This is a genomic window from Hymenobacter psychrotolerans DSM 18569, assembly GCF_900142395.1.
Classification (GTDB): domain Bacteria; phylum Bacteroidota; class Bacteroidia; order Cytophagales; family Hymenobacteraceae; genus Hymenobacter; species Hymenobacter psychrotolerans.
Window position 1 is genome coordinate 114,695 of sequence record NZ_FRAS01000007.1, and the last position, 57,671, is coordinate 172,365.

The following is a 57,671-nucleotide window of genomic DNA, read 5'->3' on the forward strand; positions in this document are numbered from 1 at the left end:
AGATTCAGCAGATGCCACACCTCACCACTCCAGAAGCTCCGGCAGCCTTGTCTGCTAGCCTGCAAACAGGCGCTCAGCTGCATGCGCTGCTGGAGCGGCTGTTTCCCATCTGCCGCAGCATCACCGGCGACGGGGTGCGCCAGACGCTGGCCGTGGTGCAGGAATATCTGCCTGATCTGCAGGTCCATGAAGTGCCCAGCGGCACCCCCGTGCTCGACTGGACAGTGCCCGCCGAGTGGAACATCCGGGATGCCTGGGTGAAAAATGCTGCCGGCGAGCGGGTCATCGACTTTCAGCAGCACAGCCTGCATGTGCTGGGCTACAGCACCCCGGTGCGGGGCTGGTTTTCGCGGCAGGAACTGGAGCAGCACTTGTTTTCGCTGCCCGAGCAGCCCACCCTGATTCCGTACCGCACCAGCTACTACCAGCCGGGCTGGGGCTTCTGCCTTAGCCACGAAGCCCGGCTGGCCTTGTCCGATGAATACTACGAAGTGTGCATCGACAGCACCCTCGACGAGCACGGCTCCCTGACTTATGGAGAACTGGTGCTGCCGGCGACGGTGGCAAGGGAAGAAGCCGCTGGGGAAGTGCTGCTCTCGTGCCACTGCTGCCATCCGTCGCTGGCCAACGACAATCTGTCGGGGCTGGTGGTAGCCGTGGCGCTGGCCGGGTACCTGGCCCGGCAGCCGCGCCGCTACGCCTACCGCTTCGTGTTTGGGCCGGGCACTATCGGCAGCATTACGTGGCTGGCCCGCAACCCAGAGGCCGTGGCCCGCATCCGGCACGGGCTGGTGCTGACACTGTTGGGCGGGCCGGGAGATTTCACCTACAAGCAAAGCCGCCGCGGCACTGCCGCCACGGACCAGGCCGTGGCCCTGGCCCTGCGCGATAGGGCCGCTGCGCACCACATACGGCCGTGGCTGCCCTACGGCTATGATGAGCGCCAGTACTGTTCGCCGGGGTTCAATCTGCCGGTAGGCTGCCTGTCGCGCACGCCCTTTGGCGAGTTTGCGGAGTACCATACCTCTGCCGACAATCCGTCCTTTGTCCGGCCCGGGCAGCTGCAGCAAGCCCTGGAGCTGGTGCAGCAGATTTGCCGGGTTTTTGAGCACAACCGAACCTACCGCAACCTCAGGCCCTACGGCGAGCCGCAGCTGGGCCGCCGGGGGCTGTACAAAGGAGTGGGGGGCGGCTCTGAGGGCCAGCAGTGGCAGATGGCCCTGCTCTGGGTGCTGAGTCTGTCTGACGGCGAGCATAGTTTGCCAGCCGTAGCCGAGCAGTCGGGCCTGCCTTTCGAACTGCTGCACCGCGCCGCCCAGTCCCTGGCTGCCACCGATTTGCTGGAGCCGGTTTAGGCTTCGTTTCACTTGCGCCACGCGCCTGACCTATGAAAACCGAACTGCCACTCACCGCCGACTTTCAGCCTCCATCGGTACTGCCAGCGGAGCCGGATTTTTCGGGCTCGGTGGCGCTGGGCGCCCGTTTCCATGCCGCCATACCGGGTGGGGCGCACACCTACGCCAAAGGCGACGACCAGTTTCCCGAACAGATGGCGCCCTACATCGTGCGGGGTGCCGGCTGCCGCGTCTGGGACGTAGATGGCAACGAGTTCATAGAGTTTGGGGCCGGACTGCGCTCCGTAACTCTGGGCCATGCGTATGCGCCGGTGGTGGCGGCCGCGCGGCAGCAGCTGGAACTGGGCGTGAATTTTGGGCGGCCGGCGGTGCTGGAGCTGGAAACAGCCGAAGAGTTTCTCGACTTCACGCGGGCCGGCGACATGGTGAAATTCGCTAAAAACGGCTCCGATGCCACCAGCGCCGCCGTGAAGCTGGCCCGCGCCTACACTGGCCGCAGCCTGGTAGCCATCTGCCACGACCACCCGTTTTTCTCCGTCGATGATTGGTTTATCGGGACTACGCCGCTACGCGCGGGCATTCCGGCAGCCATCAGCAGCCTGACCGTCAGCTTTTTCTACAACAATCTGGCTAGCGCCGAAGCACTGTTTGCCCATTATCCTAGCCAGATAGCCTGCCTGCTGCTGGAAGTGGAGAAAGACGTGCCCCCGGCCCCCGGCTTTCTGCAGGGCCTGCGCCGCCTCTGCGACCGGGAAGGCGCAGTTCTCATCTTCGACGAAATCATCACCGGGTTTCGCTGGCACAACCAAGGGGCGCAGGCCTGCTACGGGGTTCGCCCAGACCTGAGCACCTGGGGCAAAGCCCTGGCCAACGGCTTCAGCCTGGCGGCCCTTTCCGGCCGGCGCGAACTGATGGAACGCGGCGGCCTGCACCACCCGCACGACCGGGTGTTCCTGCTTTCCACCACGTACGGCGCCGAAACCCACGCCCTGGCTGCTGCCCGCGCCGTGCTGCACGAATACCAGACACAGCCCGTGGTAGATGCGCTATGGCAGACGGGCCGGCAATTGGCGGAAGGCCTGCGCCAGGCGGCGCAGGAGCAGGGAGTGGCGGAGCAAGTACAGGCCGTCGGCCAGCCCTGCTGCCTCGTCTACACCACCCGCGCCGCCGATGGACAGCATTCGGCGGCCTTCAGGACGCTGTTTCTGCAGGAAACGCTCCGGCGCGGCCTGCTGATGCCTTCGCTCATCGTCAACTATTCCCACACGCCGGCCGTCATCAACGAAGTGCTGGAGCGGCTCTACGATGTGCTGGGAGTGTACCGGCGTGCCCTCGAAGACGGCGTGGAGCAGTATCTGCGCGGCGCTCCGGTAAAATCGGTATACCGCCCCCGAAACTAACGGCGCGGTCAGAGCAGTCTGGCTCACTTTTTCTGCGGTGGTGCACTTGTTGGCCCTCCGCTTCTACGTACTAATACCTCCGGCTTCTATGCTACGCATCCTGCTCATCCACAACTTCTACCAGCAGCCCGGCGGCGAAGATGCCGTGTTTCGGGCCGAGTGTGCGTTGCTGCGGGCAAATGGCCATGCAGTCGAGACACTGGAATTTCATAATACCGATATAGAAACCGGCGCGCTGGGCAAGCTGCGGGCGGGGCTGCTGGGCTTCTACAACCCGGGTAGCGCCCGCCGCCTGCGAACGGCTGTTGCGGCGTTTCGGCCCGATGTCATTCATATCCACAATCTGTTTCCGGTAGGTTCCCCAGCCCTTTTGTGGGCTGCCCACGCGGCCGGCGTACCCGTCGTGATGACCTTGCACAACTACCGGCTCATCTGTCCCGGCGCGTTGCTTTACACCGATGGCAAGCTGTATGAGGCCAGCGTGCACCGGCTGTTTCCGTGGGATGCCGTTCGGCGTAAACTCTACCGCAACTCGGCAGTGCAGACGGCAGCGGTGGCCGCCATTACGGGGCTGCACAAGCTGCTGGGCACCTGGCGCTGGGGCGTGCGCCGCTATATCACGCTCACGCAGTTTGCCCGGCAGCGCTACCTCGATTCGTCGCTGCGGCTACGGCCGGAGCAGGTAGTGTATAAGTCTAATTTCCTGGTTGAGCCAGCGCCGGTGGCTTCTGCTGCCCGGCGGGCGAATCATTTGCTGTTTGTGGGCCGGCTCTCCCCGGAAAAGGGGCTGCACACCCTGCTGGCCGCCGCCGCCGCGCATGCGCTACCTCTGGTAGTGGTAGGCGACGGCCCCCTGCTCGCCGAAGTAGAAGCATGCGCCGCCGCTACTCCTTCGGTGCAGTATGCCGGCCCCGCCGATGCCGCCGGCGTGGCAGCGGCTATGCGCCACTGCCGGGCGCTGGTGATGCCGTCGGAGTGCGTGGAAGGCATGCCCATGGTTGTGCTGGAGGCGTTTGCTGCGGGCACGCCGGTGCTGGCAGCCCGGCGGGGTGGCCCCGGCGAAATGGTCAAGCCGGGCAGTAATGGCCTGTTGTTTGAGCCCGGCGACGCGGAAGGCCTTGCCCAGGCCGCTCATTCCCTGCTAGCTGATGCCGAGCTGGCCCGCCGGCTGGGCGAAGGTGGGCGCGCCAGCTATGAGGCGCTGTATACGCCCGCCCGCAACTATGCCCGCCTGCTCAGTATCTACCAGGAAGCAGTAGCAGAAGCGGCCGGCTCCGGTGCCCTGGCCGACACGGCCCACCGGCCGCTACAGCCAAATGTGGCGGTAGAGGCCCGCGTGCTGAACTGAAACCACCGCAAGACCCATCAGCAGCAGTTCACAGACAAGCGTCAGCAGGTGAGCATGATTAAATGAATAGTATTTTCATTAAAATTTAACAAGAAAAAATATGATTAAAATAGCATTAATGTCCGCAGGAAGAAGTAAGTTTAATCTCACTGCGGCTTCTCTCTGATTTCTGGTTTGCAGCGGCTTGTAAAATCTCAACAGATTCCCACTTTTCTTCAAGGCTTTGCCCCATGGAAACTTTAGCTTATCCGCCAGCGCCGGTAGTTGCCCGCCCGGCCACTTCGCAGCCACCCACCGACACGCTGCCCCGACCCGCCCGCCGGCGGCTACTCCACCTGCTGTGGGAGCTGCGCTACTCCGGCGCCGAGGTGATGGTGTATGACGCCAAAGAGTACTTTGAGTCGCAGGGGGTGTATGGGTCTATTGTGGCGCGGGGGCCTGAGTTCGGGCCCTATGCTCCCACGCTGGCTCGAGCAGGCTACCCTGTGGAGCACCTGCCGGCCCGCCGGAATCTGGGTTCGTTCATTGAGCTGTATCAGTATCTGCGCAAGCACCCCGCCGATATAGTGCATTTGCACCTGGAGGGCCTGTTTATCTGGCATTGCCTGGCAATCCGGCTAGCTTTCCCCAAGGCCCGCATTGTGCACACCCACCACGATGTATACTTCCAGTATCCGCCTTATCTGCGGCTCAAGCGCACGTTTCACCGCTGGCTGGCTACCAAATTGGGCGTGCGGCACGTGAGCATCGGCGAGTCGGTGCAGACTGTGGAGCGGGAGCATTTCCGCAACGATACCACCATTGTCTACAACTGGATTGACGAAAACGAATTCCGGCCGCCAACCCCGGGGCAGATAGCCGCGGCCCGCCAGGAAATTGGTATTGCGCCGGATGCCTTTGTGGTGCTGACAGTGGGCACCTGCAACGACAAGAAGTGTCACAACGAAATATTTGAGGCGGTGGCCCGCGTGAAAGACCAAATCCCCAACCTGGTTTTTCTGCACCGCGGCACCGGCGACAACCTGCCCCAGGAGCGCGACTACGTGAAGCGGCTGGGCATCGAGCGGCACGTGCTGTTTCTCGACTACATCGACTACCTGCCCAAAGTGTTCTGGGCCTCCGATGGCTTCATCTTCTCCTCGCACTGGGAAGGGCTGGGCAACGTAATTCTACAGGCCATTGCCTGCAAAGTGCCCGTCATTCTTTACCAGGGATGGGGCATGAACGATTTCCGGCCCGCTGACCCCGCCGATACCTACGGCTATTGGATCAACCCGGATACTGAGCGGTTTGATGAAGCCCTACTCGACCTGCACGCCCGCAAGCAGGATGGCCGAATCGAGGATTGGCGGGAAAAAGCCTATGCTTTCTACCGGAGGAAGTTCTCCGCCAAAAAGTCGCTGGCCAGGATGGTGGAGCAGTATCTGGGCGAGTAAGACGGCCGGTCAGGCAACAAAAAAGCCCGGCCATAGGGCCGGGCTCTTGTTGAAAGGAAGCAAGTCAGGAATTACTGGCCTGCACCCGTAGGAGCGGGCGTGGTAGCCGCGGTGCGGTTGCCCGCAGTCGAGTGGATTTCCAGGCCCGAAAGGTTAGCGTCGCTGCCCGAAGAGGTAACAGAGATAGTACCATTGGTAACCGTGGTCTGGAACGGACCTACCTTAGCCCAGGTGCCGGCCGAGCCGCTGTTGCGGTTCGTAACCACACGCTGCCCATTCAGCGACAGGCTGAACGTAACCGGGTGGTTGTCTTCCCACACGTACATGTACACGTCGTAGGTGCCGTTCGGTACCGCCGTCATCTGCACGTTCAGGCTGTTGCTCCACACCGAAGAGCGGATCATGTTGGCGCGGGTAGCGTCGGTGGCTGGCGTCAGGGTCACGTTGTTGTTCGAGAACTGGTTGCCGTTGATGATGCGGAAGTTGGCCGCATTGGCCGCACCTTCCCAGTTCTTGCCGTCCAGTGTCGTGTTGCCGCCACCCAGGTTAATGGCCCGGTAGAACGATGCGCTGGCTACAGGAGCCGTTACTGTCAGGCTCACAGCTGCCGAAGTCGTGCTGGCCGCACTGTTATCGGTAGCCTTGGCCGTCAGAGAGTAGGAGCCGGCTGCTACGTTGTTCCAGGTGAAGGTGTACGGAGCGCTGGTGTCTTCGCCGAGCTTGGTCGAGCCCTGGTAGAACTCTACTTTGCTCACCGTACCATCCGCGTCCGAAGCCGTTGCCGTCAGCGTTACGCTGCCACCAGCCGTCAGAGTTGCGGCCGAAGCGGCCAGCTGGACGCGCGGTGCCACGTTGGCGGCCGGAGCCGTGCCAGCCGCCCGGATTTCCAGGCCCGAGAGGTTCAGGTCGCCGCCGGTAGCCGTGAGCTGCAGCTGGCCGTTAGATGCTACCGTAGCCGCAAACGGACCGATACGCTGCCAGCTGCCGGCCGCGCCGGTGTTGAAGGTAGATACACGCTGCCCCTGCAGGTTCAGGTTGACGGTGCCCGCAAAGTTGTCTTCCCACACATAAGCGTACACATTGTACTGGCCGGCCGGTACGTTGCTCACCGTCAGCTGCAGGTTGCTGTTGAAGATGGAGGAGCGGATCATGTTGGCGCGGGCTGCATCCGTTGCGGGGTTCAGCGTCACGTTCTGGTTAGCGAAGCGCTGGCCGTTGTGCGTAATGTTCGGCGCGTTGTCGCCTTCCCAGCTGTTGCCGTCAATCGTAGCCGCGCTGCCATTAAAGTTGATGGCGCGGTACAGAGCACCGCTGGCCAGCGGTGGAGTTACCGTCGGGTTGGTGGGCGTGGTAGGCGTAGTGGGGGTGGTAGGCGTGGTCGTGCCGCCGCCACTCACCCGGATGCCGGCACCAGCCGGAGCCGGATAGCTGGCCGTAATCGACTGGTCGCCCCAGCTGTTGCTGTTCTCCACCATGTTGGTGGTGTTCAGCGTCCAGAAGGGGTTCTGCTGGCCGGCGCTGTTCACCCAGTTCACCTTGTTGCCGGTTACGGTCGGGTTTTCCACGATGCGCGGACCGCCCCACAGGTAGATGCCCACGTTCGTGAAGCTCTGCTGACGACCAAACACCACGTTGTTGATGATTTTGTTGTTGGTGCCGCCGGTGTTGGCAATACCATACTGGCCCGGGTTGATAACCACGTTGTTCTCAATCGTGCAGTACGAACCGCCCGTGTCACCGACCAGGATGCCGCCGCCCGATGCGCTGGGGCCGCCACCATTGATGTAGTTGTTGCGGATGAGCAGCGGGCTGCTGGGCGTGCCGCTGGTCATGAACATGTTGATGCCGTCCTCGGGGTTGCTCTGGCCGGCCACGTTCACACCGTGGTTATACTCGATGATGTTGCCGGCGCCGGAGCAGTTGTTGAACTGCACAAACTGGCCACGGGCATCCGCCATGCTCATGTTCCTGAAGCTGTTGTGGCGAATAACCAGGCCACCCGTACCGTTCTGGGCGTAGATACCCCCGATCAGGTTCTCGAAGTAAGAGTCTTCGATGGTGATGTTGGAGCAGTTGTACAAGTCAATGCCCAGTTTCTGACCGTTGCGCATCGAAACGCGCCGGATAGTAATGTTGGAGCAGTTCGTGAGCTTAATAGCTGGCTCCGAGGCAAAGTTGGTAATCACCAGGTTTTCAATCACCCGGTTGCTCTGGCCATCCAGCCGAATAGGAGCACTGGGCGAGAGGCCTGTCAGACCACCGTCTGACTGAGCGTGAGCACAAAATGTGGTGAAAAAGATCAGCACAACCAACGACACGTATGTCTGCACAGTAGCAGACAATCCAAACTTCTTTTTCTTCAGCATTTGCACTTTTTAAGTGGTGAAAGAGCGTAAAGGGGTTTTGACTAAGGCAAAGTTAAGCAGAAAAAACTCAAATGAATATTAGGTGAGTATTCATTGAAGTGGCCTAACTGCATGCTATAGCCATACATATAGAAAGTGTATAAAAGTTCGGATGTTAGAAAAGTTATGTAATGAGAGTGGATTTGGCGTGTGTAGTGCATTTTAACAAATTGAACTTTTGCGCTCAGATAGTTGAAATATATTTTGCTGAATTTGGAGTAAAGTCAGGAAGCTCGTCGGAAGGGTGAATTATAGGGGGTAATGTTTTGAAAAAGATGAGGTTGTATCCAATTCCTGTTGCCACTGAAAGGAGACGGTGCAGGAAGCCAAAATTTTGTAACTGTCTCACTTATAGCTTCCGGCGAATTGTCGCGAATTACTCCGAAAAATGCCGCTGATTCTGCCCGTCGTTCTATCCGCAGCGCACGTTGCCGAACTGCTGACTTGCCGGGGCGGGTGTTACTTCAGAAAGTAGCCCACCAGTCGCCGCGAATATCCGGTGAGCAGGCAGAGCGGCAAGTCGCGGGGCGGGCAGTTGCGCCGGGCAAAAGCCGTGAAGTCGCGCAGGTTGGCGCCCCCCCGAATGCTGAACAGGTGCTGGTAGTAGTTGCGCAGGCTGCGCTGGTCGCGGTTGCGCTGGTCGCCGCTTTCATCCGGGTAGGTGCCCAGGCAGGCGTCGAAGTTCAGGTACACCTCAAACCCGGCCAGCCGCGCCTGATGCGTAAAATCGTAGTCGGCGTAGTAGTGGGGCAGAATATCGGCGGCGAACAATCCGATACGCTCAAATACCGCCCTCGGAATGAGCAAACCCCGACCCGGCAGGCACTCGGTGGGCCACTGGCCCTGGCGCTGCGCGGGGGGCACATCATCGAGCAGGCGCCGGAAGCTGCCGGTGCGCCAGTTCAGCCAGCCGCCCGCGTATACCGGCTGCCGGGTGCGCGCGTCCAACTCAAAAGCGCCGTATAGCGCCGGGGGCCGGCTGTTGGCGGCTTCCAGCATCCGGGCCACGAAGTCGGGGTAGGCCACCACGTCGTTGTTCATGGTCATCAGCCAGCTGGCGCCCTGGCTGAGGGCATGGCGCAGGCCCAGGTTCACGCCGGCCGTCCAGAACAGGGAGCCGGTGCCCGGCAGCACCGTTACTTCGGGGTAATCGGTGGCCAGCGCTTCGGCCGTGCCATCGGTGGAGCCGTCATCCACGACGATTACCCGGAAGCTCTGTTCCGTTTGGGCCCGCAAGGAATCCAGGCAGGCCCGGGTGTAGGCAAGCCGGTTGAAAACAGGAATAACAATGCAGAGCATACCAAGTAGCGAGAAGAAGTGGTGCCGCCGGCTGGTTGTGGCGTCGGCAGGGGAGGGCGTCGTGAGGAGATGCCAGCCTGCTAAAAGCGTGCGGGCTAAGCCGGAATGGTTTTTATCAGGCCCCGGTAGAGCTGGCCGCCCAGGTTGGCGGGCAGGGCATTGAGCAGCATGTAGGGCAATGAGGCGGGCGTAGTGCGGGGCTGCAGCCGGTGGCGCTGCAGCAGCGTATCGAGGCGGCGGCTCAGGCTGGGGTTGCGCAGCAGCTGCCCCGAAATAAAGCGCAGCTTAGGCACCTCTTTCGACAGCTCCTGGCGAAACGCGGAGGCCCCGGCCGGGTCGTAGTGATGGAGCGGCGCCAGGTAGTAGAGGGCATGGCAGTAGCTTTCCATGTACATCGCCCAGCGCGTTTTACGGGTTGAAATCTGATTGCCGGGGTGCAGGTGGTAGTTGCCCATCACGGCATCCACGAGCTGGAAGTCGCCGCGCATCATCATCCGGAGCCACAGGTCGAAGTCGCCGGTGTAGCGCAGCTGCTCCCGGAAGCTGCCGGCCGCCAGCACCGTCTGGCGGCGCATCAGCGAATGCGAGATAATGAAGGGGCACCCCAGCTGCAGCGTCTGCGTGAACAGGTGCTGGCCGTTGAGCCGGGCCGGATACGTGAAGTGCAGCCGCTGGATGCGCAGATCGTGCTGCTGCTGCACCTGTGCGGCATTGGTGCCCATAAAAATGCTGCGCCCGGTCACCAGCACCAGCCCGGGGTCGGAGAGGTAGGGCGCCAGGGCCTGCAAATAGTCCGGGGTTATTTCGTCGTCGTCGTGCAGAATCTGTACCCACTCGCCTTGGGCGCGCTGCAAGGCCAGGTTGCAGTTGTTGTACTGGCCCAGATTGCGGGCATTGCGGTGGTATGTCATGCCCGAGAGCTGTTCGCGCTCCACCCACCGTTGCGTATCGTCCTCGGTGGAGTTGTCGCTGATCAGAATTTCAAGGCTGAGCCCGGGAGGACGCAGCATGCGCTGCAGCTGGCCAACGACGCGCTGCAGATCGGGCAGGCGGTTGTAGGTAGGAACGATGATGGAAAGTTGAACTGCCGACATATGCAAGGCCTTTAAGTAGTGTAAAGCAGAGAGAAGGGCGTTGTGTCCTAAAGCGTTATGGAAAAAGCCGCTGCCAGCTGCCGAACCCGGGCCACGGCTTTGTCGCGGAGCGTGGCGCGCCACTGCCGGTAGTCCGACAGCGTGTCGCGCATCATGAAAGGGGGGTGGCGCAACGGCAGCGCAATGGCGCGGGCAGGCAGGTTGGCCCACGGATGCTTGGTGTTGTGCGTATGCGTGGCCTGGCCGCCAAACCCAATGTTGCTGATCAGGTTCACGCCGGGTGTAATGCTCAGGCCCGACTGGCTGAGCAGCGTAAACGCCCACTGATAGTCCCAGGTGTCGAGCTGGCCGGTGTGCGTGGCCCACAGCGGCTGCAAGGCAAAGCGCTGTTCGAGCTGGTGGAAAAAGCGGTTCCAGAAGTACTTTTTGCGGTCCAGCTCGGGCAGTAGCGCAGTGGCGGCATCATACAGCTGCCAGGCCCGGCGCCAGGTAGCCCAGCCCCAGATACCCACGTACTGCGAGAAAAAGTAGGAGTAGTCCGGGTCGCGGTGCCAGCCCCGCAGCAGGTTGCTGCCGCTGATGTGCAGCACGCGCGTATCGAGGGCGTAGCGGGCCAGCAGCGCTTCGCAATACGGAAAAAAGGTAGAGTGGGGCAGGCAGTCGTCTTCGAGGATGATGCCCTGCTCTTCATGCTCGAAAAACCAGCTGATGGCTTCGCTCACGGCCCGGCGGCAGCCCAGGTTTTCGTCCCGGAACAGCGTCTGCACGGTGCAGGGCCAGTCGATGGCGGCCAGCACCTGCGCCCGCACGAGTGCGCAGTCGGCCGCTTCGGTAGGGCGCTGGGCGCGGGGGCCATCGGCCGCAATGTAGAGCCGCGGGGGCCGCGCGGCGCGGATGGCCGCCAGCACCTGCAGTGTCACATCGGCCCGGTTGAAGATGATAAACAGGACGGCTGCCCGCGGAGCAGGAACCTGGCTTGAGGCGGTGGCTGGGAAGGACGACGGCATAACTCAGGCAGGAAAAGACAACGACTTGCTTGCGGTGGGTAGCGGGGCCGGCCGCGGCCGGAGCTGGGGCCGGGCCGGTATGGGCGCTGCTTGGGGCGCGGGAGTTAGTTGCGTGATGCGCAGCAGGCCAAACCCAATCAGGCCATAGAAAAAGGACGGCAGGCAGTAGGAGTAGGCATACACCAGGTTCGTGATGATGAGGACGGCCCAGGTCAGGGCTTCCGGCGAGGCCGAAACCCGGCGCAGCAGCTGCCGCGCCACATACAGGTGCGGCAGCACAAACAGCAGCAGGCCCACGGCACCGAAGTAGAAGAGCGTTTCGAGGTAGAAGCTGTGCAGATTGTGGCCGTGCCCGTCCTCGAAAAAGGGCATATTGCTTTCGGGGTTGTAGAACTGCACCGGCAGCTCGAAACCGGCCAGCCGCATACCCAGCACCGGATGATCCTGCACGAACGGCCAGTACGAGTCGAATTGAATGGCGCGCCACTCGCCGGTGCCCTGCGTGCTGTGGTTTTCGATGTCGGAGAAGTTGGCGGCCAGCTTCTGCAGCACTTCCGGATAGGAAACCAGAATGAAGGAAGCAGCCAGAGACACGACCAGCAGCGGAATGCCCATCAGCATGGGCAGAGCCGCACCGGCCAGCCGCATCGGGGCCGCCCGCAGCAGTAGCACTCCGTTCAGGGCCAGCGCCACCGCCGACGTCACCCAGACCGTGCGGTGCTGGAAGAAGAAGATGGCGAAGGCTGCCAGAAAAAACAGCAGCAGATGCCGCGTCTGCCGCTGGGCCAGATACACGCTGAAATGGTAGAGCAGCGGCAGCATCAGCAGGTATACCGACGAGGCAAACAGGCCGCGGTTATGCGCCAGAAACGCGCCCACGCTCAGCGACTCAGCGTTTACCAGCGCCAGGTTCAGGGCCAGCGCCACCCACACCGCCGGTATAATATCGGCAAGCGTGATGCGGCCCACGCGGGCGTAGAAGCCATAAAAGGCCGGTATGGCAAACAGCACCAGCAACTTCTGAAACACGTGCGGATACACCATCGGCGTACCGTAAAACCAGTACGACTCGGCGGCCAGCAAGCCCGTAGCCACCACAGTGGCCCAGAACATTACGCGGGCCATGCCCCGCAGATACCGGTAGTAGAGCACGCTGAGCGCGACGCAGACGATGGCGAAGAAGCGGGCATAAATCAGGTTGAACGCGTGCGAGGGGTGGGGGCTCAGGTCGTCGGGGGCTTTGCCGGTGAAAATCTCGGAGAACAGCGGGTCAGAGAAAAGCAGCACCAGAATGCCCACAATGTAGAAGTAGCGGATACTGATTTTCATGGCAGCGGAGAAAAAGCGGCGGAATGAGCGGCGGCTGGTTGCCAGGCCACGGGTAGTGGCCGCACGGGCCGCGCAGTAGGCTGGTGCCGGCCCAGCACCTGCTGGTAGAGCTGTTCGTAAGCGGCCGACACGGCTGTCTGGGAGAAGTGGCTGGCCACGCGGGCCACTCCCAGCTTGCTCAGGGCCTCGTAGCGGGCGGGCTGCCCGAACAGCTCCAGCAGCGCCGCCGCAATGGCCGCCGGCGAATTGATGTCGGTGAGCAGGCCGCACCGGCCTTCATCCAGCACCCATGGCACGGCACCGGAGTGCCGCCCGCCCACCACCGGCAACCCGGCCTGCATGGCTTCTACCAGCGTCAGGCCGAACGACTCTTCCCGCGAGGGGTGCAGCAGCACGTCGAAAGTAGGTAGCTGGCGGAGCAGCTCTTCGTGCGGCACCAGGCCGGCAAAGTGCACCCCTTCGGCCAGCCCGTGCGCCAGTGCCCACTGCTGCGCCGCCTCTCCCGGTCCGTAGTCGGGGCCAAACAGCCAGTATACCAGCCCCGGGCCGAGCTGCTGCCGGGCCTGCTGAAACGCCCGCAGGGCAGTAGACGCATTTTTAAGCTCCGACCAGCCCGTCAGGATGGAAACCAGGCTGCCTGGCCCAACCGGAAAGGCCCGAGGGCCACCGGGCGCCGGCAGCACGGCATTGGGCACAATAGGCAGCTCCCGCGAGGAGCTGGCCAGCGCCTTCGCCAGGTACGGCGAAACGGCCGTGAAGTGGCGGCCCCGGCGCAGCACCCACAGCTTCAGCAGCAGCCGCGCCACCCGGTAGAAATCGGGCTGGTAGCGCAGCACATTCCACGGGTTGTCGTGGAGGGTGATGAGGTGAGGCCGGCCGCTGGCCAAGGCGCCCCGCGCAAACTCGTAGCCCCAATGTGCATGCACAATATCAGGCTGGTCGAGGTCGATGAACTGGCGGATCTGGTTCGCCTCGGCTGCAAACATGTCGGGGCAGCGCTGCCGGGCGCGGGCGCGGAAGTTGCCGACGTATACCGTCAGACGGGGGCCGCGCAGCACAATGGGTTCGGGGATATGGTAGCCCAGCGTATAGACCGAAACGGTGTGCCCGGCCGCCAGCAGGCCCTGCACGAGCGGCGTAGTGGCGCTGCCACCTAGTCCCTGGGGCGGCTCAGTGCCGGCGGGCAGCTCCAGGTAGGGGCACAGCACTTCAATATCAATGGGAGTGGCCAGGCCTATTTTCATGACGTAGGTAGCTGTGGGGCATAAGCGTGGGGAGGGCAGGAGTAGAGGTCAGGAGGGCTGCAGAACGGCCGGGGCGGGGCCCAGCAGTGCCAGCAGCCGGTTGCGCAGCGTGCCTTCCTTCAGATGAGCTTCCAGTTCGTGGTAGAGCGAGGTGCGAATGGTGCGGTTCCAGGGCGCGGCCAGCTGGCCCAGCAGCGCTACCGCTCCCAGGGCCATGAGTATCAGGAGTTGCAGCAGCGCCCCTACCTGCAGCCAGGCCAGGGCTGCCTGCGCCGTACCCAGCACCGAGGCCAGCACCAATGCCGTGCACAGGGCCGGCCAGTACGCGCCCCACAGGCCGGCGGCCGGAATATGGAGGTAGCGGTGAATGGCCAGCTGGTAAGTGAGGTGGCGCACTATTTCGGCCAGCAGCACCGTGAGTACCATGGCCCGCAGCCCGTAAGGCGCCGCCAGCCACAGCCCGGCACTGAGCCCGGCAATAAACCCGAGCTGCAGCCATACTTTAAACCGCAGCCGCCCCAACGACTCGCACAAAGAGCCGCTGTAGATGGTAAGCAGATGCGCCCCGACCATGAGGGCCAGCGGGCCCAGCAGCGGTACGGCCGCGCCCCACTGCGGGCCCAGCACCACCCGCACCAGCGGCTCGGCCGCCACCGACATGCCCGCCGCCATTGGCAGCAGCACCCACGCCGACAGGCTGAGCGTGGTCAGGTACAGGGGCCGGAGCTTCGGAATATCGTGCTGCAGGCTGCTGTAGGAGGGTAGCATCACCCGCGAAATGCTGTCGGTGAAGTGGTAGAGCGGCAGCTGCACCAGGAAAAAGGTGCGGTTGTAGAGGCCCAGCGTGTAGGTGCCCAGTAGCCGTCCGATGCTTAGCCGGTCGAGGTTGGAGCCAGCGTACTCCAGCAGACTCACCACCGACACGGCTCCCCCAAAATTGACCAGCGGCTGATAGTGGGCCCAGCGCAAAGGCGGGCGCAGGCTGTGCCGGACGCAAAGCCAGGCCGCCACGGCTTTCACCAGCAGGTTTGAAAGTGTAGCGCCTACTAGGCTCCAGATGCCCCAGCCCGCCCAGGCCATACCCAGCCCTACTACACCATAGCCGACCAGAAACGCGCCTAACTCGATACGGGCCAGCAGATCGAAGGCCATGCGGCGGCGCAGCAGGCTCTGGGAGGTAGCGCCGAGGCTGTTCAGCACAAACGTGAGCGACATACCGCGCAGCACATTCACTACCCCGGGCTCCTTGAAGAGCAGGGTTGCCAGCGGTGCCAGCCCCCACATCAGGCCGGTTACGAGGATGCCCAGCGCAATAGCCACCGTAGAAGTAGCCCGAATATGGACCGGCTGCAGGTCGGAGCGTTGAATGAGCGCCTGCTCCAGGCCCATGTGGGCGAAGTAGCTGCCGAAGCTGATAATAACCATGGCCATGCCCATCAGCCCGAAGTCGGTGGGCGTGAGCAGGCGCGACATAATGCCGGAATACACGAACTGCAGCCCGGCAATAGCTACCGTAGTAATCATGCTCCAGCGTAGCCCACGAACGGTACTGGCCGGGATGGAAGAGGAAGATGCAGACATAGCGGAAGCTGAGGCAACGAGCTACAGATCAGGAGAAGGGAGGCGGCGGGGAGCGGTGAAGAGCGAAAAGCGGGGGCCGGCTACCCCGTTGCGAGCGGGTGCGGCCGGGTCAGGAGGCGGCGGGCCAGCACCAGCAGCCGGGGCAGCTTAGTGGCCAGCACCAGCAGCCGCTGGGGCTGCCAGAGCGGCTGCGGCACTCCCAGAAAGCGGCCCAGATAGCGGGCCAGATTGGCCGGGTCGGTGCGCCAGAACGTGCTGTTTGGGTTCAGTACGCGCCGGCACAGCAGCGGCAAGCCCTGGTTTTTTTCGTTCGGCAGGTGCCAGATAGGCAGCGCCAGGTCGGTAGCGCGCACGTTGGTATTGCGGTAGGAAGTCCAGATGCGGCGGATGTAGGGGCTGGCGTCGGTGCCGGGTTGCAGCAGGCGGTTATACACGAAGCTGGTCAGGTACTCGTCGCCATCAAACAGGCTGCGGCCACTCTCAAAGCGGGGCGGAGCACTGGGGTAGTTGTGCAGCACCCGCTGCCAGAGGCCGCGCACTTCCGCATCCACTTCGGCCAGGCGCTGCCGGCTGCCGCCCAGTATTTCGCCGCCGTAGTGGTGGGGTACTGCTACCGGATAAGCCGGATCCAGCTGCCGGTACAGGTTGCCGATGCCGCGGCGGCTCAGCCCATGAATCTTGGTGTCGGGGCCGGCGTCAGGCTCGGCATCGAGCAGCAGCAGGGTTTCGGGCTGGCGCAGCAGCTGCAGCAGGGCCGGGGCCGGCTGTGTCCAGATGCAGTCTGAGTCGAGCAGCAGGCTGGCTTCATCGGCTCCGGGCCGGGCTAGCTCGCGCAGTACTTCCAGCTTATAGAAGGCATTCCGAAACTCGGTGCCGAATTGCGCGGGCGGGCAAAACTCCTCGAACGGCAGGTGCAGCGTCTGCACGCCCAGCTTATCCAGAAAGGCCCGGTAGTCGGAGCCGCCCCAGCAGGCCGGCGCCTCATCGTTGGTGTAGAACAGGTGCTTCACGCCCGGATTGCAGCGCACTGAGCTAGCAAAAAACACAACCGCGCACTGCCAGTATAGCCGCCGACGCTGTTCCGCACCCACATCGAGCAGCTGCGGATACACGGATGCCGGTGCCCCGGCCGTATCCACGCAAAGGCTCGTTACAATGGCCATGTTGGGTTTATTTAGAAAGTAGGAGTGCCGAAGCCGGCATAACTATGGACAAGGCGGGCGCCGCGCCGTAAGAAGTGCCCCGGCTATGCGGCAAGGCAGCCACCGCGCCACGAGCATACCGCCGCGGCGCGCTACACAGAGTAGTAGGCCGCCTGGCTCTTGTAGTGGTATTCGTAGGTGTCGTGGAAGTTGACGTTGTTGAGCAGCACGTATACCTGGCCGGCCGGTGCCGTAGGGTGCGAGCTGTCCACCAGCTCCTGCAGGTGCTGCAGGCTGGTGCGCTGGGTGTAGCGGTGGCGCACCACAAACACCGACACGTCAATGTATTGGCGCAGAATATGGTATTCCGATACCAGCCCCACGGGCGGCGCGTCCAGCATCACATAGTCGTATTCGCGCTTGAATTGCTCTATCATGTCGTGGAAGCGGGGGCTTTCCAGCAGCGAAACCGCGTCCTCCGGAATCAGGCCGGCCGTCAGAATATCCAGGTTCGGCACGTGTTCCGACTGCTGCATAGCCTCGGCCAGCGTGATGTCGCCTTTCAGGTACGACGACAGCCCGGGCCGCCGGGCCTGGAAGCCGAAATAGTCGCTCATGGTGGGCTTGCGCAGGTCAGTTTCAATCAGCACCGTGCGTTTGCCGGATATAGCCAGCTCGGCCGTAAGGTTGGTGCAGCAGAAGGTTTTGCCCTCGCCCGACACCGCCGAGGTAAACCCGATGACTTTCTGCTGCGCGCCCCCGCTCACGTACTGCAGGTTGATGCGCACCGTGCGGAACGACTCCGTAACGGCCGACTTGGGCAGCTCGTGGCGCACCAGCTTGATGGCTTTGCCGGCATCCGCAATCAGGCCCAGAAACGGTACGCTCGTCACGCTCTTAATCTGGTCGACGCTCTGTACCGTCTGGTTGGCGCGCTCCATCAGCATAATCAGGCCGGCGGGCAGCACCAGCGCCAGCACCAGACTGATGAGGTAGAGCTGCTGCGGATGAGGCGGCAGTGGGTCGGCGCTCTGCATGGCGGCCTGGTCCACTACTTTCTTGTCGCTGGAGTTGGTAGCCAGCGTCACGGCTGCTTCGGTTTTCTTCTGCAGCAGGAACGTGTAGTTCTTGTCGTTCACGTCGGCCTGGTTGCGGAGCAGGGCCAGCTGCCGCTCATTCTCGGGCAGCTGGCTGATGCTGCTGCGCACGGCGCCCAGGCGTTGGTCGTAGCTGCGCAGCGTGGCATCAGCCGAAACAATCAGGTTGGTGAGGTTGCGCAGCAGGGCCGCGCGGCGGTCCTTTATCTTGTTGTTGAGCACCTGCAGCACCGGGTTGTTTTCGGAGGCACCCACGGCCAGGCCGGCTTTCTGGCTGTTGAGCTGGGCCAGCTCGATAATCTGGCTGTTGAGCACGGGGTCTTCCACGCCCAGGCCGGTAGCCGAACTCACGGCATCCCCATCGGGCGAGGCGCGCAGCAGATTCAGTACGTTCTGGTAAGCCATGCGCGCGTTCTGGGCCCGGGCCCGCTCGTTTTCCAGCTGCCCGCGCATCTGCAGGTCGGCGTTGGTTTGCTGGCCGGCATCAATCAGGCCGCGCTGGCCCCGGAACGTTGCCACGGCCGCCTGCGAGCGGCGCAGCGAGTCGCCGACTTTGCCCAGCTGCGAGTCGATGAAAGCCACCGCCTTATGGCCGTCCCGGTTTTTCTCCGTGAGGTCGTTGACGATGTAGATGTTCATCAGGGCATTCAGAAACCGGATTTCCTTGGCCGGCACGGCTCCCTGCGTGGTAATGCTGAGCACGCGCGAGAGCCGCTCGATGGGCTTGATGGTGAGCTTCTGCTGGTACTCCTCGGTAAGGCCCTGAATATCGTGCAGCACGAAGTAGAAGGCCTTGCCCGTGAGCTGCGGCGCCACGCCCGGTATGGTGCTTTCAATGGTGAAGTTGCAGTAGGGGCTCTGAACGGCCTGCCCGGGGGCTACCGTCCGCTCGAAGGCAAAGTCCTCAACTGTATTGAGCATGTGGCCCGTCGTGAACTGCACTACTGCCACCCGCTTGCCTTCCGCCTTTACGTGCAAGGTGCCATCGGGGCGGCTGTCCACAAAAAAGCGCACCCCGGTCACCTGCGGCGCCGTCGTGTCCACTTTCACCGTAATCGGCGACTCGGCTCCGTAGACTTCCTGCGTTTTCAGCGGGCGCAGCGCATTCACCCAGATGTCGGGCACTACGTGGTAGCTGACGCCGAAGTCGAGTCCCCGCAGGGTCTGGCTGACCACGCCGGCCGAGGTCAGGATGCCTATTTCATCCTCCACCTTGGTTTCCCGGTCTTTGGCTTCCATTGTCAGCAGGTCCTGGGCGTGGCGCGAGCCGGTAGCCCGGTCGGCCAGCATCAGCGTCGACTTGAAGCCGTAGCGCACAGGCAGCAGCTGCGCCACGAAGTAAGCAATGGCCAGAAACAGCACCAGGGAGGCCGCAAAGTAGTACCAGCGCGTCCGTAGCTTGAAAAAGATAGTGCTCAGGTTGAGCTCATCGGCAGTAGTAGGAGTGCTGGTCGTAGACATGGGAGCGGAGTGGAGGACAGAAGCTGGATTGTGGCAATACAGGCAACATTCGGGGCTCTCTGCCGGGGAATAGCAGAGCGTCAGGAGTGTATCTAATCTACAATTTAATTATATTAAAAATAAATTTATTCACATGTTTATGTCGGTGTTCCGCCCTTTGCTCAGCTACCGGAAAAGACCGTAGAGCAGGGCGGCTGTACCCAGGCCGGAGAAGAGCAGGGCCAGATTCACAGAGTTGCCGCGCTGGGTAAGCGCCTTGGTCGGCTCCACGTACAGGGCATCATTAGGCAGCAGGTAGTAGTAGGGCGAGCTGAGCAGTTCGGGTTTGGTGAGGTCCAGCAGCACTACCTGGGAGCCCTCGGTCGTTTGCCGGATCAGCTTCACGTTGCGGCGGTTGCCGAGCGGGGTGAGGTCGCCGGCCAGGCCCAGGGCCTCCAGTACAGTAGCGCGGTCATTGAACACCGCGTAGCGGCCGGGGCTTTTCACTTCGCCCAGCACCGTAACCCGGAAGCTCACCAGCCGCAGCACCACGGTGGCATTGCGCACGTAGCCCGCAATGGCCTTTTCTACCCGGTCCTGGGCCTGCGCCAGCGTCAGGCCTTTCACCGCAATCCGCCCCACAGTCGGGACCATAATCTGGCCTTTCTCATCCACCATGTAGCCGTTGATGTAGAGCGAGGCCGGGTCCGACTGGTTGAGCACCATTTCCGACTCATGCAGGCTAAACACCTTGGTCAGCTCCGGCTGCGGGCTTTGCACCCGGATGTAGAGCACATCATTGGGCGCAATCTGGTACTCGGTAGGCAGGTTGGCTACTTTGGTAGGCTGTGCTGAAGAATACGGCCCCTGCAGGTAGCTGATGTCGCGCGTAGGCACACAGGAACCCAGCGAAAGAGCCAGCACCATACACACCGGAATCAGGAGCAGGCGGGCAACGAGCGACACAGCAGGAGAGAGCATAGCTGAAGCGTGTGGAATAGGAAGAGAGAAGAAAGCAGCCTGATTTCCATCGGGGTGCTTTAGTAGTATACTGGTACTATTAGATAAAAATATTGTATATTTTGGTAAGTAGCAAGCTTGATTAATATATTTTTTATAAATACTTGGATTTAGTATAGTGTCTGGGCCGGCAGGGGAGAAGCACCACGCAGGCTTCCGGCCACCAGGTGAGCAGGATAGGCTGCGGCAAACCCTTTACCTTCGGCCCGGTTGACCTAGTTCAGTTTGCCTAACAAACCTTGCCCCATGAAAATACTGCTGGTAGAAGATGAGCCTAAAGTGGCGGCGTTTCTGCACAAAGGCCTCACCGAGCAACAGCACGCTGTAGAAGTGGCTACCGATGGCCCCAGCGGCCTGCGGCTGGCACTGGCCGGGCAGCACGACATCATTATTCTGGACAACCTGCTGCCGGGCCTCAGCGGGCTGGAAGTGTGCCGGCAGGTGCGCACGCACAATCCGGCCGTGCCTATTCTCATGCTCACGGCGCTAGGCGAAACCGACGACAAAATCCGGGGGCTTGATGCCGGCGCCGACGACTATCTGGTGAAGCCGTTTGCGTTTCAGGAGCTGCTGGCGCGGCTGCGGGCCTTGGTGCGCCGCCGGCCCGAAACGGCAGCCTCCGTGCCCATCCTGCAACTCGCCGACCTTACGCTCGACCCCAGCAGCAAGCTGGTGCAGCGCGCCGGGCAGCCTATTCAGCTCACAGCCCGCGAGTTTTCACTGCTCGAATACCTGCTGCGCCATAAAGGCCGCGTCATCTCCCGCGTCGATATTCTGGAACACGTCTGGGAAACCAGCTTCGATACGGGCTCCAATGTCATTGATGTGTACATCAACTTCCTGAGAAAGAAAATCGATAAGGATTTCACGCCCAAGCTCATTCACACGCTGGTGGGCATGGGCTACGTCATGAAGGAAGAATAGCTCCGTAGCCGAAAAAGCACAAAACACGGCGCCCCGGCGCTACCGGCATCCAGTGCTGGTAGCGCCGGGGCGCTGCTGTATGGTAGGGGCCGGCAACCTGTTTTTTGCTGGCGGAATCAGTTGCGCTTACTCCTTGACGATCTGCCGGCTGATGGGAGTGCCGTCAATGGTCATAACCAACACGTAGCGGCCTGCCTGGGTCAGCCCCAGCTCGGTTGCCGAAAACTGATAGGTGTGCGTGCCTTTGGCCAGCTTTGTGCGGCGGAGTGCTGTATTCAGCCGCTTGCCGCTGACATCATACACGGCAATATCAACGGGCAGCGTGCGGCTGAGCGTGCAGGAAACCTGCAGCGCATCGGCCACCGGGTTCGGGAACATCTGCACCTCGTAGTCGTGGGCGGCGGCGCTGGTGCGTATGCCGGCCACCGTGCGTTCCACCGTCCAGACCACACTATAAGTATGCTGCGTGAGGTGCGTGGTTGCCCGCGTAAGGGCCGTGGTATCAGTCACCTCCGCCGTAATACGGTGCGTGCCGTTGGGGAGGCTGCTGAGTGGAACCGTCAGCTGGTTCTGGTTGCGGCTGATGACCGTATTGTCGCGCCGCCACACTACGCGCAGCGTGTTGGGGCTTGGGGCCAGCAGTGCCAGCTGAAAAGTAGGGTCCTGGGTGGGGTTGGTGAGCGTAGTAGCGGCCGGGCTGAAGCTTTGAAGAGGACTAGCCAGCGTGTGCACCCGCTCAGTGAAAGCCTGGCGGCACACACTACAGAACGCCACGCCCAGCACCTGCATCTTGCAGTTGGGGTGCGGCTTATACCAGGTAGCATTGCCGGTGTGCGGGTAGATGCCAATGCCATTGGTGCCCATCCAGGCAGCCCACCGCACCAAAGCCGGATCCGTCTGCTGGGTCATGTTGAGCGTTTCGCGGGCGTACTGCGGGCCGGCCCAGTATTCGTCGGAAAGGCTGGCAAAGGAATGCCCGATTTCGTGGATGCTGATTTCGTTGGCGCTGGGATGCACCGAGGAGGTAGCCAGCGTACCGCCCGAGCCGCCGTACTCCGCAGAGTTTACGACCACAAAGGCCTGGTCGTAGAGCGGGAAAGAAGCCGCCAGCACTCCCGATACGGCGCTCTGGTTGCGGGGTACCAGTAGCCGGTGAATACCGCCCTGGTCGAAGCTGCTGCCAAAGTAGTTGTTGACTACCGCCACCGGCAGCGTAGAGGAAGTGCAGTCAGAAGCCGTACGGGGGTGTGAGGCCCCCGATTCGGCAGACGGCACCCGCACGGCAAACACGTTGAAATACTGCTGATATTCCCGGAAAGGCGTCTGGGTGAACAGGGAAGCCACAATCCGGTCTACATCGGTGCGGAAGCGGGCCAGCTCATTGGCCTGGTAGCCGTCGCTCAGAAATACCAGGTTGATGCGCCGGTCGAGCGGGCCGGTTTTCACCAGCGTGTCTACGGGGAAGCGCTGGGCCTGCCCGCTCAGGGCCAGAAACAGCAGCACGACGAAGGTGTAGAGTGTTTTCAAAGTAGGAGGGGAATAAATGAACTAAGAATGAATCAGGTAGCACAGCTGCTACCTGAAATTACAGCGGAAACGAGGACGCTGCCAGCAGTGTAGCGTCCGCAAATTCCTCGACTCGTACCTGTGTGGCCTGGGCCGGCGGGGCCAGTCGCACAAAAAACTCGGCTTCGGGCAGGCTCACCAGCCGTTGGCCCAGCTGCTGCTTTTCGTTGGTGTATTCCACCGTTTTGCGCAGTGGGTGTTCCAGCACAATAGCCTCGCCCAGAGGCTGTCCGGCCGCGTCCAGCAGCTTAACCGCCAGATACTCGGGGAAAGCGGAAGGCGGGGTGGCGGGCTGGGGTTTCAGGCGGCCGGGTGCCGCCTGGCTGCTCAGCAGCGTGATGCGGGCGGCCTGCCCGGCGCCTGCGGCCACCGCCCGAAACGACAGAAACACCATAGCCGGCTTTTCGGCTACTGGAGTAGCTGCTGCTGGCGAGGACGCCGCCCTGACCGCCGACCGTTGGCAACCCGGTAGCACCGCCAAGAAAAGCAGCTGGATAATGGCGAGTCGGAGCATGATGGTAGAATGTGATGGAGTGAGAGTGCCGAGCTTGCGCGTTTTCCGGCGGATTCAGCGGCTATTCTACTCGCCAGGATTCTCGCCGCACCCGGGGCTCGCAAAGCTACTCAGCTAGGTGTATAGTCCCAGCGTGAGGTGGGTCGGGTCTCGGGTATAGTGGACGGGCAGGGCACCAACGGCGGCTACTGCGGTCCGGCTGTGAAGCCCATTGCCCTGAATATGGTGAAAAACTGTGCCCAGCACCCCGGCGTGCAGCTGCCTATTTCCGGTATCGGAGGCATTGAGAACTGGCGCGACGCCGTGGAGCACATGCTGCTGGGGGCCAGCAGCGTGCAGGTGTGCACGGCGGCTATGCACTTCGGCTTCGGCATCATCCGGGAAATGACCAGCGGGCTGGAGCAGTACATGCGCGAGAAAGGCTTCCAGACTATCAACGACATGGTGGGCCGGGCGCTGCCGAACGTGAAGCACTGGGAAGAGCTGAACCTGCACTACAAGGTCACGGCCAGCCTCAACGAGCAGAAGTGCATCGGGTGCCAGCTCTGCTACACGGCCTGCGAAGACGGTGCCCACCAGGCCATCCGGCTGCAGCCCGGCACGCGCGTACCGGAAATCATCGACGAAAACTGCGTGGGCTGCAACCTCTGCTCGTTGGTGTGCCCCGTGGAAGAGTGCATCACGATGGAGCGCCGCGATGACGGCAGCCGCCACGAAACCTGGCAGCAGCGCACCCTGGCCGGCACTATCCCGACGGAGTTTGAAGATGAGCGGGCCGGGGGCCGCCACCATTGGGTGCCCGAGCCGGCGGCGGCGCTGGGCAAGGAGCGCCACAAAACGCTGCCCGGCAAGGCGCGGCAGCTGGGGAGTGTGGCCGTTGTGAGTGCCCCGCCCACCGTAGCGCCGGCCTAGCCAGCGCCTGTTTTGAGAGCAGCAGAAAAACCTTTTGCCCCCGGCAAGAGGTTTTTTTGTGCCAGCTTACGGCAAATTCTCACTGCTTTCTTCCTCCCGATGACCATTCGTCTCCGGCTTGCGCTGCAGTTTGCGGCTATTCTGGCTGTTACGCTGCTGCTGTTTTCTCTGGTAATCTACTTCTCCACGTCGCAGGCCCGGCAGGAGTCGTTTACGGAAAGCCTCTTCGACCGGGCTCGTATCGTGGCGCATGTCTACCTCGACGGCACCGGCCGCGCCGATGATGCCAGCCGCGCCTCCTACCGGCGCTATCTGCGGCAGTTCTACCGGACGCTGCCCGAAGAGGAAGTGCGGGTGTATGACAAAAAGAATCAGGTGGTTTTTCGGGAAGGGCAGACCTTCGATGTGCCGTTGCCGCTGGATTTGCTGAGCAACGTGCGCGAGGAAGGCCGCGAAGTGCGCCTGCGCGAAAACTACCGCCAAACAGTAGGCATGCTCTACCGCGACAAAGACCGGGGCGACTTTGTGGTGGTGGCCTCATCGGTGGATACGGATAGCCGCGAGAAGCTGGAGAGCCTGCGCCGGATTCTGGCCACGGGCCTGCTGGCTTCCTTTGTCATTGTGAGTATCGGCGGCTGGTTTTTTGCGGGTCTGGCGCTGCGGCCCATGCAGAAAGTGGTGCGCGAAGTAGACAGCATCACCGTCACCGACCTGCACCGCCGCCTGTCGCAGGCAGATGGCTACGACGAAATTGCCCACCTGGCCCAGCGGTTCAACCAGCTCCTCGACCGGCTCGAAACGGCCTTTGCCGGGCAGCGCACGTTTGTCCGCGACGCCTCGCACGAGCTGCGCACGCCGCTCACCGTTATTATAGGCGAGCTGGAAGTGGCGCTGCTGCAGGAGCGCACTCCGAATGAGTACCGCCGGGTATTGCGCAGCACCCTGGATGCCTCGCGCCTGCTCAAAGACCTCACCAATGGCCTGCTGCAGATTGCCCGCGCCTCCGACGACCCTTCGCAGGTGCCCCTGACCGTGCTGCGGCTCGATGAGCTGCTGCTGCAGGCCCACGAAGAAGTGCAGCGCCGCAACCCCACCTGCCGCGTCGACCTGGAGTTTGGTGATGTGCCGGCCATGGTGCGCCAGCCTTTTGCGGTGCGCGGCAACGAGGCGCTGCTGCTCTCGGCGTTTCTGAATGTGCTGGAAAACGCCTGCAAGTTTTCCAAGCACTCTGCCGAGCCTATTGTGGCCAGCCTGACCAGCACCGCAACCCGCGTATTCCTGGAAGTGCGCGACCATGGGGTCGGGATGACCGAGGCCGACCGGCAGCAGGTGTTCGTGCCGTTCTTCCGGGCCGAGGCCATCCGGACGGTGCCGGGGCACGGTATCGGGCTGCCGCTCACGTCCAAAATTATGGCCCTGCACGGCGGCACCATACGCGTGGAAAGTGAGCTGGGCCACGGCACGCAGGTGTGGCTGCACTGGCCGGCACTGGGCTGATAGTGAGCAGAGCCACAGAAAAATACACCGCTGCCGCTGCCCTGGCCGGGGTCTGATACGATTTAACGTCCTTTTAATTCTCTTTTAACCGGGTCTTAATTGCGCCCGTGTAGACTTGCACTTCGTCCTGCTCTACTGTGCTGACTTTCTCAGTATCAGTTCCACGCTTAACAAGTCTACGAATGTCTAAATCGGCACCGGCGCCTCCTCAGAAGGCCGCCCTCAAACAAGACCCGGCTCCCCGGAGCAGTGTGTTCAGCTCCCTGAACAAAGACGTTCCCGCCGGACTGGTTGTCTTTCTGGTGGCCCTGCCACTTTGCCTGGGCATCTCGCTGGCCTCGGGCGCGCCGCTTATGGCCGGCCTGATTACCGGCGTAGTAGGCGGGGTGCTGGTTTCCTGGCTGAGCGGCTCGCAGCTTAGCGTGAGCGGTCCGGCCGCGGGCCTTACGGCCATCATCGTTATGGCTATCCAGACGCTGGGCTCGTTTGAGGCAGTGCTGGCGGCCACGGTAATTGCGGGCGTCCTGCAGATCATCATGGGTGTGGTACGGGCCGGCATCATCGGGCTGTACTTCCCCACTTCCGTTATCCGCGGCATGCTGGCCGCCATCGGCCTGATTCTCATTCTCAAGCAGATTCCGCATCTGCTCGGAGTCGATACCGACTACTTCGAGGACATGTCGTTCCTGCAGTTCGACGGCCAGAATACGTTTACTGCGCTAGCGGGCGCGCTGCAGTCTTTCGGCTGGGGCTCCGCTCTCATCGGGCTGGTATCATTGGGTGTGCTCCTGCTCTGGGAAAACGTGCTGGCCAAGCGGGTAGCCGTGCTTCGTATGATTCCGGCCGCGCTGATCGTGGTGGTGCTGTCCATTGCAATGAGCGCGCTGCTGGACGTGGCGCTGCCTACGCTGCGGGTACGCCCCGAGCACCTGGTGCAGCTCCCCAACATCTCCTCCTGGGCTGATTTCACGGGCGTATTCACCAGCCCTAAGTGGGAGGCGTTCATGCTGCCCGCTACATATACGGTGGCTTTCACGCTGGCCATCGTTGCCTCGCTGGAAAGCCTGCTGAGCGTAGAAGCTGTAGACAAGCTGGACCCGCAGAAGCGCGCTACTCCCACCAACCGGGAATTGATGGCGCAGGGCACCGGCAATATCATAGCTGGCCTGCTGGGCGGCCTACCCATGACGGCGGTAATTGTACGCAGCTCGGCCAACATCAATGCCGGCGGCCAGACCCGCATGTCGGCCTTTGTGCATGGTTTGCTGCTGCTGACCAGCCTGCTCTTCCTGGATAGCATCCTGAACCGGATTCCGCTTTCGGCCCTGGCGGCGGTGCTGCTGGTAGTAGGCTATAAGCTCACGAAGCCCGCCCTCTACCGCACGCAGTGGAAACTGGGCTGGCAGCAGTTCCTGCCCTTCATCATCACGATTGTGGCCATTCTGCTCACCGACCTGCTCAAGGGCGTAACCATCGGTCTGGTAGTTGGGGTGTTCTACATCCTGAAAACCCACTACGAGTCGGCCTACTTCCTGCGTGAGTCGCCGGAGCTGCAGCAGGCCGGGGTGTACCACCTGAAGCTGAGTGAGCATGTCTCGTTCCTGAACAAAGCCAGCATCGTACGCATGCTGGAGCAATTCAGCCCCGGCAGCCGCGTCATCCTGGACGGCTCGGAGTCAGAAATGATTGACTACGACGTGCTGGAAGCCATTGAAAACTTCCGCCAGTCGGCCGCCGACCGTGGCCTGGAGCTGGAGCTGCGGGGTATTCCGCAGGTCGAGGTAATGGGCCACTAGTTCCGACCCGGCGCCGCACAATTCCGTGCTACGCCATCTTTCTCACACTTTCCTTTCCCCCACTTCCCCCTCCGTCTTCCATGAGCATTCAGCAGATTCTAGATAATAACCAACAGTGGGTAGCTGAAAAAAAAGCTGCCGACCCTGAGTTCTTCAACCGCCTCAGTAAGGGCCAGAAACCCCGCTACCTGTTCATCGGCTGCTCCGATTCGCGCGTGCCGGCTTCGGCCATCACGGGCACCGGCCCGGGCGAAATGTTCGTGCATCGCAACATTGCCAACATGGTGGTGCACACCGACTTCAACCTGCTGTCGGTGCTGCAGTACGCAGTAGAAGTGCTGGGCGTAGAGGATATTCTGGTAGTGGGCCATTATGGCTGCGGCGGTGTAGCAGCGGCAGCGGCTAACAAGCAGTATGGCCTCATCGACAACTGGCTCACCAACATCCGCGACGTAATCCGGGTGCATGAAACAGAGTTTTCGGCCATCGAGAACGAGGAAGAGCGCCTGCGCCGCCTCGTAGAGCTCAATGTGATTGAGCAGGTCCGCAACCTAGGCAAGACCAACATCATCCAGAACGCGCTTAAGTCGAGCAAGCCACCCCGCCTGCACGGCCTCGTGTACGACATCAAAGAGGGCCTGCTGAAGGATCTGGAAATCGGTTCCGACACCGAAAACCTGGACCACATCTACGGCACAGAGGCCAGCCAGCACGCGTAGTCCCGCCTAAAAACCATCAATCCGGTTTCTCTTCCTGCAGCCACTACTGGCACATGCGAAAGAGCAGCCGGCTTGCCGCTACCGCCGCCGATATGGCGCGCGAGCCGGGCCCTGCACAAGCCCGGCTATCGGCTTCCAGTCTTGCCTTCGGGCAAGTTTACGTAGTTAAGTGTGGTTGGAACCGCCGTAGCCTTTGGCTACGGTGGTTTTGTTTTATAGGGGGCTGTCGGCGTCTGCTCATCAAAGTTGGGGCATCTGTGGCGGCCTGTTCTGCGTAGGCCCTGCTACACTCATAAGCTCCACTATTCTCATGCAGGCAGCCTACTTCGAACAATATGGCCCCATTGAAGTGCTCCGCGTTGGCGAGCAGCCCACGCCAGTGCCCGGCCCCAACCAGATACTGGTGCGTGTGCGGGCCAGCAGCGTTAATCCGGTAGACTGGAAGGTGCGCAACGGCGACCTGAAGCTGCTGACCGGGCGCAACTTTCCCAAGATTCCGGGCCGTGATGTGGCGGGCGAAGTAGCCGCCGTTGGCGACAACGTAACGCGGTTCCGACCCGGCGACCGGGTATACGGCATGCCCGGCGGAGTAGGAGGGAGCAATGCGGAATATGCGCTGCTCACGGAGAGTGGTGCCGCTTTCATTCCGGAAAGGCTGAGCTTTGAGCAAGCCGGGGCAGTGCCGCTGGCCGCCCTCACGGCGCTACAGGCGCTGCGTGACCATGGCCGCCTGCTGTCCGGCGACCGGGTGCTGGTGAACGGAGCTTCGGGTGGGGTCGGGTCGTTTGCGGTGCAGATGGCCCAGGCGCTGGGCGCGGGCGAAGTCACGGGCGTATGTGGGCCCACGCATCTGGAACTGGTGCGGGAGTTGGGTGCTACGCGCGTTCTGAACCGCAAGGAACACGACTTCACACAGGACCGCAGCCGCTACGACCTGATTTTTGACGCTGCCGGCCGCAGCAGCCTGCTGGCCAGCAAGAATGCACTGCGCCGCAACGGCCGCTACGTCACGACCACGCCCGACCCGTCTGGTATTGTACTCGGAACGCTGGCTACCGTGCTGTCTGACAAGAGCCAGCATATGTTTATGGCGCGGGAAAGCGGCCCCGATATGGCCCTTATTTCCGCGTGGCTGCAGGCTGGCACTATCCGGCCAGTCGTCACGAAAACCCTGCCGCTACGCGACATTGCCGAAGCCCACCGCCTCAGCGAAGAGGGCGGTATTGCTGGCAAAATCGTGCTGCTGGTAGAATAGGTTTCGTAGCCGGACAAGGTCTCTGCTGCCTGGCAAGCAGGGCTTTGGCGCGGTGCCGTTCTGCTCGAGCCTGCCTGGCTTAGTCGGCGGGCTTGGTGAAGGCAATGAGCAGGGCGCCGCCGGCCATGAAGGTGGCGCCCAGTATCACCTGCCAGGTCACCTTCTCCTTGAGGAAAAACACGGCCAGCAGGATGGAGAAAACCAGCGAGATTTTATCAAACGACGACGTGCGTGACGCCTGGCCCATCTTCAGGGCCTGAAACGAAAACAGCGACGAAGCGCACGTAATAATGCCCGCCGCAATCAGAAACAGCCAGGTGCGGCGGTCAATTTCCGCCACCTGTGGAAAGTGGCCCTGCCACGCTACCACACTCCAGGCCACAGTCACAATCAGCACCGATTGAATGGCGAAGGCCACACTTGGCTCTATATTCTTTACGCCTGCTTTGGAAAGCGTAACTACCACGGCTGCCGACAGGGCCGCCAGCAACGAAAAAACTACCCACATAATCCGACAGATAAAGGCTTGGTATCTGAGTAGGCGTACGCAAGTCAGGGGGATTCGGCCGGCGGCCGGGACCGGAAACCGGGTAGTTAAGCCGGTGCCCGACAGCTATTTTGCCTCTATCTTGGCGACAGGCTTCCGTTAGCCGCCTCTTTGTGTATGACTTTCCGAATAAGCGTGTGTTTTGTGCTGGCTTTGTGGCTGGCGGTAGTCTGGCCGGTGCAGGCGCAGAAGAACCAGTCTGCCACCGGCCTCCCGGTGGTGCCCGAGCCGCCTGGCACCATCCGGCTGGCCGAAAACCTGTTCATCGACGAATCGGAAGTAGCCAACATCCACTGGCTGGAATACCTGCAGCAGGTCCGTCTCGATTCCTCCGAAACGTACTACCGCAGCCAATTGCCCGACTCTACAGTATGGAAAGCCGTGGCTGCCGCGCCTCCTACGGCCGTGGCAGGTGCTCCTACGGTCATTATGTACTTCCGCTACCCAGGCTTCCGGTACTTTCCGGTCGTGGGCATCAGCTACGAGCAGGCGGTGGCGTATTGCAAATGGCGCAGTGCCGTCGTCAACAAATCAGTGTTGGAGTCTGCCGACTTCCAGAAAAAGCATCCGGAACTGCGCGGCTACGACGTGAGCGTAGAATACCGGCTGCCGACCGAAGCCGAGTGGCTGCAGGCCGCCGCGGGCCCAGGCGCCAGCGGCTCCGGACCCGCCAACCTGGTGCCCGGCCGCCCCAACGCGAAGCTGCGGCCCGTATCGGTGCGCAAGGAAGCCGGGCTGGACTCGTGCCTTGCCGCCCTCAGAATAGCGCCTTCGGCTGCTATCTATAAGCTACCCTATAATCTGGCCGAAAACTATTACACTGCCGAAACCGGGCAGGCCTTTGCGTGCACCGCCCGCCCCGGCCAGCTAGGCCTCGAATACGTGTACGTAAATCCGCCCAACTACCTGGGTCTGTACAACATCATCGGCAACGCTGCCGAAATGACTGCCGCAAAAGGCGTAGCGAAAGGCGGCTCGTATAAAACCTCCGTCAACGAGCTGAAGCCCGAAGCGCGGCAGCTCTACCGGGGGCCGCAGAGCTGGCTGGGCTTCCGCTGCGTGGCCACGGTGCGCATGGTGCGGAAAGCAAGCCAGTAATTATGCGTGTATGCTAAAAATGATACTTGGCTGTGTCTGCCTGATGTTGTTGGCCTGTCAGGGTGAGCCAAAACTGCCGACTTCTTCCAGTCAGGAGCAGCTTAGTCGTATAGATAGCCTGCAGACCGATACCCAGGTGATACGGTTGGTGGAAGGATATGCAGAGCACTACCGGCCCTTTACGTTGTACCAGCCGGATACCGCTTTGTGCCGGGGTGTGAAAAGCTGTGTTGACTGCCGGGCAGTACGCAGTTGGATGAAAGCTGATTTCGATGGCAACGGCCGCACAGACGTGTTGGTCTTTGGAGAAAAGCCATTCATCGTAGGCACTGAAAAAGCTTTGATATGCTTGTTGGACTCAGGCAAGGCATTGCCTCATCCAATGGGCATCGGCAAGTATAGTGAATGGCATCTAGGCTTTGACAATTTTGCCGAAGGCATGTTGCCTTGGATAATAGAGCAGAAACCGAAAGATCTTATTGCCTTCGCCAGAAAGGTGTACGATAGCGAAGACACAGCAGGGAATTATAGATGCATAGTCGATACGTTGATTCTGGACAAGGGACGCTTTATAGAATATAACCCGGCCCCGGGACGATACAGCGTTAAGAGTATTCAGTTTGAAACAACACACTGCTATGGTAGTTGCCCGGTATTTAAGATGACAATCGACTATAAAGGGAAAGCGAGCTATGAGGCGTTGGAATACAACCGGCTAAGTGGCCGCTTTACTGGCTTAATCGATAAAGACGACCTGCAGGAGCTGTGGTACATAGTCAATTATCTGAAATTCAGGCAAATGGGAGGTCGCTATGAAGTTGGTGAGACAGACCATCAAACGGCTGTGCTAACCGTGACCTACGAGGATGGAACTGCGGATTATAGACCGTAAACCATAGCAAGTCGCTTTGTTCGTGGAGGGCAAACAGCGAGTAACCTGCCGCCAGGCTAGGCTGCACCCTTTGCAGTTGCCAGGTCGCTCCGCCGTCGGTGGTGCGGTGTACCACTCCCATAGAATAACTTACCAGAATACCTTCTGATAAGGTGAAGAAGTGCATTTTGTCCTGCCAGGTTGCAGTACTTGGTAAAGTACGCGTAGTCCAGGTTGTACCACCATTCGCTGTGTAGAGCAATTCCGGTGCTGCTGTAGTGCCCAGAGCATTGGTTTGGGCAGTGAGCAGCCAGGCACGCTGAGCGTCAATTGCTTCGAGGTGCCCACTGCGCAAATTTCGGCCAGGAGTGGCCGACGGCCCGGCTGCCTGCCAGGTCTGCCCTCCATCTGCAGTGCGGGAAATATTTCCTGAGTTGCAAAACCAAGCAGTCTGCGCATCAACTGCATCAAGCTGGGGCGCCGTCATCAGGATATTCATCGGTGCGGGATTACTGACAGGCTGCCACCGAGCAGATACTGGTAGCCAGCTTAGGCAGGCGAGGGAGAGGAAAATCTTGCGCATGGTGGAAAGAGAGTGAAGCATGAATAGCTAGCAGCCGAGCTAGTAGTGCATCGTCTTTTCCGCATGACCAAGCGTCAGTATAAAGGGTTGCGCGAGCGGTTACCTGCATTGGGATGTCCGCGTGCGAGCAAAGGTCATCAACTGGAGTGCGGGTAGAGGTGAATAACAGCAAGCATGGCTGCGCCCTAGGCCACGGCCGGCTGCTTGCTTAATCACCGCCGCAGCCACTCCCGCAACCACCACAACCAGAGTCGCCTCCGCAACCTGAAGCAGTGCCGCAGCCAGCGTCTCCCGAGTCATCATGGCCGCTGCCGTCGATGTGGCTGTCGAAATGGTGGCCGCAGTGATACCAGGAGCTGGGGCCGTGGGTATCGGCTGCTGAGTCGCTAATAGTGGTAACAGCTTGATAATGCTCGTACTGGGCACGGTATAGTTCCTGGTCGAGTGCGTGGCCGAGCGGTGAACGGAAGGTTGGGAGCAGAAACAGAAGGCCGCCCAGCTGCGCTACCTGGGCGGTGGCTGCCGGAATGTTCTGTTGCGCAAGCCGGTTAAGGGAAATATCCTGCTCTACCAGCCATGCCCTTACCTGCGTAAGCAATGCGTCGCCGGCTGGCGTGAGATGCTTAATGCCCAGCAGCCGCTGCCACCAGTTAGGCGTTGCATATAAAGTGGGCAGCAGACCTGGTAGCTGCACTATCCGGGCAAACCGCTCGTTCGATTCGGCAGCCCGGAAAGTCATCCGGACGTAATGCCGGAGCAGCACTTCCGGCAGTTGCTTCTTCAGGAACGGCTGCAACAATAAGGCTTCGTAGGCGCGCGGACGGTAGTGAGGCAGCGCCGGGCCAGGCCGCACATAAGTGGCCCAGGCAGCTGCGCCCGCCTGCGGTGGCTGAGGCACTCGGTTTTCGAGGAGAAGTACCTGCTGGCGGAGTAGGTCCAGAAACGTCAGGCGTAGCTGCTGCAGAAGCGGGGGAGTACGGTCTGCCAGCAGAAGCAGCAACTCTGTAGGTCGGGCCTGGGCAAGAAAATCTTTTATTTCCGGCGCCATAGGAAGGGAAATCGGGGTAAAAGCCATTGACTGGATACATCAACCCAGCGGAACTGCGCGGGACGGAAGCGTAGGGCGGCTGGCGGCCATATGGCGGCCGGAGGCAGTTGCCCAAATACCTCCGCATACAACCGTAGCGTGCGCGCATACCAATCCGAGAACTTACCCTGCTCCTGACTGCCCCCACGGGTAGGCCCGTGGTGAACAGGCCGGCCCAGCGTGTGCTGGCAGAAATCAATCCAGTAAGAGCGGGTATACAGCAGGTGCAGGTGCCACACTTGGTCTACTTCGTGGGAAGGCGTGAGCGGCTGGTCGGTTACGCAGAGCAGAAAGATGAAGCGCTTGTATTCGGCTGCCGCCTGTAGTGCAAAGGCCAGGGACCAGCCATTTTCGCGGGCAAGTCGGTCGGTGAAAGAAAACGTGGCCGTAGGGTCATCCAGCTCGAACTGCTGAATTTTATGCCATAATTCAGGCTGAAGAATAGGCGTCACGAAGCAGGAAACTATCAAATAAGATATGTGCAGGGCTACCTGTATACATTGCGGCAGCAACCGCGCCGGCCGCGAAAGATAGAACCGAAAACTGTAGCGCGTTTGCGGCCAATTCTGCTGCTTCCGCCCGACCTTTCTGCGCCGTATCTTTGTTGATTCCCTGCCGGCCGGTGGCTGGCGCTATCCTTCATCAGCGAGAATCTACGAGTTGAAAGTCTGCATTGCCGAAAAGCCCAGCGTGGCCCGCGAAATTGCCCATGTCATCGGGGCCAACCGCAAAATGGATGGCTACTTTGAGGGCAACGGCTACCAGGTAACCTGGACGTTCGGGCACTTCTGCCAGCTGCGCGAGCCCGAAGACTACCGCCCCGAGTGGAAGCGCTGGAGCATCCACGATTTGCCCATGGTGCCCGAGCAGTTCGGCATCAAGCTCATGCGCCGCGACGACGGCGTGGTGCGGCAGTTTAACGTCATCAAGAACCTACTGGCCTCCGCCGAGGAAGTGATAAACTGCGGCGACGCCGGGCAGGAAGGGGAGGTGATTCAGCGCTGGGTGCTGATGGAAGCCAAGTACCGCAAGCCCACCAAGCGCCTCTGGATTTCCTCACTCACGGAAGAAGCCATCCGCCAGGGCTTCCAGAACCTGCGCGACGGCTCGGAGTTCGACAACCTGTACCAGGCCGGCAAAAGCCGCGCCGCCGGCGACTGGCTGCTGGGTTTGAACGCCACGCGCCTGTTTACGCTCAAATATGCGCCCGGCCAGCGGCAGGTGCTCAGCATCGGGCGGGTGCAAACGCCCACGCTGGCGCTGCTGGTAGATAGGTACCACGAAATCCAGAACTTCCGGCCCGAGCCGTATTGGGTGCTGCGCACCGAGTACCGGGGCACGATGTTCAGCCACGTGGCGCCGCCAAAAAAAGGCAAAACTGAAGACGACGAGCCCGACGAAAAAGCCCGCCTGAAAGCCCGCGGCTACTTCGTGACGCAGGAAGAGGCCGACGCGGCCATGGCGGCCGTGAAGGACGTGCCGCTGACCGTCACGAACGTCGAAATCAAGAAGGGCATCGAAACGCCGCCTTCCCTGTTCGATCTGACCTCGCTGCAGGTGCAGTGCAACAACCAGCTGGGCCTCTCGGCCGAGGACACGCTGAAGACGGTGCAGGCCCTGTACGAGAAGAAAGTGGTGAGCTATCCGCGCGTCGATACCACGTTTCTGCCCGACGACCAGTACCCCAAAATTGCCGGCATCCTGAGCGGGCTGAGTGCCTACGCGGGCCTCACGGCGCCGCTGCTGGCCGGCAAAATCAAGAAGTCGGGCAAGGTCTTCAACAATAACAAAGTCACCGACCACCACGCCATCATCCCGACCGGGGCCAGCGCCGGCGGCCTCGGCCACCACGAGCAAAGCGTGTACGACATCATCGTGCGCCGTTTCCTGGCCGCGTTCTACCCCGACTGCGAAGTGTCGAACACCACCGTGACGGCCGAGGCGGCGGGTCGCATCTTCCGGGTGCGGGGCCGCCAGATACTGAACCCCGGCTGGCGCGTGGTGTACGGCGACCCTGCAACCCAGCAGGCGCCCTCGGCCCCGAAAGCCGCCGGCGAAGGCGACGACGACGTGGTGAATACCGTGCTGCCCAATTTCGAGAAAGGCGAAAACGGCCCCCACAAGCCCCGCCTCGACTCCAAAATGACCCAGCCGCCGCGCGAATACTCGGAGGCCATGCTGCTGCGCGGTATGGAAACCGCCGGCCGCAACGTCGATGATGACGAACTGCGCCAAGCCATGAAGGAAAACGGTATCGGCCGCCCCTCCACCCGCGCCGCCATCATCGAAACGCTGTTCAAGCGCGGCTACATCCGGCGCGACAAAAAGAAGATTGTGCCCACACCCACCGGCGTCGAGCTGATTGGCCTGATTCGGAACCCCACGCTGAAGTCGGCGGAGCTGACGGGGCAGTGGGAGCGGAAGCTGCGCCAGATTGAGGGCGGCGAGCTGGAAGCCGGGCAGTTTCTGGGCGAGCTGCAGCAGCTGGTGCGCGAAATGGTGCAGGAAGTGAAGCAGGACGGCTCGGGCCGCGGCATCAGCATTCATAAGCCCGAGCTGGCTGACCTCACCGGCCAGAAGGCCGGCGCCACCGCCAAAGCCAGCCCGCCGAAAGCCGCGGCCACGCCCGCCGTGCCGGGCGCGCTGGGGCCGTGCCCGGCCTGCGGCGGTGGCCACGTGCTGCGCGGCAAGTCGGCGTTTGGCTGCTCCCGTTGGAAGGAAGGCTGCCAGTTCCGGCTCCCCACCGAGTTTGAGGGCAAAAAGCTCACCGACAAGCAGGTGGGCGAGCTGCTCAAAAAAGGCCGCACGCCCGTCATGAAAGGTTTCGTGGATGAAGCCGGCCAGAAGTTCGACGCCGCTATTCGCCTCACGCCGCAACGCACGCTGGAGCTGGTGCGCGCCGCCGAAAGCAAGCCCACCACCCCGCAGGACCCCGGCCAGATTCCGTGCCCGGTGTGCCGGCTGGGCCAGATGCTGCGCGGCAAAAGCGCCTGGGGCTGCTCCCGCTTCCGCGAAGACTGCCAGTTCCGGGTGCCGTTCGAGTGGGGCGGCAAAACCCTCACCGACACCCAGATGAACCAGTTGCTGCGCAAAGGCAAAACCGGCGTTATCCGGGGTTTCCTATCCGCCAAAACCGGTAAGCACTACGAAGCCGTGCTGCAAATCAGCCCGGAAGGCCGGATTGAGCCGGTGTTCGGGCAGTCGTGATGTGTCCTGGGGTATTGTAAGCTTGTTTTGAGCTTGCAAAGGACCTTATCATTTCGACACGGGTTATTCATTCGGTGTCCTTCTAGAGTGACAAGGTCCTTCGCAAGCTCAGGATGACCTAATGCTTAAATCTTAGTTCTGCCTGATGGCTCCTCAACTCGGTAAGCTTCTCGTCTTGGCTGGCTTGGTGCTGGCGGTGTTCGGCGGCATCCTCTGGCTCGGCGGGGGCGGTTTGTTTAGTTGGTTCGGGCGTCTGCCCGGCGACATCCGCATCGAGCGGCCGGGGTTTCGGTTCTACGCGCCCATCGTGTCGATGTTGCTGGTGAGTGTAGTGCTGAGCGGGCTGCTGTGGCTGTGGCGGCGCTTTGGCGGCTGATGCCACTTAGCTAGCGTTTGCGGGGTGGCAGCACATAGCGCAGTTGCACATGCGCCTGCCGAAACTCGCGGCCGCCCAGCGTGAGGTAGGGCTGTATCTGCCAGCGCGGCGCGACTTGCAGGCTCGATTCAACGAAAAATGCTTTATCATTTACACCGGGAGGCGTGGGGTAGCCACTGCCAGTGGACATACCCAGCAGCACGCTATAGCGTCCGCTCGAACGGAACCGGGAACCCACCCCTACGCGTAGTGCCGGATTGCCGAGACCCTGGGTGGGCGTGTTCACGTCGCCTTGCACATATAGGTACTCGCGCCGCCCTATCCAAGTGGTGAAATGAGGTGCGGCCACGAGTGGCTGGTACGTGTCGCCGGCTGTTTTGCTGTATCCAAGAGTACCCAGCAGGAGCCCGCCCCCAAGCCCAAACCAGCGCCGGTTCAGCATGTAGTGCGGATTGATGGCGAATAGGAATGTTGATTTCACAGTGTCCGGCTGGCCGATGGTGTTCTGCTGGTCACGGCCTGCCATCAGTCGTAAGCCAAACTCATTCTCGGCTTCTGGGCGCTCATCAGGCTTCCAAGTGCTGGAAACATCCACGCTCACCGACTGGTAGCTGTGTTGAAAGGGTCTGGGTGAGGATGCGCCACCGCAGCCTTCATTGTCATACCGCTGCTCACGCGAGAACCGGCCGTTGCCGCCCCCCACCGTAATTGCCCAATGCTGCCCATTGCTGGTAGTATCAGCCGGTACCTGGTTGGTGAATAGCAGGACCACTGCTAATGCGGCCAGTGGCAGCCCGGCCCGGCGTGCCGCCACCGCGCCCCGCAGGACAGTGGCCGTAGCCAGTACCACTACGGCCAGCAATACCGCCTTCACTACCAGCATTTCAGGAAAGGTGAGGGCTCCGGCCGGCAGCAGAGCCGCGAAGCCCAGCACCCCAACAGCACCCAGCAGAGTGCGTACCGGCCGGTTTTCCGGAGCCGTTTCCCGCGTAATTCTAACCCGGTAAACCAGCCAGGCCCAGCTGCCCAGCAACAGCACCGCGCAGGGTAGCAGCAGCCATTGTAGCTGCAGCATTTGCAGGCCGCCCAACTTTATCATAGTGCTGCCAACCGGCTCACCGGCCGGGTCGCGCCAGAATTCAATGAGCAGCCGACCCGCTACCAGCAGGCTGGCCTGCAGCAGCGCCCAACTGCCTGCCGGCCAATTGCGCTGGCGCGTGAGGTGCAGCGTGAGCCACACGCCGGCGCACAGCAGCAGCGTATAAAGCTGGGTTGGATGCACGGCCAGGGAGTGCATGGCCTCGGTATCCAGCAGGCCATGGCGGATCTGCAGCTGGTACGGGAGCGTGCCCACCGCGTACGTCAGGCCCCAGCTGCCATCGGTGGGAGCCCCGAAGCAGCAGCCCGTGAGCAGGCACCCAATACACTGCACTACCAAGCCCGCGCAAAGCGGCGCCGCAAACGCATCGACGACGTGCCAGCTGAAGCCCAGCCACCGCCGCAACAGCAGTAAGGCACCGGCAAAGCCCAGCCCACCGCCCAGCACCGAGCGGGCCGTGCTATCGGGCCATACGCCGTGCAGCAGCGCCGGCCAGGCCTCCACGGGCAGCGTAATCAGCTTGGTACCTACGATGAACGCCAGGGTGCTGGCTGCCAGCACTACCAGCCACGCTTGCAGCGGGTAGCGGCGCCGGTAGCCAGTGCGTAGCAGCAGGGCCAGCATCAGCCCGAAGGCCAGCAGGTAGCAGCCGGAATAATAATGATGCCCCACAGGCGAGGGCAACAACACCGTAGTAGTGGACAGCATAGCCGGGCAGAAAAGAGCCGCCGGACATTCGGACAGCACCTAGGATCAAGCTACCATCCGACTCTCTGAATCACAAACCAATAGTACAGGCACTCAGACTTTATGATTGGAGCTTTTGTGAAGTAATGTGCTTATATAGAATGATATGCGGTGAAATTAAAGGATATATATTCCTGGCTGTATTAATCTGATGTCAATTCTGGAGTTTCGGGTTGTTCGCTTGGGTAGAGGGCAGTCGGACAGAAGGGCTTACGCCAGCGCTGCCGCCTGCTCTGGCGCCTCATACTGCACGATATTCTCAATCATGCCTTTGAAAATAATGAAATGGAATGGCACGAGCGAGTACCAGTACAGCCGCCCGGCCAAGCCCTGCGGCCGGAAGGCAGCCAGCTGCTCCAGCGTGTGGGAGCCGTCTTCGTGGTCGAAGATGCGGAACTGCAGCCACGCTTCGCCGGGTAGTTTCATTTCGGCGTAGAGCAGCAGGCGCCGGCTGGCTTTGTCGGCCACGAGCACGCGCCAGAAATCGAGCGGGTCGCCGGCACGGAGCCTGGTAGGCGAGCGGCGGCCCCGGCGCAGCCCCACACCGCCCACCATCTTGTCCATGAGGCCCCGGATGCGCCAGAGCCAGTCCACTTTGTACCAGCCCCGGTCGCCGCCAATGCTCCACACGTTTTGCAGTACCTGCTGCGGGTCGCGGCGGAAGCGCAAGGTCTGGCGGTCGGTAAGCAGGCCGTGCTGCGGTATCTGGATGTGGTCCATGTAGTTGCGCGGCATCACGCCGCTACTCAGCGCGTCGCTCCAGCTGCTCACCACCTCATTCTGCTCGATGCGCTGGAAAGCCAGCTCCACGGCGGCACGGTAGCCCATGCACTCGTGGGGCAGCACGGCCGCTATACTGCGCTTCGGGTCGACCACGGTGTCGTTGCGCAGGCTTTCCACAAGGCTCTGGGCCAGGGAAAACGTGGTGCTCGTGACCAGAAACAGCCACCACGACGACAGCCGCGGCGTGAGCACCGGCACTGTAACAATGTAGCGCCGGTAGCCCCGCACTTCGGCCAGCCGGAGCAGCATTTCGCGGTAGGTCAGCACATCCGGGCCCGCAATGTCGAAGGAGCGGCCGTAGCAGGCTTCGGTGCCCAGCACGCTGGTCAGGTAGAACATGACGTCGCGGATACCGATGGGCTGGCAGCGCGAGTTCAGCCAGCGCGGCGTCACCATCACGGGCAGCTTTTCCACCAAATCCCGGATAATCTCGAAAGAAGCCGACCCCGACCCGATGATAATGCTGGCACGCAGCACTGTGAGAGCGGCGCGGGCCGCGCCCAGTTGCTTTTCCACACCTTTGCGCGAGCGAAGGTGCACGCTCAATGCCCGGTCGTTGGCGATGCCGGAGAGGTAGATGAGCTGCCGGGCCGTGGTGCGGTTGAGGTATTCGGTGAAGTTGCGCGCCGACTCCTGCTCCAGCCGGAAAAAGTCTTTGCCGTCGCCGCTCATGGAATGCACCAGGTAGTAGGCCGCGTCGATATCAGTGGGCAGCCGCTGCAGCGAGTCCGGCTTGAGTAGGTCGCCCTGCGCTACCTGCACGTGCGGCCGCAGCCGCTCCGGCAGCTCGAAGCGGCGCGGGTCGCGCACGAGGCACACTACCTCATGGCCGGCTTCTATCAGAAGCGGCAGCAGGCGCTGGCCGATGTAGCCGTTGGCACCAGTAAGCAGAATTTTCATGAGCCAGGCAGAGTAGGTAGTATAGTGCTAACTGCCGGACCGCAATAGAGTTGTAGATTTTGTGTGCCGCAGGCCAGCTCACGGCACACCAGCCTCTTACCCGGCGTACACTGCCACGGCCTTCTCGCGCAGGTTGTAGCCCGACGACATGACCTCGCCATACGCCCCCGCCGACCGAATAGCCACCAGGTCGCCGCGTTGTGTGCTAGGCAGCAGCACCGCCTTGCCAAACGTATCCGACGACTCGCAGATTGGGCCTACCACGTCGTAGGGCTGGGTTTCGGCAGCAGCGCTGCTCAGGTTCTGGATGTGGTGGTAGCTGCCGTAAAGTGCCGGGCGCATCAGCTCGGTCATGCCCGCGTCCAGAATGGCAAAACGCGTCTGCTGGCTTTGTTTCATGTAGAGCACCCGGCTCAGCAGCGTGCCGCACTGCGCCACCACGGCCCGGCCCAGCTCCACGTGCACCTGCTGGCCCGGCCGGCGCACCAGGTGCTGCTCAAACATCGAGAAGTAGCCTTCGAAGTCAGGAATTGGGTGTTCGTCGGGCTGCACATAGTCGATGCCGAGGCCACCGCCCACGTTGAGGTGCGGCAGCTGGTGGCCCTGGTCTTCCAGCCAGCTCTGCAGCTCGTTGAGCTTCTGGCTGAGCTCGGCAAAAACCGAAAGCCGGGTAATCTGGGAGCCGATGTGCGCGTGCAGGCCCACCAGCTCCAGGTTGGGCAATGAGGCAAGCTGCGTCACCACCGCCGGCAAATCCGTGAGGCTGATGCCGAACTTGTTGGCTTCCAGGCCGGTGGTGATGTGCGGATGCGTGTGCGCATCCACGTTCGGGTTTACGCGCAGTGCCACCCGCGCCGTGCGGCCCTGCGCGCCGGCCAGCCCGTTCAGCACCTGCAGCTCCTCCACCGACTCGGCGTTGAAGCACCAGATGTCGGCGGCCAGCGCCAGGTTGATTTCCGCGTCGGACTTGCCCACGCCCGCAAACACAATGTGGCCGGGCGCAAATCCGGCTTCCAGCGCGCGCTGCACCTCACCGCCGCTCACGCAGTCGGCCCCCAGGCCAGCGGCTTTAATGCGGGCCAGCACCGGCAGGTTGACGTTGGCTTTCAGGGCGTAGTGCGTCTGGAAGCCGCGCGGCCTTGCGGCCTGCTGCAGCGCGGCCAAGGTGCGGTCCAGCAGTGCCAGGTCGTAGTGGTAGAAAGGGGTAGGCTGCGTCAGCAGCTCCGGTGAAAGGGAAAAAGCCATGGAACGTAGGCGGCAGCCGGCATCAGAAAGCAGATGCAGAACTAAAAAAGTAGCGGATCAGAGAAGAGGAAATGGCGTTGCGCGCCAGCCGGCTCAGGCCAGCACCGGCCGCTGAAACAAGCCGGCATTCAGGGCTTTGAGGGCGCGGGTTTTGTCGGAAGTATGCACCAGCAGGCTGATGTTGTTGGGTGAGCCGCCGTAGGAAATCATGCGTAGCGGCACATCCTGCAGCGCATTGAACACGAGGCGGGCGGCGCCGTTGGTTTCCTGAATCAGGTTGCCGACGAGGCAGATAATAGTCTGATTTTCGTCGACTTCCACCGTGCCGAAGCTGCGCAGCTCCTCCAGAATCTGGGGTAGGTGGGTGGCGTCGTCGATGGTGAGGGACACGGCTACTTCCGATGTCGTAATCATGTCGATGGAAGTGCGGTGCCGCTCAAACACCTCGAACACGCTGTGCAGGAAGCCATGCGCCAGCAGCATGCGGCTCGACTTGATTTTGATGGCTACCAGCCCGTCTTTGGCTGCCACCGCCTTGATGGGCTCGTTGCCGGTACGCGTGGAAATGAGCGTGCCGGGCGCTTCCGGCTGCATAGTATTGAGCAGGCGCACCGGAATTTCGTGCCGGGCCGCGGGCAGGATAGAGCTGGGGTGCAGAATCTTCGCGCCGAAATACGCCAGCTCGGCGGCTTCATCAAACGACAGTTCCCGGATGGGGTAGGTGCCTTCCACTACGCGCGGGTCGTTGTTGTGCAGCCCGTCGATATCGGTCCAGATCTGGATTTCCTCGGCGTCGGCTGCTTCCCCAATCAGCGAGGCCGAGTAGTCGGAGCCGCCGCGCTTGAGGTTGTCTACTTTGCCCTGCGCGTTGCGGCAGATGTAGCCCTGCGTGATAAACAGCGTCTGCTCGGGGTGGTTAGCCAGCTGCGCGGCCAGATGCTCCCGGATATAGGCGGCGTCCGGCTCCTCGTTCTGATCGAGGCGCATGAAGTCCAGGGCCGGCAGCAGCACGGCATTGCGGTGCAGAATGCGGGTGAGGTAGTGCTGAAACAGGCTGGTGCTCAGTAGTTCGCCCTGGGCCAGAATCAGCCGCTCGCCCGAGCCCGAAAGAGGCTGGCGCGTGAGGTCGAACATGGTGCGAAACACCACGTCCAGGTCTTTGATGGCGCTGGCAGCCGCTTCGGCTTCGGGCAGCAGCTCGCGGGCCACCATGTGGTAGCCCTGGCGCATGATTTCTGTGCGGGCGGTGGCTGCCGTCACGTCGCCGGCATACAGCAGCCCGGCAATTTCCACCAGCGTGTTGGTAGTGCCGCTCATGGCCGACAATACCACGATACGCCGCTCCTGGGGCGCATAAATCAGCTCTGCTACTTCGCGCATCCGCTGCGCCGACCCGACGGACGTGCCGCCAAACTTGAGAACTTTCATGAAAAGGCTAAACGGGAAATCAACAGAAAAGGACAAACAAAAAGCGCCGGCCCAAGAGGACCGGCGCGGGGAGTTCAGAGGAGCAGCGAAGCGCAATGAACGGGTGCGACGGTCAGGCCGGAATCCGTTTCTTGCATTTCTTGACCAACACGCACGCGCACTTCGCTGCGGCAGCAGCCAGCGGCAGCAGAGCGAAACGGGAGTGGGCAAGGTACATGGCAGAAAAGCGCGGTGTAGACCGGCGCAAAAGCAGCAACCGGCCCGCAAAGAAACTACACGATTCGCATTCCAGCAGCCTGCGTGCGAAAAAAAGCCGGTAGCCACCTGCTGAAAAAGCCGGCTTTCCTGCGCAAGCTCATCAGGTAAGATAGAGTGGTGGCCGAAACCCAGCACGCTGCTACGGCTTCAGGGCAACTGGTTTGCGGTGCTATCGGCTCTGGCTGGTAGGCGAGTTACCTGGCCACGCAGGCCCTTGGAAGGAAATGGGGCGGCCGGTAGCATAACTGCGGTTCCCGGCGGCATCAAGCGCCTCGAACGTCACGGTGCAGTATTCACTTAGCGCGAAAGTGAAGTTGCCGCTGCACGAAAACCAGCCGATGCCCAACTGATTCTGCCAAGGCGTAAGGTAGCTGACAACCGGTTTCGCTTGCCGCGCGCTTCGGATGGTGGCCCGGACCAGCACCGGGGAGGCGTCTAGCACCGGGAAAGAGAATTGTACGAAATTGTTGATTCCCTCGCTGTTATGGGAGTATTCCCGGTGGAAAACTGCCGGAGTTGCCATCCAGCGCGGGGCCTGCGTATCGGGCGGCGCGCTGCTGACGCGCCAGCGGTGCGCAATTAGGAGGTGGTTGCTGCCAGCTTGGGCGCGCTGCATCCGAAATAAATGGTAGCCGTCGGGCGGTGGTAAGCTGGTGCGCAAATGATACACCATGTCGGGCTGCAATGGCCGAGTTGGCTGCATCAGTACTTGTAGGTCGCTGCTGAGAGGATTAATTGGCCGGTCAAGCAGCAACAACGGTACTGAGTCGTGCTCGGCCCATAGATACACCTGAATCCGGCTTCCGAAATCCGGAAGGTCGCGGCGGGCATTAGTGCGGCTGCCAGCGGAAAATAGGAAGAGCTGGCGTGGCTGTATGGTTGCGGCGACGTACTCGTCCGGCCACACCGCAATGTCAGGTTGTTCCACGCACTCCGCGTGTACCAGCTAAGGCATCGTGCTCAGCAGAAGCAGCGAAATAAGCCGGAAGATATAACGCATAGACAGTCCTCTGCTTCTGGCGAAAGGTGTTTTTATGGATGTATTCGGCAACAGGTTACCGCACCGGTTTCGGCAGCACGGGCAGGCTTTCGTGCCCTTTGACATCCACGGCTACTACCGCGAAAATGTAGTTGTCCTTGCTGTGGGGCAGGTCGGCTTTGGGCTCGGTCACGAAGAACTTCTGCTGCCACTCCGGGGCGCTGGTTTCGCGCATGAGCACGTAGTAGCCGGCTGGTTTTTCGCCCGCTTTGGGGGCCGTCCATTGCAGCTCGGTGCGGTTGGTGAGCTTGGCCGTGAGTACGCCCACGTTTTCGGGCGCGGCCGGGGCCAGGGCCAGGGAGGCCAGGGTAGCGAGGTTCACGCCGGTGTTGCGGCGCAGGTAGGGGAAGTCCATGAACTTGGCATGGTCGCCGTATTCTTCGCCGTTTTCGGTGCGCAGGTCCTGGTGCTGGTGGCGGAAGTCCTCGTTCATCTCCGAGAAGCGCACCGCCGTAAAGCCCTGCTGGTTGAACGGCGTGTGGTCGCCGCCGCGCAGAAACCGGTCGGGGCGGTACTCCAGCACTACCTCGTGGCCGGGCACGTACTGCTGGCAGGCCGTGCGGGTGTAGCGGGCCAGGTTGCGGCTGGGCGAGTCGTTTTCCGAGGAAAGCGTGCGGCGCACCCGGGCTTCGTCGGCGGTTTCGGTGGCCGGCACGCCCTCACTGAACACGCGCAGGCGCTTGTCGTCCTTGATTGCGGGGTCGTGGCCCGACGAGTTGCCCATGATGTCGTTGTTGAGCATGGCCACCAGGTTCCAGCCTTCTTTCTTGGCGCGCTTGGCCAGGTGCGTGGAGCCGTAGAGGCCCTGCTCTTCGCCCTGCACGGCCACGAAAATGATGGTCGCCGGAAATTGCTGCTGCGACATCACGCGGGCCAGCTCCATCACGGCCACCGTGCCGGAGCCGTCGTCGTTGGCGCCGGGTGCGTCGGCGGTGGCGTTCATCACGTCCGTCACCCGCGAGTCGATGTGGCCACTCACGATGAATACGCGCTTGTCCGTCGGGTCGGTGCCGGGCAGCGTGGCCATGACGTTGGCCATGAGCACCGGCCGGTCGATGCGGCGGCCGTCGGGCTTGATGGTGAAGGTATCCTGCTCCACTTTCAGGCGGCCGCCGCTGGCCTTGCTGTACTTCCGAAACTCACTTTCTACCCAATTACGGGCCGCCCCGATGCCGCGCTTCTTGCTCTTGGTGTCGCTCAGGGTGTGGCGCGTGCCGAAGCTCACCAGCTTGTCGATGTCGTCGCGCAGGTTCTTCTCCGAAATATCCTGCACCATCTTGGTGATGAGCGGATCGGGGGTAGAGGCAGGCTTAGTCTGGGCAACGGCTGCAGCACTGAAACCCAGGGAAAGCAAAAGCAACGAGGAGCGGCGCATAGAAAAGGATAGGATTGGAAAAGTAAGAAACAAAAAAGCCCGCTACATCAGGCTTCCAAAACAGCAGGTAGCGCGAAGCAACAGCTCCGGGCTACAGACACGCGACCAGCACACTGGCTGCGTTGCCCCCGAACCCGGCCGCATTCACCAAAATCCGGCGCACGGGGCGCGGGGTCCGGGAGGCTACATCCGTGGCGAAAGGAGAAGCAGGCCACTGTTGGGTTTCCAGCACGTGCAGGGCAAAATCGAGACTAAGGGCCGCCGAAGCGCCCAGCGTGTGGCCAATCAGCCACTTGTTGGACAGCAGCGGCGGCAGCGCATCTCCGAAAACAGCGTGCAACGCTGCCCGCTCGGCCGCGTCGCCGGCCGGGGTACCGGGGCTGTGCAGCACCACGGCATCTATGTCGGCGGGTGTCAGGCGAGCCTGAGCCAGCGCCTGCCGAATAGCCTGTTGAAAGTGCTGCCCATCAGCTGAAAGTCCGGTTTTGCTGCCAATGGCCTCGAAGCCAAATCCCACGCCTTCCAGCACGAAAACGGGCTCTTCTGACTTTTCCGCAGCCAGTTGCGGCCGGCTGACTTTCTCCAGCGCAAACACCGCCGCACCTTCCCCCAGCACGAAGGTAGAAGGCCTACCCGCGCCGGGCCGGCAGGGCCAGTCGGCTGCTTCGTAGGGCGAGTAGATGCCAATGACCTGCATCTGGGCCAGCGTGAAATCGGTGAGGGGAGCTTCGGTGCCGCCGGCCAGAAACCGGGTGGCCATGCCCGCCCGTAGCCAGGCTACAGCGTTGCCGAGAGCCTGAAACGCGCTGCTGCAGGTGCTGGAATGGCTCAGAGCCGCGCCGCCGGTACTGCCCGCGTCATAGGCCACCCAGCTCGCCACGTTGCCGAGGGTAGTCAGTGGGGAGGCGGCCACGGGTACGGTCCCGTCAGTCAGAAATCCGGTGTGAAATTCCTCCAGCCGGCCCGTGGCGCCCCGGCTGCTCCCGATGCTGACAGCCAGTGGTGGGTTGGCGGAGTGGTGGGTTGGCGGAGTGGTGGGTTGACAATCTTCTGACTCACCAACCCCCGAATTCAACAACCCACCACTCCGCCAGCCCGCCGCAGCCGTGGCCTGGCGGGCCGCCAGCAAACCCAGCAGCACCGTACGGTCGAGCTGGCGGTAGGCGGCATTGCTGCGGCGGAGCTCCGCGAGGGTTGCTTCGGCGGCAGGGGGTAGGGCCGCTACGGCCGGGCCGGTGGTGTGGGCGGTGAAGGGTGAAACGCTGGTATCAGCGGGCACCGGCAGCAGCCCCAGCGCCGACACGCGGCCCCGGCCCCGGATAACAATCAGCTCGTCGGGGGCAAACTCAGTCATGCAGGTACTCCGGTAGAGTAGGGGCCGGCTCGAAGTTCAGAACCACGTCCCGCATGCGGAGCAGCACCGCGTAGAGCAACTCCAGCTCCTCGCTAGTGGTGCAGTAGGGAGGCAACAGATACACCACGTTGCCCAGGGGGCGCAGCACAATGTGGTTGTCCAGGGCCATCTGGTAGAAGGCGTCGCGGAGGCGGCTGAAGTAGCTGGTGCCCTCGCCGGGGTCATACTCCACGGCCAGAATGGTGCCGCGGTGCCGCACCTGCCGGATGCCCGGCAGGGCTTCTATTTCCTGGCGGAAAGCGGCGTGAGCGGCTTCAATTCGCTGGCGCTGCCGGGTGCAGTCGTCGGTGCGGGTGAGTTCCAGGCTGGCCAGGGCGGCGGCGCAGGCCACGGGGTTGGCCGTGTACGAATGGCCGTGGAACAGGGCACGCATCTTGTCGTCGCTGAGGAAAGCGTCGTAGATGGGCGCGGCGCAGGTAGTCAGGCCCATGGCCAGGGTGCCGCCCGTCAGGCCTTTGGAAAAGCACATGATGTCGGGCTGCTCCTGCAGCAGGCTGCTGGCAAACAGCGGCCCGGTGCGCCCGAAGCCGGTCATCACCTCATCGGCAATGCAGAGCACCCCGCGCTGGTGGCAGCGGCGCAGCATTTCGGTCAGCACTTCGGGCGAGTACATCACCATGCCGGCCGTGCCCAGCACCAGCGGCTCGAAAATGAAGCCCGCTACGTCGGGGCGTTGCAGCACGGCGTCGAGCTGAGCCAGCACCTCAGCTTCCCGGCCCGGCACCGGCACGTCGATAAACTCCACGTCGAACAGCAAGGGCCAGAACGGCTGGGTGAAGGCGCCGCGGCTGCTCACGGCCATGGCCCCGAACGTGTCGCCGTGGTAGGAGTCGCGGAAGCAGAGGAAGGTGCGCCGCTCCGGCTGGCCCAGGTTGTGGAAGTACTGCAGCACCATTTTCAGGGCTACTTCCACGGCCGTGGAGCCGTTATCGGAATAGAATACGCGGGCCTGGTTTGTGGGCAGAATTTCCAGCAGCTGCTCGGCCAGCTCCACGGCGGCGGGGTGGGTGAAACCGGCAAACAGGACGTGCTCCAGAGTGCGGAGCTGCTCGCTCACGCGCGCCGCAATGTGCGGGTGGGCGTGGCCGTGCAGGTTCACCCACCACGACGAAATGCCGTCGAGGTAGCGGGTGCCGTCTTCGGCAAGCAGCCAGCTGCCCTCCCCGCGCACGATGGGCACGGCCAGCGGGGCAGTCTGCATTTGGGTATAGGGGTGCCACACCACGGCGTGGTCCCGCTCGGAAAGGGAAGGAAGTTCGGGCATTAGAAGTAAGGCCGGGCGTATCGGCCGGGGCGAAGCTACAACCGGGCACGCGGGCAACGGTTTTCGGGCAATAAGCCTCCTCTGTCATCCTGAGCTTGCGAAGGACCTTATCACGTTGGATGAAGTCGTTCAACAGTAAGGTATGAGAAGGCCTTTCGCAAGCTCAGGATGACAGAGGTTGTTCAGGCCTCAAACCACTGCCGGAACTCCGTGGCGTAGCGGCTCACTACCTCCGGGGTGACTTCGATTTCGGGCAGCACACGGGGCAGGAGCGGCACGCCGGTATGCTGGCTGATGAAGTCTTCGGTGGCGGGCGTCGGCTCGCCGTTGAACACGAGGCCGCGCACCCGCAGCCCGCGTGCCTGCAGGGCTTCCAGTGTGAGCAACGTGTGGTTGATGCTCCCCAGATAATTGCGCGAAACCACCACCACGTCGAGGTTTAGCTGCCGGGCGAGGTCGGCTATCAGGAAGCCGGGGGCCAGAGGCACCAGCAGGCCGCCGGCGCCTTCTACCAGCAGGTGGTTGTCGGTTTGGGGCAGCTGGAAATCCTGGGGCTGCAGGGTGAGGCCTTCAGCGGCGGCGGCGGCGTGGGGCGAGGCGGGTAGCTGCAGGCGGTAGCGCTCCGGCCAGAAGCGGCTGCGCGTGTTGCGCACCAGGCTCCGGACGGTGCCCGCGTCGGTGGTGGGCTCCAGGCCCGCCTGCACGGGCTTCCAGTAATCTGCCTGCAAGGCCTCCGTCAGAATGGCCGAAACCAAAGTTTTGCCGACATCAGTGCCGATGCCGGTGATGAAAAGTCGTTCCAAAGAGAAGAAGATGTTTAACGACGGGAAAAAATGGCGGCTCCTATCGAGCAGGAAAGTTCGTGTGCAGAAAGCGAATGATGGCAGGAAAGTGCTGTAGCGGCGCAGCGTGGCCACCCTCGATGGTAATATGTTGCTGCGGGTAGCGGGAGGGGCGGCGCTGCAGTTGGGCCGGCATGTGCCCGGCCATAAGCGTGGACGGGCAAACTTCATCCTGGGTAGCCGACAGGAGCAGCACGGCGCCCCGGATTTTCTCCACCGGAATCAGGGCGTGGCGTACCGCGGCTGTGTCGGTGAGCATGGCCGCAAACGTAGCCCGTAGGTTTCCCTGCATCAGGAAAGGCACGGCGGCTTCATTTACGGGCACAAATGGCAGCTGTTGGCCTCTGTATGACCAAGCCGAGGTGGTAAAGTGGCTGGTGTGGCCCGGAAACGCAACATGGCTGCCCACAATGCTCACTACGCAACGGATGTCGGGGTAGCGGCTGGCCAGCAGCAAGGCCAGGTCGGCGCCGCGCGAACCGCCAATCAGCGCAATTCTGCGGCCGCTCACCTGCGGATGCCGGGTAGCCGCTTTGATGGCCGCATACACCGTGTCGAGCGAAATCCGGTCGAGCAGGGGTGGGGTGCCGTCGGCTTTGAAATACCCCAGAGCCAGGAAGGCGTAGCCATCGGCCACTAGCTGCTCCCGCGTGGGCTGACAACGGGCACTGGCCCAGGCATTACCACCTTCGGAGCCGCCTAAGCCTACCAGTAGCGGCTGCTGCCGGCCGGCGCCCACGTACAGCAGGCTCTGCACGCCGGGCGTTTTCAGGTCGATGGGGGCTGAAAAAACGGGCACGGCTGAGAGCAGCAGGCTCAGAAAAAAACTCAGAAAACAGGCAAATGGAAGCAGGGGCTGGCGCATGGCAGGAGTTGGTTACGGGTGTCTGCAAAGGTGGCCGGGGCTTGCCTCTCAACTCTTTGACTTAGATCAAATAATCACCGCTCGGCCCGAATACGGCTTAGCGTCTCCTGCGTGATGCCTAGATAGGAAGCCACCATACCCAGCGGCAACCGATGCAGTATATCGTGGTGGGTGCGGCAGAAGTGTGCGTATTTCTCCCGGGCCGAGGTGAAGCGCAGCGAGGTAACGCGGTCCATCAGATGCCCGAACACGGAGCCCATGGACAGCCTGGCGTAGCGTTCCATTTCAGGAAAGATGTCGAACAGGTAGCCCAGGTCCTGCGCCTGCAGGCTCAGTGTTTGCGTGGGCTCCAGGGCCTCCAGGTAGTAGATGTCGGGCGTTTGCTTGACCAGGCTGCTCGGGGAGTTCACCCATTCCCCTTCGGCGCTGAAATACTCGGTTATCTTCTCGCCATCGAGCAGGTAGTATAGGCGCACGAGGCCCTGCTGAATAAAGTCGCTGCGGGTACATACGTGCCGGGCATCGTGCAGCAGCTCGCCCTTGTGGTAGCTGGCCGCCTGCACGCGTTCGAGTAAGGCCGCCCGCAACGGCTCCGAAATCCGGATGTAGTGCCCGATGTGCAGCAGTAAAGCGTCAGCTGGAAGCATAGAAAAGAGAACAAGGCAGCGGTTTTGGGTAGCACGAGACAGGTTCTGTGGCGGCTATACGAAACCAAGCCTATTGCTCGTGAGTTACCGCCTGTTTCAGCACCACCACCAGTGCCTTAATTTCGGCTTCGGAATTGAAGCTATGCACGATGACGCGCAGACACTGCTGGCCACTCGGTACGGTGGGCGGCACAATGGCGCGCACATCAAAGCCGGCCGCCCGGATGGTTTCGGCCAGTGCCCGCACCTGCATAGGCGAAAAGCCAGGTAGCTGCACGGGGTGGATGATGCGGCTGTCGGCCGGTACCTGTACCTGGGGTACCTGTTGCAGCTGCCGGCGCAGGTAGTCCGACAAGGCCAGTAGCCGGGCGCGGGCTGCGTGCTGCTCGGGCAACAGGCGGTACGCTTCCAGTAGAGCTGCAATGGTGTACCTGGGCAGCGCCGTGGTGTAAATAAATGGCCGGCTGAAATTCAGCAGATAGTCGCGCAATATGGCCGGGCCTGCCACGGCCGCGCCCTGCCCACCGAGGGCCTTGCCAAACGTGACGACGCGCGCCAGCACCTGCTCTTCCAGATGTAACTCCGTCACCAGTCCTTCGCCGCCCGCTCCAAACACGCCCACGCTGTGAGCTTCGTCTACTACCAACTGTGCCCCGTACGATTCGCACACTTCCACCAGGGCCTGCAGCGGAGCCACGTCCCCCCGCATCGAGTACACGGCTTCCACCGCCACAAACACCGTGGCTCCGGCCGCACGCTGAAGCTGCGTAAGTCGTCTGGTCAGGTCAGCTACGTCGTTGTGGCGGAAGCTCCAGGCGGTAGCAAAGCTGCTGCGAATACCGTCCTTCACCGAAGCGTGTGAGGCCTCGTCGTACAGAATCGTGTCGCCGCGACGGGGCACGGCGGCGAAGAAACCCAGGTTGGCCGCGTAGCCCGAGTTGAACAGCAACGCCGCTTCTGCCCGGTGAAACTGCGCCAAGTGCTGCTCCAGCGCCTCTGCCTCAGCAGAGTTGCCGGTGAGCAGGCGCGAGCCGGTGCTACCTGCCCCGGCTTCCGCGGCCTGGTGCAACGCTTGTTGCACGGCGGGGTGGCGGCTCAGACCCAGGTAGTCGTTGGAGCTGAAATCAATTAGCCCGGCGGCGGGCAGCGTGAGGCGGCGGCGGGTACCGGCAGCATCGCGCTGTTCCAGCTCGCGGGCCAGGCGTTGGTGCAAAGGAGAGAGGGTAGGCATACAATCGGCCGGAAGGAAAGAGCCGGGTAAAAAACGTCTGTCATCCTGAGCCCGCGAAGGATGACAGACGTTTTCTGAAAAACAACTGCTGCTTAGGCTACTACCGGCGCGGTTTCCTTGCCCAGTACCACGGCACCTTCGGGCACATCCTTGAACGACTTGCGGGGCTTCAGGCCCAGCAGGGCAAACATCTGCTTGTCGGCGTCGAAGTCGGGGTTGGGGGTCGTGAGCAGCTTCTCGCCTGAGAAGATGGAGTTGGCGCCGGCCAGGAAGCACAGGGCCTGCTCCGTCACGGGCATTTCCTGGCGGCCGGCCGAGAGGCGCACCATGGTGTGGGGCATCAGGATGCGGGCCGTGGCAATCATGCGCAGCATTTCCCATACGCTCACGCGGGGCTGGTCGGCCAGGGGCGTGCCTTCCACCGGCACCAGCGCATTCACCGGCACCGACTCGGGGTGCGAGGGCAGCGTGGCCAGCGTGTGGAGCATGGCAATACGGTCCTCGTCGGTTTCGCCCAGGCCAATAATACCACCCGAGCATACCGAAATACCGGCCTTACGCACGTGCTCCAGCGTGTTCAGCCGGTCGTCGTAGGTGCGGGTCGTGATGATGTCGTCGTACTTCTCGCGGCTGGTGTCGAGGTTGTGGTTGTAGGCGTAGAGGCCGGCTTCCTTGAGGCGCTCGGCCTGGTACTCGTTCAGCATGCCCAGCGTGCAGCACACTTCCAGCCCGATGTTGTTGACCTCCGTCACCATATTCAGTACCCGATCAAAGTCGCGGTTGTCGCGCACTTCGCGCCAAGCGGCGCCCATGCAGAAGCGGGTGGAGCCGCCGTCTTTGGCGCGCTGGGCCGCGGCCAGCACTTCGGCGTCGGGCAGCAGCTTGTGGGCCTGCACGCCGGTGTGGTAGCGGGCGGCCTGGGGGCAGTAGGCGCAGTCTTCGGGGCAGCCGCCGGTTTTTACGCTCAGCAGGGTGCACACCTGCACTTCGCCGGTGGCCTGCGTTTCGGCATGAATGGCGGCGGCCTGCGTCACGAGTTCCAGCACGGGCTGGTTATAAATGGCGTTTACTTCGTCAAGAGTCCAGTCGGTACGCAGCATCATGAAGTAGGAAGTTTCTGGTTGGGATAGAGTTAGGAGCAGTTCAGTGCGCAAAACAGCGCGGCCCGCAGGTGCCGAAGCTCCTCAGCGGGCCGCAAGATACGCGGGAAGCCGGTTTCGCACGGATGAACAACCCGGCGTGCCGCTTCATGTTTGAGCTTATGGAGCTACTGCCCGCAGCACCCGGCAAGGGTTGCCCACGGCCACTACACCCGCCGGAATGTCGCGCGTGACCACACTACCGGCCCCGATGGTGGTGCCCGCCCCGATGGTTACGCCGGGCAGCACCAGAACCCCTGCGCCCAGCCACACGTTGTCTTCGATGGTGATGGGCCGCGCAAACTCCCAGCCGGCAATGCGCGGCGCCACTTCCACCGGGTGCCCGGCCGTGCTCAGCACCACATTCGGCGCGATAAACACGTTGTCGCCGATGCTGACGGGGGCGCAGTCCAGAATGGTGAGGTTGTAGTTGGCGTACACGTTGCGGCCCAGCCGGATGTTGTAGCCGTAGTCGCAGCGCAGCGGGGCTTCCAGGTGAGCATCGGTTTCGTAGCCCAGCAGCTCGGCCAGCACCTGCCGGTTCAGGTGCACGGGTTCCTGGTTGTAGCGGTGGCACAGCTGTTTGGCGCGCAGACGCTCGGCTACCAGTTCCGGGTCGTTGGCGAGGTAAGGCTCACCGGCCAGCATGTTATCTTTCTGAGTAAGCATCAAGAGAGGAGAAGCCTCGCGGCTAGGAAAGCGGATTTTCCGAAGCGCCGTTGACCTGGCCGCGGGCGTCGCGGGTGTTTTTCTGCACCGCAATGGCCCCGAACAGCGCCAGCATAAACGACATGGCGTAGAACCCTTTTTCGCTCAGCGCCAGCGTGGCGTTCCACAAGCCCACGGTCAGCAGCGCAATAGAGAGAATGGTGGAAAACCAGCTCAGGCCGTAATAGATGCCTGTAACAGGGATGCCCTCCAGTTGGTCGCGCACCGATTTCTGCAGCGAAATGGCCGAAAACAGCCCGTACATGAGCACCGTGAAGTAGTAGCCTTTCTCGTTGAGCAGCATCTGGGCGTTCCAGAGGCCAATAACGAAGGCAGACATGCCGGCCAGCAGCGCCAGCCACGAGGCAGCAACGAAGGCGTTGGAGGGCTTGGAGTTCATACAGCAACAGGTTGGTTGGGGTGAAAGACAAAACGCCGGGTACTCCCCGGTCGGCAAGCCAAACATAGCAGGCAACCAAGGATAAACCGAATCCAAATTTCTTCCTGAGTCAGACTTCTGAAAAATGCCCTGCGCTATGCCTGTTCGACTGATATTTTAGGTAGTGAATCTGCGTATTTGAAGTGCTATAGCCGTTTTTGTGGCCTTGCTTTCAGGGGTAGAGCGGTGTGCGGATCAGACTTTTGGATAGTGTGTTTTTTATGGTGGCGCCTACCCAAAAACAAAACGAGCCGCTTCAGGTGAAGCGGCTCGTGTAGGTTAGGAGCGTTTGCCGGGCCGGGCGCTGCCGCGGGTGCCCCGGCTGCTGGTTTTGCCTTTTGGGGCGGCGCTGGCACCGCGGGTACCGGAGCGGGTAGGCTTGCCCGGCGCCGGCTTGCCCGCCGATTTGCCGGGGCGGGTACCGGCTATGCCCGTAGGACGGCCCGAGCCGGCGGCGCGGCCTGCCGTAGCGAGGCCCCGGGGCGTGGCTGGTTTGCGGCCGCTGGGCTTTTCTACCCAGGCGCCAGCCGGCTTGGCTTTGGGCTTGCGGGGCGCATCGCCGGAGGGTTCGCCGGAAGCCGGGCGCACAATGTCTGGGCGGCTGGTGGTGGGGCGGGCGGTTTTGTGCGAAGGACGGTCGGCCCACTGCTCGGCTGTAGACACGGTTTTGCGGCGGCGCGGTACCGAGCCGTCATCGGTGCCGCTGGAGTGCTCTATCATCTCAAACAGCACTTTCAGCTCCTTTTCTGTCAGCTCGCGCCACTCGCCGGGGCCCAGGCCCTTCACGTTGATGTTCATGACGCGGATGCGCTCCAGCTGCACCACTTCGTAGCCGAAATACTCGCACATGCGCCGAATCTGGCGGTTCATGCCCTGAATAAGCGTGATACGGAAGATGTAGGGTGTCTCCTTCGTGACTTTGCAGCGCTGCGTCATCACGCCCAGAATGGGCACGCCGCCCGACATAGACTCGATGAACTGGTCGTTGATGGGCTTGTCGACCATCACGACATACTCCTTTTCGTGCTGGTTGCCGGCGCGCAGAATCTTGTTGACGATGTCGCCGTTGCTGGTCAGCAGAATCAGGCCCTGCGACTCCTTGTCGAGGCGGCCGATGGGGAAGATGCGCACCGAGTGCTTGATGGCGCGCACAATGTTGTCCTTGACGCTGGTATCGGTGGTCGTGACGATGCCCGGGGGCTTGTTGTAGGCAATGTAGATGGCATCTTCCTCGGCCCGGGGCTCAATGACAATACCGTTCACCACTACCCGGTCTTTACTGGTTACCTGGTCGCCGATGCTGGCGCGCTTGCCGTTTACCAGCACGTTGCCCTGCTCGATGTGGCGGTCGGCTTCGCGCCGGGAGCACACGCCGCTTTCACTGATGTATTTATTGAGGCGAGTGGCCATAGGTGCTGGGTTAAGGGCAAAAAAGCGGCCCGCCGAAACGGCCGGCGGACCACAAAGATACGGCAGAAGCGGCCCGCGCCGTTGCACCCTGCTCAGGCAGGCCGGAAATACGCCTGCACGGCCGCATCCACCTCAGCTGGCAGCGCAGCCGACACTACGGTGCGCAACTTGAGGTGGAAGGATGCGCCGTGGGCCGCGTACACGCCTTGCTCGGGCCCAAACTTTAGCTGTCCCTGCACGAATGCCCGCTGCTGCTCGCCTCCCTCGGCATTCATGGACACAAACGTAAGCGGCTGTAGCGCCTGCGTGGCTTTATCGAAATAGAACCAGAAATACACGTCGCCGGGGTTGCTGCTCTGCACATCCAGGCGCTTGATTTCAAAGATGAAAGCCGAATCGGCTTTGAGCAGGAAAAGGGTGCGGTAGGGGACTGCTGGAAGGGGCGTATTACGGTCAGACTTCGGCAGCATAGACAAGTAGTGCTACTAATGGTATGAAAACAAGCAGACAGATCAGCAGTGGCTTCCAGACCTTTTTGGTTGGGTATTCGTTTCTGGGTCCTACGATTTTATCGGCGTAGGCTATCAGCGCGTAGCCGCTACCAATGCCCGCCCCGATACTTAGCCCTGGGCTGCGGCTAATATTCTGGGGCAGGAAATAAGCCGCCAGCATCAGTAGCGCAACATAGCCAACGCTGCCCCAAAGGGCCCTGCGTGCCGCATCAGACCTTCCAATAGTCTTGAAGTTCCGCGCCAACAAAGCGCCACCCGCAATAGGGCTGAATACAAGGGCGAATATCCGGATAGCCCGGTCGGAGTAGAGAGAGGGAGCACTGGCGGCAGTAGGTTCAGTGGCGGGAGCAGGTAGCATGGTTGGGGGTGAAATTTCCTGTAGGTGAGTAGTTGGGAATAGGGAAATAGCACGACACTTTACAGCGCCACCTTCTTCTCGCCCTTATCCACGCCTTTTATGAACTTGATCAGGCCGGTCATGTAGGTTTGCTGGTCGTCGTAGAGGCTCATGTGGGAGCCGTTGGGGCAGATGAGGGCGGTGCCATTCTGCACCTTTTGGGCCACCATGCGCATGTGCTCGGGGTCCATGGTATCGTACGTGCCGCCGATGCTGAGGACGGGCACGGCCAGCTTCGGCAGGTCGGCCGTTCGGTCCCAGTTCAGGAGCTTGCCCGAGGCCCCGAACTCGCTGGGGCCCTGCATAGTCACGTAGAGCGACTGGTTGGTTTTGCCCAGGGAGCGGGTAGCGGGTTCGGGCAGCGGCACCCGGCATAAGTGCTCGGCGTAGAAGTTGGGTTCCAGCAGCGCCATGTAGCGCGGGTTCTGGAAGTCCTTGCGGGCCTCAATCTGGCGGATTTCGGCCAGCACCTCGGGCTTGAGCTGCGGGGCCAGCACCTCGTCGGCGTATTTGTTGTAGGCCGGGATGCTCATCATCATGTTGCTGATGACGAGGCCCTTCAGGTGCTGCTGGTACTTGAGGGCGTACTCCGCAGCCAGGATGCCACCCCAGCTGTGGCCCAGTAGGTAAAAGTTGTCCTTGTCCAGCTTCAGGGCTTGGCGCACCTGCTCCACTTCCTCCACGTAGCGGGGCAGGCTCCACATGGCCGTGTCCTTGGGGTTGTCGGAATTGCCGCAGCCCAGCTGGTCGTAGTAGATGAACTCGATTCCTTCCTGGGGC

General features: G+C 61.9%; 47 protein-coding genes (1 of these 47 cut by a window edge). 14 read left to right on the plus strand and 33 right to left on the minus strand.

Going from position 1 to position 57,671, the window contains the following annotated elements; all coding sequences use genetic code 11:
• Positions 1 to 11: 11 nt before the first annotated feature.
• From BUE15_RS08675 to BUE15_RS08690, 4 genes are all read left to right on the plus strand, one after another.
• Positions 12 to 1,355, plus strand: coding sequence for a DUF4910 domain-containing protein (locus BUE15_RS08675; protein ID WP_073283272.1), 1,344 nt, complete (start codon positions 12 to 14; stop codon positions 1,353 to 1,355).
• A 32-nt stretch (positions 1,356 to 1,387) separates the two neighbouring features.
• Complete coding sequence (locus BUE15_RS08680) at positions 1,388 to 2,755, plus strand: glutamate-1-semialdehyde 2,1-aminomutase (protein WP_084548926.1); 1,368 nt, start codon at positions 1,388 to 1,390, stop codon at positions 2,753 to 2,755.
• Between the two features lie 88 nt (positions 2,756 to 2,843).
• Positions 2,844 to 4,103: a glycosyltransferase family 4 protein gene (locus BUE15_RS08685; RefSeq protein WP_073283275.1), complete on the plus strand. Its 1,260-nt coding sequence runs from the start codon at positions 2,844 to 2,846 to the stop codon at positions 4,101 to 4,103.
• Between the two features lie 230 nt (positions 4,104 to 4,333).
• Positions 4,334 to 5,539 (plus strand): glycosyltransferase family 4 protein, encoded by a 1,206-nt coding sequence (locus tag BUE15_RS08690; protein ID WP_073283278.1) that lies wholly within the window; start codon positions 4,334 to 4,336, stop codon positions 5,537 to 5,539.
• A gap of 71 nt (positions 5,540 to 5,610) precedes the next feature.
• On the opposite strand, the gene BUE15_RS08695 is transcribed toward BUE15_RS08690, so the two are convergent.
• From BUE15_RS08695 to BUE15_RS08740, 10 genes are all read right to left on the minus strand, one after another.
• A complete protein-coding gene (locus BUE15_RS08695; RefSeq protein WP_073283280.1) occupies positions 5,611 to 7,905 on the minus strand; it encodes an Ig-like domain-containing protein in 2,295 nt (764 codons plus the stop codon).
• Positions 7,906 to 8,403: 498 nt separating this feature from the next.
• Positions 8,404 to 9,243 carry a glycosyltransferase family 2 protein gene (locus tag BUE15_RS08700; RefSeq protein ID WP_073283283.1) on the minus strand — a complete coding sequence of 280 codons (840 nt, stop codon included), beginning with the start codon at positions 9,241 to 9,243 and terminating at the stop codon, positions 8,404 to 8,406.
• Positions 9,244 to 9,338: 95 nt separating this feature from the next.
• Positions 9,339 to 10,337 (minus strand): glycosyltransferase family 2 protein, encoded by a 999-nt coding sequence (locus BUE15_RS08705; protein WP_073283286.1) that lies wholly within the window; start codon positions 10,335 to 10,337, stop codon positions 9,339 to 9,341.
• A 47-nt stretch (positions 10,338 to 10,384) separates the two neighbouring features.
• Complete coding sequence (locus BUE15_RS08710; protein WP_073283289.1) at positions 10,385 to 11,344, minus strand: hypothetical protein; 960 nt, start codon at positions 11,342 to 11,344, stop codon at positions 10,385 to 10,387.
• Positions 11,345 to 11,347: 3 nt separating this feature from the next.
• On the minus strand, positions 11,348 to 12,673 hold the full coding sequence (locus BUE15_RS08715) for an O-antigen ligase family protein (protein WP_073283291.1): 1,326 nt from the start codon (positions 12,671 to 12,673) through the stop codon (positions 11,348 to 11,350).
• Positions 12,670 to 13,917 carry a glycosyltransferase family 4 protein gene (locus BUE15_RS08720; RefSeq protein ID WP_073283294.1) on the minus strand — a complete coding sequence of 416 codons (1,248 nt, stop codon included), beginning with the start codon at positions 13,915 to 13,917 and terminating at the stop codon, positions 12,670 to 12,672. The genes BUE15_RS08715 and BUE15_RS08720 overlap by 4 nt, the downstream gene beginning before the upstream one ends.
• A 48-nt stretch (positions 13,918 to 13,965) precedes the next feature.
• Positions 13,966 to 15,498 (minus strand): lipopolysaccharide biosynthesis protein, encoded by a 1,533-nt coding sequence (locus BUE15_RS08725; protein ID WP_084548927.1) that lies wholly within the window; start codon positions 15,496 to 15,498, stop codon positions 13,966 to 13,968.
• A gap of 80 nt (positions 15,499 to 15,578) precedes the next feature.
• Complete coding sequence (locus tag BUE15_RS08730; protein ID WP_073283300.1) at positions 15,579 to 16,661, minus strand: hypothetical protein; 1,083 nt, start codon at positions 16,659 to 16,661, stop codon at positions 15,579 to 15,581.
• Positions 16,662 to 16,792: 131 nt separating this feature from the next.
• On the minus strand, positions 16,793 to 19,198 hold the full coding sequence (locus BUE15_RS08735; protein ID WP_073283303.1) for a GumC family protein: 2,406 nt from the start codon (positions 19,196 to 19,198) through the stop codon (positions 16,793 to 16,795).
• Between the two features lie 165 nt (positions 19,199 to 19,363).
• Positions 19,364 to 20,158, minus strand: a complete 795-nt coding sequence (locus tag BUE15_RS08740) for a polysaccharide biosynthesis/export family protein (protein WP_073283306.1) — start codon at positions 20,156 to 20,158, stop codon at positions 19,364 to 19,366.
• 285 nt (positions 20,159 to 20,443) lie between these two features.
• Here BUE15_RS08740 and BUE15_RS08745 point away from each other — a divergent pair, with 285 nt between their 5' ends.
• The gene (locus tag BUE15_RS08745; protein ID WP_073283309.1) at positions 20,444 to 21,121 is read left to right on the plus strand and encodes a response regulator transcription factor; all 678 of its coding nucleotides are present in this window, start codon (positions 20,444 to 20,446) and stop codon (positions 21,119 to 21,121) included.
• A 126-nt stretch (positions 21,122 to 21,247) separates the two neighbouring features.
• On the opposite strand, the gene BUE15_RS08750 is transcribed toward BUE15_RS08745, so the two are convergent.
• Both BUE15_RS08750 and BUE15_RS08755 read right to left on the minus strand, forming a co-directional pair.
• A complete protein-coding gene (locus BUE15_RS08750) occupies positions 21,248 to 22,648 on the minus strand; it encodes a M64 family metallopeptidase (protein ID WP_073283311.1) in 1,401 nt (466 codons plus the stop codon).
• A gap of 58 nt (positions 22,649 to 22,706) precedes the next feature.
• Positions 22,707 to 23,201, minus strand: a complete 495-nt coding sequence (locus BUE15_RS08755; protein WP_139252186.1) for a hypothetical protein — start codon at positions 23,199 to 23,201, stop codon at positions 22,707 to 22,709.
• Between the two features lie 159 nt (positions 23,202 to 23,360).
• On the opposite strand from BUE15_RS08755, the gene BUE15_RS08760 reads away from it, so the two are divergent.
• From BUE15_RS08760 to BUE15_RS08780, 5 genes are all read left to right on the plus strand, one after another.
• Positions 23,361 to 24,113, plus strand: a complete 753-nt coding sequence (locus tag BUE15_RS08760) for a 4Fe-4S dicluster-binding protein (RefSeq protein WP_073283316.1) — start codon at positions 23,361 to 23,363, stop codon at positions 24,111 to 24,113.
• Between the two features lie 99 nt (positions 24,114 to 24,212).
• A complete protein-coding gene (locus BUE15_RS08765) occupies positions 24,213 to 25,610 on the plus strand; it encodes a sensor histidine kinase (protein WP_073283319.1) in 1,398 nt (465 codons plus the stop codon).
• Positions 25,611 to 25,792: 182 nt separating this feature from the next.
• Complete coding sequence (locus tag BUE15_RS08770; RefSeq protein WP_084548928.1) at positions 25,793 to 27,406, plus strand: SulP family inorganic anion transporter; 1,614 nt, start codon at positions 25,793 to 25,795, stop codon at positions 27,404 to 27,406.
• A gap of 80 nt (positions 27,407 to 27,486) precedes the next feature.
• Positions 27,487 to 28,125 carry a carbonate dehydratase gene (gene can, locus BUE15_RS08775; RefSeq protein WP_073283322.1) on the plus strand — a complete coding sequence of 213 codons (639 nt, stop codon included), beginning with the start codon at positions 27,487 to 27,489 and terminating at the stop codon, positions 28,123 to 28,125.
• A gap of 310 nt (positions 28,126 to 28,435) precedes the next feature.
• Positions 28,436 to 29,380, plus strand: coding sequence for an NAD(P)-dependent alcohol dehydrogenase (locus BUE15_RS08780; RefSeq protein ID WP_073283325.1), 945 nt, complete (start codon positions 28,436 to 28,438; stop codon positions 29,378 to 29,380).
• A gap of 79 nt (positions 29,381 to 29,459) precedes the next feature.
• Here BUE15_RS08780 and BUE15_RS08785 read toward each other — a convergent pair whose 3' ends face one another.
• Entirely contained in the window at positions 29,460 to 29,888 is a 429-nt protein-coding gene (locus BUE15_RS08785; RefSeq protein WP_073283328.1) for an EamA family transporter, read from the minus strand.
• 156 nt (positions 29,889 to 30,044) lie between these two features.
• Between BUE15_RS08785 and BUE15_RS08790 the strand changes: the two genes are divergently transcribed.
• Positions 30,045 to 31,025, plus strand: a complete 981-nt coding sequence (locus BUE15_RS08790; RefSeq protein ID WP_084548929.1) for a formylglycine-generating enzyme family protein — start codon at positions 30,045 to 30,047, stop codon at positions 31,023 to 31,025.
• 10 nt (positions 31,026 to 31,035) lie between these two features.
• Complete coding sequence (locus tag BUE15_RS08795) at positions 31,036 to 31,917, plus strand: DUF6438 domain-containing protein (protein WP_139252187.1); 882 nt, start codon at positions 31,036 to 31,038, stop codon at positions 31,915 to 31,917.
• 770 nt (positions 31,918 to 32,687) lie between these two features.
• Here the strand turns inward: BUE15_RS08795 and BUE15_RS08800 are convergent.
• Positions 32,688 to 33,527 (minus strand): hypothetical protein, encoded by an 840-nt coding sequence (locus tag BUE15_RS08800; RefSeq protein ID WP_073283335.1) that lies wholly within the window; start codon positions 33,525 to 33,527, stop codon positions 32,688 to 32,690.
• The gene (locus BUE15_RS08805) at positions 33,512 to 34,018 is read right to left on the minus strand and encodes a glycine-rich domain-containing protein (RefSeq protein WP_211617612.1); all 507 of its coding nucleotides are present in this window, start codon (positions 34,016 to 34,018) and stop codon (positions 33,512 to 33,514) included. The genes BUE15_RS08800 and BUE15_RS08805 overlap by 16 nt, the downstream gene beginning before the upstream one ends.
• 208 nt (positions 34,019 to 34,226) lie before the next feature.
• On the opposite strand from BUE15_RS08805, the gene BUE15_RS08810 reads away from it, so the two are divergent.
• A complete protein-coding gene (locus tag BUE15_RS08810; RefSeq protein WP_073283338.1) occupies positions 34,227 to 36,773 on the plus strand; it encodes a type IA DNA topoisomerase in 2,547 nt (848 codons plus the stop codon).
• A gap of 145 nt (positions 36,774 to 36,918) precedes the next feature.
• Positions 36,919 to 37,149: a DUF2905 domain-containing protein gene (locus BUE15_RS08815; RefSeq protein WP_073283341.1), complete on the plus strand. Its 231-nt coding sequence runs from the start codon at positions 36,919 to 36,921 to the stop codon at positions 37,147 to 37,149.
• Between the two features lie 10 nt (positions 37,150 to 37,159).
• Here the strand turns inward: BUE15_RS08815 and BUE15_RS08820 are convergent, their stop codons facing one another.
• From BUE15_RS08820 to BUE15_RS08910, 18 genes are all read right to left on the minus strand, one after another.
• Entirely contained in the window at positions 37,160 to 38,956 is a 1,797-nt protein-coding gene (locus BUE15_RS08820; protein ID WP_073283344.1) for a prolipoprotein diacylglyceryl transferase family protein, read from the minus strand.
• A gap of 249 nt (positions 38,957 to 39,205) precedes the next feature.
• On the minus strand, positions 39,206 to 40,678 hold the full coding sequence (locus BUE15_RS08825; protein WP_073283346.1) for an SDR family oxidoreductase: 1,473 nt from the start codon (positions 40,676 to 40,678) through the stop codon (positions 39,206 to 39,208).
• Between the two features lie 96 nt (positions 40,679 to 40,774).
• A complete protein-coding gene (gene lysA / locus BUE15_RS08830) occupies positions 40,775 to 41,923 on the minus strand; it encodes a diaminopimelate decarboxylase (protein ID WP_073283349.1) in 1,149 nt (382 codons plus the stop codon).
• A 93-nt stretch (positions 41,924 to 42,016) separates the two neighbouring features.
• Positions 42,017 to 43,351, minus strand: a complete 1,335-nt coding sequence (locus BUE15_RS08835; protein ID WP_073283351.1) for an aspartate kinase — start codon at positions 43,349 to 43,351, stop codon at positions 42,017 to 42,019.
• Between the two features lie 427 nt (positions 43,352 to 43,778).
• Positions 43,779 to 44,537, minus strand: coding sequence for a hypothetical protein (locus tag BUE15_RS08840; protein ID WP_073283353.1), 759 nt, complete (start codon positions 44,535 to 44,537; stop codon positions 43,779 to 43,781).
• Between the two features lie 127 nt (positions 44,538 to 44,664).
• Positions 44,665 to 46,023: a M28 family metallopeptidase gene (locus BUE15_RS08845; protein WP_073283356.1), complete on the minus strand. Its 1,359-nt coding sequence runs from the start codon at positions 46,021 to 46,023 to the stop codon at positions 44,665 to 44,667.
• Between the two features lie 91 nt (positions 46,024 to 46,114).
• Positions 46,115 to 47,377 carry a beta-ketoacyl synthase N-terminal-like domain-containing protein gene (locus tag BUE15_RS08850; protein WP_073283359.1) on the minus strand — a complete coding sequence of 421 codons (1,263 nt, stop codon included), beginning with the start codon at positions 47,375 to 47,377 and terminating at the stop codon, positions 46,115 to 46,117.
• On the minus strand, positions 47,370 to 48,701 hold the full coding sequence (gene bioA, locus BUE15_RS08855) for an adenosylmethionine--8-amino-7-oxononanoate transaminase (protein ID WP_073283361.1): 1,332 nt from the start codon (positions 48,699 to 48,701) through the stop codon (positions 47,370 to 47,372). The genes BUE15_RS08850 and bioA overlap by 8 nt, the downstream gene beginning before the upstream one ends.
• Before the next feature lie 182 nt (positions 48,702 to 48,883).
• On the minus strand, positions 48,884 to 49,504 hold the full coding sequence (gene bioD / locus BUE15_RS08860; protein ID WP_073283364.1) for a dethiobiotin synthase: 621 nt from the start codon (positions 49,502 to 49,504) through the stop codon (positions 48,884 to 48,886).
• A 40-nt stretch (positions 49,505 to 49,544) separates the two neighbouring features.
• Positions 49,545 to 50,342, minus strand: coding sequence for an acyl-CoA thioester hydrolase/BAAT C-terminal domain-containing protein (locus BUE15_RS08865; RefSeq protein ID WP_170865220.1), 798 nt, complete (start codon positions 50,340 to 50,342; stop codon positions 49,545 to 49,547).
• Positions 50,343 to 50,482: 140 nt separating this feature from the next.
• On the minus strand, positions 50,483 to 51,055 hold the full coding sequence (locus BUE15_RS08870; protein ID WP_073283369.1) for a Crp/Fnr family transcriptional regulator: 573 nt from the start codon (positions 51,053 to 51,055) through the stop codon (positions 50,483 to 50,485).
• Between the two features lie 70 nt (positions 51,056 to 51,125).
• Positions 51,126 to 52,286, minus strand: coding sequence for an aminotransferase class I/II-fold pyridoxal phosphate-dependent enzyme (locus BUE15_RS08875; RefSeq protein ID WP_073283372.1), 1,161 nt, complete (start codon positions 52,284 to 52,286; stop codon positions 51,126 to 51,128).
• A 92-nt stretch (positions 52,287 to 52,378) separates the two neighbouring features.
• The gene (gene bioB / locus BUE15_RS08880) at positions 52,379 to 53,386 is read right to left on the minus strand and encodes a biotin synthase BioB (protein ID WP_073283447.1); all 1,008 of its coding nucleotides are present in this window, start codon (positions 53,384 to 53,386) and stop codon (positions 52,379 to 52,381) included.
• A gap of 159 nt (positions 53,387 to 53,545) precedes the next feature.
• A complete protein-coding gene (locus BUE15_RS08885; RefSeq protein ID WP_073283375.1) occupies positions 53,546 to 54,094 on the minus strand; it encodes a sugar O-acetyltransferase in 549 nt (182 codons plus the stop codon).
• 22 nt (positions 54,095 to 54,116) lie between these two features.
• Positions 54,117 to 54,533, minus strand: coding sequence for an inner membrane protein YiaA (gene yiaA / locus BUE15_RS08890; RefSeq protein WP_073283378.1), 417 nt, complete (start codon positions 54,531 to 54,533; stop codon positions 54,117 to 54,119).
• 318 nt (positions 54,534 to 54,851) lie between these two features.
• Entirely contained in the window at positions 54,852 to 55,982 is a 1,131-nt protein-coding gene (rluF, locus tag BUE15_RS08895; protein ID WP_073283382.1) for a 23S rRNA pseudouridine(2604) synthase RluF, read from the minus strand.
• 92 nt (positions 55,983 to 56,074) lie between these two features.
• A complete protein-coding gene (locus BUE15_RS08900; protein WP_073283385.1) occupies positions 56,075 to 56,452 on the minus strand; it encodes a hypothetical protein in 378 nt (125 codons plus the stop codon).
• Between the two features lie 459 nt (positions 56,453 to 56,911).
• On the minus strand, positions 56,912 to 57,671 hold the 3' portion of the coding sequence (locus BUE15_RS08910) for a proline iminopeptidase-family hydrolase (protein WP_073283391.1). It continues 296 nt past the right edge of the window; the window shows 760 of its 1,056 coding nt (coding positions 297-1,056); its start codon lies beyond the right edge, outside the window — the gene reads right to left on this strand; its stop codon occupies positions 56,912 to 56,914.

Excerpts from the sequence above, each read along its gene's own strand:
- BUE15_RS08825 (WP_073283346.1), bottom strand. The coding sequence starts at position 40,678 with ATGAAAATTCTGCTTACTGGTGCCAACGGCTACATCGGCCAGCGCCTG.
- BUE15_RS08820 (WP_073283344.1), bottom strand. The coding sequence starts at position 38,956 with ATGCTGTCCACTACTACGGTGTTGTTGCCCTCGCCTGTGGGGCATCAT.
- BUE15_RS08690 (WP_073283278.1), top strand. The coding sequence starts at position 4,334 with ATGGAAACTTTAGCTTATCCGCCAGCGCCGGTAGTTGCCCGCCCGGCC.
- BUE15_RS08745 (WP_073283309.1), top strand. The coding sequence starts at position 20,444 with ATGAAAATACTGCTGGTAGAAGATGAGCCTAAAGTGGCGGCGTTTCTG.
- BUE15_RS08740 (WP_073283306.1), bottom strand. The coding sequence starts at position 20,158 with ATGCTCTCTCCTGCTGTGTCGCTCGTTGCCCGCCTGCTCCTGATTCCG.
- yiaA (WP_073283378.1), bottom strand. The coding sequence starts at position 54,533 with ATGAACTCCAAGCCCTCCAACGCCTTCGTTGCTGCCTCGTGGCTGGCG.
- BUE15_RS08765 (WP_073283319.1), top strand. The coding sequence starts at position 24,213 with ATGACCATTCGTCTCCGGCTTGCGCTGCAGTTTGCGGCTATTCTGGCT.
- BUE15_RS08800 (WP_073283335.1), bottom strand. The coding sequence starts at position 33,527 with ATGGCGCCGGAAATAAAAGATTTTCTTGCCCAGGCCCGACCTACAGAG.
- BUE15_RS08755 (WP_139252186.1), bottom strand. The coding sequence starts at position 23,201 with ATGCTCCGACTCGCCATTATCCAGCTGCTTTTCTTGGCGGTGCTACCG.
- BUE15_RS08870 (WP_073283369.1), bottom strand. The coding sequence starts at position 51,055 with ATGCTTCCAGCTGACGCTTTACTGCTGCACATCGGGCACTACATCCGG.
- BUE15_RS08695 (WP_073283280.1), bottom strand. The coding sequence starts at position 7,905 with ATGCTGAAGAAAAAGAAGTTTGGATTGTCTGCTACTGTGCAGACATAC.
- BUE15_RS08900 (WP_073283385.1), bottom strand. The coding sequence starts at position 56,452 with ATGCTGCCGAAGTCTGACCGTAATACGCCCCTTCCAGCAGTCCCCTAC.
- BUE15_RS08815 (WP_073283341.1), top strand. The coding sequence starts at position 36,919 with ATGGCTCCTCAACTCGGTAAGCTTCTCGTCTTGGCTGGCTTGGTGCTG.
- BUE15_RS08790 (WP_084548929.1), top strand. The coding sequence starts at position 30,045 with ATGACTTTCCGAATAAGCGTGTGTTTTGTGCTGGCTTTGTGGCTGGCG.
- BUE15_RS08725 (WP_084548927.1), bottom strand. The coding sequence starts at position 15,498 with ATGTCTGCATCTTCCTCTTCCATCCCGGCCAGTACCGTTCGTGGGCTA.
- BUE15_RS08730 (WP_073283300.1), bottom strand. The coding sequence starts at position 16,661 with ATGGCCATTGTAACGAGCCTTTGCGTGGATACGGCCGGGGCACCGGCA.
- BUE15_RS08875 (WP_073283372.1), bottom strand. The coding sequence starts at position 52,286 with ATGCCTACCCTCTCTCCTTTGCACCAACGCCTGGCCCGCGAGCTGGAA.
- BUE15_RS08845 (WP_073283356.1), bottom strand. The coding sequence starts at position 46,023 with ATGCGCCGCTCCTCGTTGCTTTTGCTTTCCCTGGGTTTCAGTGCTGCA.
- BUE15_RS08735 (WP_073283303.1), bottom strand. The coding sequence starts at position 19,198 with ATGTCTACGACCAGCACTCCTACTACTGCCGATGAGCTCAACCTGAGC.
- BUE15_RS08710 (WP_073283289.1), bottom strand. The coding sequence starts at position 11,344 with ATGCCGTCGTCCTTCCCAGCCACCGCCTCAAGCCAGGTTCCTGCTCCG.
- BUE15_RS08795 (WP_139252187.1), top strand. The coding sequence starts at position 31,036 with ATGCTAAAAATGATACTTGGCTGTGTCTGCCTGATGTTGTTGGCCTGT.
- BUE15_RS08770 (WP_084548928.1), top strand. The coding sequence starts at position 25,793 with ATGTCTAAATCGGCACCGGCGCCTCCTCAGAAGGCCGCCCTCAAACAA.
- rluF (WP_073283382.1), bottom strand. The coding sequence starts at position 55,982 with ATGGCCACTCGCCTCAATAAATACATCAGTGAAAGCGGCGTGTGCTCC.
- BUE15_RS08780 (WP_073283325.1), top strand. The coding sequence starts at position 28,436 with ATGCAGGCAGCCTACTTCGAACAATATGGCCCCATTGAAGTGCTCCGC.
- BUE15_RS08885 (WP_073283375.1), bottom strand. The coding sequence starts at position 54,094 with ATGCTTACTCAGAAAGATAACATGCTGGCCGGTGAGCCTTACCTCGCC.
- can (WP_073283322.1), top strand. The coding sequence starts at position 27,487 with ATGAGCATTCAGCAGATTCTAGATAATAACCAACAGTGGGTAGCTGAA.
- bioB (WP_073283447.1), bottom strand. The coding sequence starts at position 53,386 with ATGCTGCGTACCGACTGGACTCTTGACGAAGTAAACGCCATTTATAAC.
- BUE15_RS08700 (WP_073283283.1), bottom strand. The coding sequence starts at position 9,243 with ATGCTCTGCATTGTTATTCCTGTTTTCAACCGGCTTGCCTACACCCGG.
- BUE15_RS08680 (WP_084548926.1), top strand. The coding sequence starts at position 1,388 with ATGAAAACCGAACTGCCACTCACCGCCGACTTTCAGCCTCCATCGGTA.
- BUE15_RS08850 (WP_073283359.1), bottom strand. The coding sequence starts at position 47,377 with ATGACTGAGTTTGCCCCCGACGAGCTGATTGTTATCCGGGGCCGGGGC.
- bioA (WP_073283361.1), bottom strand. The coding sequence starts at position 48,701 with ATGCCCGAACTTCCTTCCCTTTCCGAGCGGGACCACGCCGTGGTGTGG.
- BUE15_RS08685 (WP_073283275.1), top strand. The coding sequence starts at position 2,844 with ATGCTACGCATCCTGCTCATCCACAACTTCTACCAGCAGCCCGGCGGC.
- BUE15_RS08705 (WP_073283286.1), bottom strand. The coding sequence starts at position 10,337 with ATGTCGGCAGTTCAACTTTCCATCATCGTTCCTACCTACAACCGCCTG.
- BUE15_RS08675 (WP_073283272.1), top strand. The coding sequence starts at position 12 with ATGCCACACCTCACCACTCCAGAAGCTCCGGCAGCCTTGTCTGCTAGC.
- BUE15_RS08715 (WP_073283291.1), bottom strand. The coding sequence starts at position 12,673 with ATGAAAATCAGTATCCGCTACTTCTACATTGTGGGCATTCTGGTGCTG.
- BUE15_RS08785 (WP_073283328.1), bottom strand. The coding sequence starts at position 29,888 with ATGTGGGTAGTTTTTTCGTTGCTGGCGGCCCTGTCGGCAGCCGTGGTA.
- BUE15_RS08720 (WP_073283294.1), bottom strand. The coding sequence starts at position 13,917 with ATGAAAATAGGCCTGGCCACTCCCATTGATATTGAAGTGCTGTGCCCC.
- lysA (WP_073283349.1), bottom strand. The coding sequence starts at position 41,923 with ATGGCTTTTTCCCTTTCACCGGAGCTGCTGACGCAGCCTACCCCTTTC.
- BUE15_RS08835 (WP_073283351.1), bottom strand. The coding sequence starts at position 43,351 with ATGAAAGTTCTCAAGTTTGGCGGCACGTCCGTCGGGTCGGCGCAGCGG.